This window comes from Streptosporangiales bacterium (genome assembly GCA_009379955.1).
Classification (GTDB): domain Bacteria; phylum Actinomycetota; class Actinomycetes; order Streptosporangiales; family WHST01; genus WHST01.
In genome coordinates this window covers 56,835-101,629 of record WHST01000005.1, presented here as the reverse complement: position 1 = coordinate 101,629, position 44,795 = coordinate 56,835, and the positions used below count along the sequence as shown (strand labels likewise).

The window sequence follows — 44,795 nt, the reverse complement described above, 5'->3', positions numbered from 1 at the left end:
GCTCCTGCGTCCCGGCGACACCGTGGTCATCGAGGAGCCGTCGTTCCGCGGCGCGATCGAGATCCTCCGCACCGCCGGCGCGCAGCTCGTCGGCGTGCCGAGCGGCGACCACGGCGTGGCGGTGGATGCACTCGAGGTCGCGGTCCGCCGGCACCGGCCGGCGTTCGTCCTGTTGCAGTCGACGGTCAACAACCCCACCGGCGCCGTGCTGCCGAACCAGGCGCGCACGGCCGTTGCGCGCATGTCGACCGATCTCGGTTTCACGGTCGTCGATGACGCCGCGACGGCGGACGTCCTCGTCGACGGGCCGATGCCCAGGCCGCTCGCCGCCCACGGCGGCCGCATCGTCACGATCGGCTCGGCGAGCAAGGGCTTCTGGGGCGGCCTGCGGGTCGGCTGGCTGCGTGCCGACCGGAGCACCGTCGACCGCCTGACCGTCGTGAAGGGCGCCGAGGATCTCGGCACGTCGATACCGGCACAGCTCGTCACCGCACGCCTGCTCGGTCGCGCGGACGAGGCTCGTGCCGCGCGACGTGCGGCACTCGGCGCCGCGCGCGCGACAGTGCTCGACACGCTTGCGGCTGAGCTGCCCGACTGGCGTCCGCGGGTGCCGGCAGGTGGCGGGTCGATGTGGGTGGAGCTGCCCGAAGGCTGGTCCGCCACCGCCTTCGCCGAACGCGCCGGACGCGCCGGCGTCGACGTCCTCGCCGGACCCACCTTCAGCTGTCACGACGCACTCGACGAGTGGCTGCGGATCGGCTACGCGGTCCCGTTCGAGGTGCTCCACGCGGGTCTCGTACGCCTCGTCTCGTGCTGGAACGCGTTGAGCGGGCAGGCGACCGGCGCATGAGCACGCCGCTCGGCCGGGCGGCCGACGCACTGTGGTGCGTCCTCGGTGCGGGCATCCTGTGGGTAGTCGCGTGCGTGCCCGTCGTGACCATAGGGCCGGCGACGGTGGCGTTGTTCACGGTGATGAGCGCATGGGACGAGGGACCGCCGCCGGTCTGGGCGACGTTCGTCGAGGGCTTCAGGCGGCGCTGGCGGGAGAGCCTTGTCGTCGGCGTGCTCGCCCTGGTCGCGGCCGCGGTGCTGGTGGTCGACGTCAGCTACGGCCTCCGAGCCGACGGCGCGCCGTTTCGCGCCCTCGTCCTCGGCGTCGCGGTCGCCGCGGCGCTGATCCTCACCGCCATGCTCGTCCAGGTGTTCGCGCTCCTCGCCAGGGACGGGTCGTCGCGCCGGACGTTGCTGCGCGACTCCGCGGCGCTCGCCGTCCGCCACCCCGTCACCACGGTGCTCGGCATGGCGGTCATCGCCATGGCGGCGATGGCGACGGCGGTCGCGCCGCCGCTGCTCCCGCTGTCCGTGAGCCTTACGGCCTACGCCCTGGTCCGCCTCTCCCGCCGCTGCGAGGCGCACTGAGTCGCTGCCGTCACGAGGGGCGCGGGGGAGCCGTCGAGTCGCGCACCAGCATCTCGACCGGCTCGGTGACGACCTCGCGGATCGGCTCGTCGGGACCGTGGGACGCCAGCACCTCCAGGGCGCGGCGGCCCAGTTGCTCCAGGGGCATCCGTACGGTTGTCAGCGCCGGGGTGAGGTGACTCGCGAACGCCATGTCGTGCACGGCGACCACGGAGACGTCGCGCGGCACGGTGAATCCTTGCAGGTGTGCGGCGTGCAGGCAGCCGACGGCGGACGCGGCGTTGGCGACGAACACGGCGGTGGGCGGCGGGTCGACGGCGAGCAGCGCCGTCATCGCCTCGGCGCCGCCGGTCGGCGTGTAGTCGGCGTGGACGACCAGGCGCGGGTCGGGGTCGAGGCCGGCGCGCGTCATGGCCGCGACGTAGCCCGCCTTGCGCCGGCGTGCGGTGTCGGCGATCTCGGGGCCGGCGACGTGGCCGATGCGCACGTGGCCGAGCGACACGAGGTGCTCGACGGCGCGCTTGCTGCCGTCCTCGTCGTCGAGGATGACGTAACGGTCCGAGCCCTCGACGCGGCGGTTGACGAGCAGCCACGGGATCCGCCTGTCCCGCAACCGTTCCAGCTCGCGCCCGGACTCCTCTCCTGCGAAGAGCATGCCGTCGACGCGGCCCTGGGCGAGCAGGTCGGCGTAGTGCTCGACGCCGAGTCCCACGCCCACCGAGCTCGCGGTCATCAGCCCGAACCCGAGCCGGCCGGCGGCCGCTTCGGCGCCCTTGATGATCTCGGCGTAGACGGGGTTCGCGAAGTCGGGGATGAACAGGCCGTACATGTACGCGCGCGCGGTACGCAGGCTGCGAGCCGCCGCGTTGGGCCGGTAACCGAGCTTCTCGACGGTGTCGAGCACGCGCTGCCTGGTCTCCGGGCGCACGTTGAGCCGCGGGTCGCCGTTGATCACCCGTGACACCACCGACCGGTCGACCCGGGCCAGCGTCGCCACGTCGGCGAGCGTGACCTTCGCCTGGGTGCCCCGCTGCGGCGGCGTGCTCTGCGTCATCCACCCACCCTAGGACTCCTCCGGCGGTCGGCCTCTCAGAACAGGCACAGCGGGTTGACCGCGGATCCGGTGCCGCCGGGGATGCGTAACGGGGCGACGGTGAGCAGGAACGCGCTCGTCTCCAGCTCTGTGCAGGTCGCGACGAGGTCGGCGAGGCGCGGGCAGTCGAGCAGCACCAGTCCCATCGCGACCAGCCCGATCTGGTGCAGTGGCAGCGGAACCGCCTCGCTGGGGTACGGGACCCGCTCGACGCAGTCGCCGCTGTACACCGCCACCTCGCGGTCGAAGAGCCACGGTAGGCACGCGGCGTCGAGCCCCGCGCGCAGGCTCGGATCCTCGATGCCGTGCTCGGCCTCGCGCCGCTCCACGCCCACGTGCACGAAGATCGCGTCGCCGGTCTCGACACGTACGCCCGCACGCTCCTCGGCGGCCGTCAGATCGTCGGGGGTGACGGTGTCGCCAGGCGGCAGGTACGGCACGCCGCGGACGCCGGCGACGTCGAGCAGCACGCCCCTGGTGATGATGCCGTCGCGCTGGGCGTGCACTGATCCGGTGGTCAGTCCGCCGGTCGAACGCCACACGTCGGCCGCACGCCTGCCGTTGTACGCGTTGCCGCGCCAGAAGATGTGCGCGACCGCATCGAGGTGGGTGATCGCGAAGCCGTGCGGCGCCACATCGACGCTGTCGAGCGCCGACACCGGCGTCTCCTGGTCGTACAGCAGGCGGTGCACCATCGGGACGGTGTTGAGCCGGTCCGCGACGGTCGAGAGGTCCTTGCCGATCGACACCGTGCGCCCGTGCCGGACGAGGCCGGCGGCCGCAAGGCGCTTGGCGTCGGTGATGTGGTTGAGCGTGCCGAGCTCGTCGTCATCGCCCCAGCGTCCGGTGTTGGAACAACGGTCGAACAGCGCGACGATCGCATCGTCGTTCATGACGTCGCCTCCGCGAGTCGGTGTGCGGGCGGTTGCACCATCTCCAGGACGATCTCGTCGGGGTCCTCGAAGTAGCAGGTCCAGCCGCCCTCGTTGACGCCCGCGGTGATCGCGTTGGGTGGCGAGTAGAAGCGCACGCCCGCGGCGACGAGCCGGTCGTACTGTGCGTGCGCGTCGTCGACGGTCAGCGCGAGGTGTGCCGCGCCGGGGTTGCAGATCTCTGCCTCGCCGCGCGAGCCCTTGGGGTGGACGTACTGCACGAGCTCGAGGTCGTGGCTCGACAGGCCGCGCGGCTGGCCGGGCACCGCGAGCTGCGCCACGCGCAGGTGAGCGTCGGGATAGCCGACCAGCCGGCTCGTGTACTCGTTGCTCTGCTCCTGGGTGTGGACGAGCACGAACCCGAGCTGGTCGACGTAGAACGCCACCGACCTGTCCAGGTCGGCGACGGTGAAGCTGAAGTGCCAGACACCGTGCAGCATGCGGTTCCTCTCGCTCAGTCCATCTCCAGGCCGCCGCAGACGTTCAACGCCTGGCCGGTGACGTACGACGCCGCGGGTGACAGCAGGAACGCCACGGACTCGGCGACCTCCTGCGGCGTCTCGATCCGGCCGAGCGGGATCGTCGCGGCCAGCCGTTCGAACGACTCCTGCGGGGTGATGCCGGCGATCGCCGCGCGCTCCACGTGGATCGCCCTCGTCATCGGGGTGTCGACGATGCCGGGGCACACGGCGTTGACGGTGACTCCCGCGTCGGCGAGTGCGAGCGCGGCGGAGCGGACGAGGCTCACGACACCCGCCTTGCTCGCCGCGTAGTCGGCGCTCGTCGCGCGACCGCCCCGCGCCGCGACCGACGCGATCGCCACCAGCGACCCACCGCCGTGCGCGACGGCACGTCGTGCCACCGCCTGCAGGAGCAGGAACGTGCCCTTCAGGTTCACCGCCATCGTGGTGTCCCAGGACGCCTCCGACAGCTCGAGGAACGGGGCGTTGCGGATGATCCCCGCGGCGCTCACCGCGAGCGTGACGGGGCCGAGGTCGCGCTCCGCGCGCTCCACCGCGTCGTCGACCGCACCCGCCGACGTGACGTCGACGGTGTACGCCGCGGCCATCCCGCCGGCTGCGGTGACGAGAGCCGCGGTCTCGCGCGCTTGCTCGTCGGCGAGGTCGAACGACGCCACGCGTGCGCCCTCGGCGGCGAGCAGCAGGGCGCACGCCCGGCCGATGCCGCCGCCCGCGCCGGACACCACTGTCGTGCGCCCGTCGAACCGTCCCATGCTCGCTCCGTTCAGCTGTCGATCTGCGGGTCGCGCCACCTTGCGAGCGCGGCGCGTACGGTCTCGTGCGGGCGCCCGACGTACGACTCGGGCGCGAGCTCCGTCGCGACGGCACGCGCGGCCTCGGCGGGCAGCACCTCGCCGAGGACCTCCGCGAGCGGCCTGCCGGTGGTGCGGCAGGTGCGCACCGCGTCGTAGACGACGTCGTGCGCGTTCTCCCGGCCGAGGACGGGTGCCAGCCGCATCATGTACGCCTCGGCCATCACCATGCCGCCGTCCGCGTCGAGGTTGCGGCGCATGGCGTCGGGGAAGACCTGTAGGCCCGACGCGATCGAGCCGGCCGAGCGCAGGCAGCCCGCGGCGAGCACGACGAGCTGCGGCAGCGCCTGCCACTCGATCTGCCACTCCCCGGCCGCGCGCTCGTGCCCTGCCTCCATCGCGCGGAAGAGCGCCGAGGTGAGCGCACCCGCCGTCGCCGCCATCCCGATCACGGCCTCGGACTCGATCGGGTTCACCTTCTGCGGCATGGTGGACGACGCGCCGCGCAGGTGGCCGGCGGCCTCCGCGACCTCCCCGATCTCGGTACGCGACAGGTCGACGACCTCGCGCGCGAGACGCGCACAGGTCGCGCAGAGCAGCGCGCAGACGGTGCCGAACTCGGTGATCCCGTCGCGCGCGACATGCCACGGGACGTCGGTCGTGCCGAGGCCGAGCAGCTCGGCGACCCGGTGGCGGATGGCAGTGGCGTGCTCGCCGTACGCCGCCGACGTGCCGCCCGCGCCGAACAGCGAGACCAGAGCGGTGCGTTCGCGCGCGGCGGCGAGCCGGTCGCGGTGGCGGGCGAGCTCGCCGACGTACGTCGCGACCTTCGCGCCGAACGTGGTGGGGACGGCCTGCAGCGCGTGCGTGCGAGCCGCGACGACCGTGTCGACGTGGCGTTCCGCCAGCAGCGCCAGGGCGTCGCCGAGGGACGCGAGCAGCTCGGACAGCCGCGCCGCCGCCTCGTCGAGCTGGAGGGCGAGTCCGGTGTCCATGACGTCCTGTGTCGTCGCGCCGTAGTGCACCCGGCCGCGGCGATCCTCGGGGAGCGCGGCGTCGATCTGGCGGACGAGCGACAGGATCGGGTAGCCGACGTTGCGCGACTCCTTCCAGAGCCGGTCGGCGTCGACGTTCTCCGGCACCGCGGCCGTCGCGATCGCGCCGGCGTCCTCCGCGGTGAGCACGCCGACGTCCGCCTGGGCCGCGGCGAGCGCGGACTCGAAGCGCAGCCAGGAGCGGATCGACGCGTCCGCGGAGAGGATCTGCGCGGTGCGGTCGTCGCCGTAGAGCCCGACGAGCAGCTCGAACCGCTGCATGCTCACGGCGTCGCCCCGTCCCGCATGGTGCTCCCCGCTTCGTCTCGACGATCAAACGTTTGTCTACCGTAGAGCGGTCGGGGTTCACTGGCAACCTTGCGCTCCGGGCGACCCGCGTCTACAGTGCGGTCAAACGTTTGTCTGCAGAGAGGTGCGCGAGGATGCGCGAACGGCTCGAGGCCGACCTGCACGCGATGTGGCGGATCAGGGCCTTCGAGGAGAGGGTGCAGGCGTGGTGCGGTTCCGGCGACGTCCGCGGGTCGGTCCACCTGTGCATCGGCCAGGAGGCGGGGCCCGTCGGCGTCTGCGGCGAGCTCGCCGAGGGTGACGCGCTCTTCGCCACCTACCGTGGGCACGGCTGGGCGATCGCGCGCGGCGCGCCGCTGCGGCCGCTGTTCGCCGAGCTGCTCGGGCGCGCCACCGGGGTCAACGGCGGTCGCGGCGGGTCGGCGTACCTCAGCGCTCCCGAGCACGGCTTCCACGGCGAGAACTCCATCGTCGGTGCCGGCGCGTCGCACGCCGTCGGCGCGGCGCTGGCCGGACGCCACGACGGCACCGACCGCCTCGCCGTCACGGTCTTCGGCGACGGCGCGATGAACCAGGGCGCGGTGCACGAGGCGATGAACTTCGCCGCGGTCCTCGACCTGCCGGTGCTCTTCTGCTGCGAGAACAACAGGTACTCAGAGCTCACGCCGATCCGCGACATGATGCGCGGCGACCGGCTCACCGACCGTGCCGTCGCACTCGGCATACCGGCCGTACGCGTCGACGGCAACGACCCGGCGGCGGTGCGCGAGGTGGTCGCCGACCTGGCCGAGGCGGCGAGGGAGGGTGGTGGCCCCGCGTTCGTCGAGCTCGTGACGCAGCGGCTCGTCGGGCACTACGTGGGTGACCCGCAGCAGTACCGCACCCGCGACGAGCTCGCCGCCGACGCCGAGGCCGAGCCGATCGCGCGGGCCCAAGCGGCACTGGCACGGGAGGGGCTCGACGGCGCCGCGATCGAGGCGCGCGCCCGCGACGAGGTTGACCGCGCTGCCGCGGCCGCGCTCGCGGATCCGCCCGCCGACGCCGCACGCGTGAGGGAGCACCTGTATGCCTGAGTCGACGCTGACGGTCAACTACGCCGGCGCCGTCAACGCCGCGCTGCGCCGCTGCCTCGCCGACGTCCCGGAGACGCTGCTCTACGGCGAGGACGTCGCGAAGCCCGGCGGGGTGCACGGCGTGACGCGCGGGCTGTGGAAGGACTTCGGCGACCGGGTCTTCGACACCCCGATCAGCGAGTCGGCCATCCTCGGCTCGGCCGTCGGGGCGGCGATGATGGGTCGCCGGCCGATCGTCGAGATCATGTGGGCCGACTTCCTGCTCGTCGCGCTCGACCAGCTCGTCAACCAGGCAGCCAACGTGCGTTACGTCTCCGAGGGCCGGCTGACCGCTCCGCTCGTGGTGCGCACTCAGCAGGGCAACTCGCCGGGCGCGTGCGCGCAGCACTCGCAGAACCTCGAGGCGTTCCTGTTGCACACGCCGGGCCTGCGCGTGGTGATGCCGTCGACACCGCAGGACGCGTACGACGCGATGGTCGCGGCCGTGCACGACGACGACCCGGTCGTCGTGGTCGACAACCGCACGCTCTACTTCGGCGAGAAGCAGGAGATCGTCACCGGCCGACCGGTGTCGCGGATCGGCGGCTCGCACGTCCGCCGCACGGGCGATGCCGCGACCGTGGTCACGTGGGGCGCGGTCACGCACCAGGTGCTCGCCGCCGCCGACCGGCTCGCCGAGCAGTCGGTGGCGGTCACGGTGGTCGAGACGCCGTGGCTCAACCCGTTCGACGACGACACCGTGCTGCGGGCGGTCGCGCGCACCGGCGGGCGTCTCGCCGTCGTCCACGAGGCCGGCGTGTGCGCGGGCTTCGGGGCCGAGGTCGTCACACGCGCGGCCGAGGCCGGCGTGCTGTCCGGGCGGCCGCTGCGCGTCGGCGCTCCTGCCACCCGGATCCCGGCCGCTCCCGAGCTCGCCGCCGCCCTGCTCCCCGACGCCGACACCGTCCACCACGCGCTGCGCGAGTTCACAGCCGCCTGACCACTGCTGGAGTCGACGATGACCAAGGTGCGCTACCAGGTGTTCGCCATGAACTTCATGGCCTGCCTGATCAACTACGGGGACCGGATCGCGCTGTCGGTGGCCGCGCCGTTCATCCTCGCGGAGTTCGACTTCGCGCCGGCGGTGTGGGGCGTCATCCTCAGCGCGTTTTTCTGGACGTACTCACCGTTCGCCCTCATCGGCGGCATCATGGCGGACCGGGTGGGGGTGCGCCGCGCCTACACGATCTGCATGCTCGTGTGGTCGCTGACGATCCCGCTGACGGCGAGCGCGTGGAACGCCGGGTCGTTCATCGTCGCGCGGCTGCTGTTCGGCGCGGGCGAAGGGCCACAGGCGCCGATCAGCACGAAGCTGACGGCGAGCTGGTTCCCGCGCCGGCTGACGTCCTCGATGCTCAACCTCGCCCGGTCGGGCACGACGGTCGGGCCGATCATCGCGACCCCGTTCGTCGTGTGGGCGTGCACGACGCTCGGCTGGCGCTGGGCGTTCGTGCTGCTCGGCTCCGTCGGCGTCGTGTGGACCGTCATGTGGTGGATCGTCGCCCGCGACGGGCCGAAGGTGCACCCGCGCGCGAACGAGGCGGAGACGGCGTACATCACGGCCGACCACGTCTCCGCCGAGGAGAGCGACGGCAAGCGCGACTCGGGTCGCTTCTGGGAGCTGCTCCGCAGCAGGTACGTCATCGCGCTGTCCATGGCGTTCTTCGCGTACTCGTGGGTGCTGTTCATGTTCCTCACCTGGTACCCGCAGTACCTCGTCGACGCGCGCGGCGTCGACAAGGCCGACCTCGCTGGTCTCGCGACGCTGCCGTGGATCTCCGCGACCATCGGCCTCGTCGGCGGTGGCCTCGTCGCCGACCGGTTGATCAAGCGGTTCGGCAGCCTGGTGACGCCGCGCAAGTGGATCATCGTCGGCTGCCTGCTCGCGACCGCCGCGTGCTTCGCGCCGTCGCCGTTCCTCGCGTCGCCGACGCTGGGACTCGTGCTCGTCTGCGTCGCGACGCTGTTCCTGCTCGCGAGCTACCAGTACCAGGCACTCGTCGTCGCCGTCGCGCCCGGCCGCCACACCGGACGTCTCGCCGGTGTCATCCAGATGTGCTCGACCCTCGCCGGCATCCTCGCGCCCATCGTGACCGGTGCGATCGTGCAGGTGACCGGCAGCTACGCGGCCGCGTTCGTCGTCGGTGGCGCACTCGCCGTCGCCGGCGCCGTCATGGTGCTGCTGTGGGTACGCGACGGTGCGGCGGGTGCCGTCACGAGCGGCGGCCAGGTCACGGCCGCGCTGGCGTCCGAGTGAGGTGCTTCACCTCACGGAGGTGGACTTCACCTCGTCCCGGCACGAGGTGAAGTCCCCGTTGATCACGTTCACGTGATCAACGGGGCAGGGGCAGAGGCCGGGATCAACGGTCGGACGTCACGGCTGCGGCGAGGCGGTCGAGGAGGGGGCGCTGGCCCTTCACCAGCTTGTCGCGGGCCTCGTCCAGCGTGAACCACGCGACGCGGTCGATCTCGGGGAACTCCTGGACGCGTCCCGAGCCCTTCGGCCACTCCATCTCGAACGTGCCGGGGACGACCGCGGAGGGGTCGAGGTCGCCGGCGAGCGCCCAGGCCGTGACGACCTTGCCGCTGGACTGGACGACCTCGCCGAGCGGGACGAGCTCGCCGTCGGGCACCGGCAGGCCGAGCTCCTCCTGGAACTCCCTGCGGGCCGCGGCCTCCGGCGTCTCGGCCGGCTCGTACTCGCCCTTGGGTACCGACCAGGCGGCCGCGTCGCGGCGCGCCCACAGGGGCCCGCCCATGTGGCCGAGCAGCACTTCGAGGGTGCCGCCGCCCTGCCGGTAGAGCAGGATCCCTGCGCTGCGCTTCCGCTTCTTCTCGCTCACGCCTTCATCCTGCCGCAGCGCGGTGCGTATCCTGCGTACCGACGAGTAGCGCGCCGTGCTCCCGGAGAGGACGCTGATGGGGTTCTTGGAGTGGCCGAGGCCGTTGCGCAAGCTGCCCAGGTTCGGCGACCTCTCGGAGAAGGAGATGCGCGAGGTCTGCGACGCGGGTCAGGAGGTCGCCGTCCCGCAGGGGTGGTCGCCGATCGCGCAGTCGACGGCGCCGGACAAGGCGTACCTGGTGATCGAGGGCAGCCTCGCGGTGGTGGCCGACGGCGACCAGATCGCCGAGCTCGGTCCCGGCGACCTCGTCGGCGAGATCGGCATCCGCGAGCGCCGGCTCCGCACGGCGACGGTCTCCGCGCTGACGCCGGCACGCATGCTGCACTTCACGCCGGCCGCGTTCCGCGCGCTGTACGACCGCATCCCGGCGTTCCGCGACGCCGTCGACGGCGCGGTCGCCGTACGGCAGGCCGACAACAGCGCCAGGTCGCGGAAGGAACCGTGACCTCCGGGTGACCGGTGGCGGAGCGGACGAGTCGACCACGTCGCTCGAGGCGTTCGAACGTGCGCTGCTCGGCGGCGAGCGCCGGTACACCCGGATGCAGGTGGCCGAGCGCGCGGGCGTCCCGCTCGAACGCGCGAACCGGCTGTGGAGCGCACTCGGCTTCGTCGGCCCGGGGGACGACGCGGTCGTGTTCACCGACGACGACGTCCGCGCGCTCGCGCAGGTGGCGGCGATGGTCGACCAGGGCGTCATCGACAGGGATGCCGAGGCGTCGCTCACCCGGTCGGTCGGGCAGACGATGTCGCGCCTCGCCGACTGGCAGATCCGGGTGCTCCGCGACGCCGTCGCCGATCCCGAGCGGGCGGGCACCGAGCAGGGCGGGATGGCCGAGGCCGTCGCGGCCCTCGTCCCCGTCATGGAGCAGATGCAGTCGTACGTCTGGCGACGCCACCTCGCGGCGGCGGCCGGCCGGCTCTTCCCGGTGTCCGCCGCCGACCCGACGTCCACGACGGTCGTGGTGGGCTTCGCCGACGTCGTCGGGTTCACCCGGTTCAGCCGCACCACGGGCGACGCCGAGCTCGGCGCGTTCGTCGAGCACTTCGAGGACGCGTCGTCGGAGATCGTCGCCGCGCACCACGGACGCGTGGTCAAGACGATCGGCGACGAGGTGATGTTCGTGGCCGACGACCCGCGGGGCGCGGCCGGCCTCGCGCTCGACCTCGTCGAGCGCACCGACGCCGACGACGGCTTCCCCGCGCTGCGGGTCGGCCTGGCCTACGGTCCGGTGCTCAGCAGGCTGGGCGACGTGTACGGCCCGGTCGTCAACGTCGCTGCACGGCTGACTTCGCTCGCTCGCCCGTCCTCGGTGCTCGTCGACCGCGCGCTGCACGAGGCGCTGGCCGAGGTGCCCGACTACGAGCTGCGCCGGTTGCGTCGCGTCGCGGTGCGCGGTTACGCCCGACTCGAGCCGTGGGCGCTGCACCGGCGGTGAACTCCGCCCGGCGCTACGCTTGACCGGTTCAGTCAGCTCGGGAGTCCGGGGGGAGGCGGGATATGGGCAGGCGTCCGACGATCGTCGACATCGCGAAGGCCGCCGGCGTGTCCAAGGGCGCGGTCTCGTACGCCCTCAACGGCCGGCCGGGCGTCTCGGCAGCCACCCGGGAGCGCATCCTCGCCATCGCCGACTCCATGGGCTGGGTGCCGAGCAGCGCGGCACGTGCGTTGTCGAACGACCGCGCGGGCGCCGTCGGCATGGTGGCGGTGCGCGAGCCCGAGCTCGTGGCGACGGAGCCGTTCTTCATGAGCATGGTCGCGGGCATCGAGGAGGTGCTCGCCCGGCAGGAGCTGAGCCTGCTGCTGACCATCGTGCACGACATCCCGGCCGAGCTCGACACGTACAAGCGCTGGTGGGCGGGCCGCCGGATCGACGGCGTGCTCCTCTCCGACCTGCGCACCGACGACCCGCGTCCCGACCTGTGCCGTGAGCTGCGCATCCCCGCGGTCGTCCACGGCGCGCAGCGCGCGTACCCGGGGGTACCGGGCACCCGGGTCGACGACCACGACGACATGATCCGCGCCGTGCACCACCTCGCCGAGCGCGGTCACCATCGCATCGCCCGGGTGTCCGGCCCGCGGCGCCTCGAGCACGCGGCGCGCCGGTGGCGCTACTTCACCGAGGCCTGCGTCACGATCCTCGGCGCGCAGCAGCCGCAGGAGGAGGCCGACTACACCGCGAGCGAGGGCGTCGTCGCCGCCCGCCGCCTGCTCGACGCTGCCGAGCCGCCGACCGCGATCATCTTCGACAACGACCTGATGGCCGCGGCGTCGGTGGCCGAGCTGACCACCGACGGCGTCCGCGTGCCCGACGACGTCGCCGTCCTCGCCTGGGACGACTCCCCGCTGTGCGAGCTCGTCCGCCCGGCGGTCACCGCGTTCTCCCACGACGTCACCGCCGAGGCCGTCGTCACCGCCGAGCTCCTGCTCGAGCACATCGAGACCGGCCGCGCCACCGATCGCTGGCTCGCCCCCCGCCGCCTCACCGTCCGCCCCAGCACGACCCCCGCGACGCCTGCCTGAGTCCGTCCGGGAATTACGGACAGTGAACCGGTTCAGAAATCCGGGCGGATGGTTTAGCATCCAGGTTCTTAACCGGTTCATCACCGGCCGACCGTGTGGCACCGAGACATGGGAGTCATCGTGCAACGGCGGAAACTGGCCGACGCCCTCACCGCGGCCCTCGTCACCACCGCGGGCGGCCTGACCGCCTGCTCAGGATCCGGCGGCGACGCCGACGCGCAGAAGATCACGTACTGGGCCAGCAACCAGGGCACGAGCATCCAGAACGACAAGGACGTCCTCACCCCGGAGCTGAAGAAGTTCACCGAGAAGACCGGGATCGAGGTCGACCTCCAGGTCATCGGCTGGAACGACCTGCTCAACCGGATCATGTCGGCGACCACCTCCGGTGACTCGCCGGACGTCGTCAACATCGGCAACACATGGTCGGCATCGCTGCAGGCGACCGGCGCGTTCGTGCCGTTCGACGGCGAGACCATGAAGTCCGTGGGCGGTAAGGACAAGTTCCTCGCCACCAGCATGAGCTCGACCGGTGTGCCCGGCGAGACGCCGACCTCGGTGCCGCTGTACGGGCTCTCGTACGGCGTCTTCTACAACAAGAAGCACTTCACCGACGCCGGCCTCACGACACCGCCGACCACGTGGGACCAGCTGGTCACCGACGCCAAGAAGCTCACCAAGCCCGGCGGCAAGCAGTACGGCCTCACGCTCGCCGGCGCCAGCTACACCGAGAACTCCCACTTCGCGTTCATGTTCGGCAAGCAGCAGGGCGGGGAGTACTTCGACGACAAGGGTGACCCGACGTTCGTCACCGACCAGAACGTCAAGGGCATCCAGCAGTACGTCGACCTGCTCGGCAAGCACAAGGTGGCGACGCCGAGCTCGGCCGAGCACACCACGACGACCGACGCGATCGCCGACTTCACCTCGGGCAAGGCGTCGATGCTGATGGGGCAGAACAACACCGCGGCGGGCATCGAGGCCGGCGGCATGAAGGCGGACGAGTTCGGCGTCGCGCCCATCCCGATCGTGTCGCCGCTGCCGCCCGGTGGCGAGAAGATCAACAGCCACGTGGCGGGCATCAACATCGCGGCGTTCTCGGGCAAGAACGAGGAGGGCGCGCTGAAGTTCGTCGACTTCATGACGAGCAAGGACACGCAGGTCTCGCTGAACAAGTCGTTCGGCGCGCTGCCGGTCACGCAGGAGGCGTCGCAGCACCCCGACTTCCAGACACCGGAGAACAAGGTGTTCGTCGACGTGCTCGCCAAGACGGCGGCGCCGATGCCGATGATCGCCAACGAGAGCCAGTTCGAGACCACCGTCGGCAACGGCATGAAGGATCTCATCGCCAGGGCCGCCACCGGCAAGTCGGTCACCGACGCCGACGTGCGCAAGACGCTGGAGAACGCACAGGAGAAGATGAAGAGCGGCGGGAGCTGAGCGTGAGCAGCAGTGCCGCGGGGACGACCGGCGTCACCCTTGGTGGTGACGACCGGCCGTCCCCGCCGGTACGCGGCCGCGCGAAGCGGTTGTACCCACGCTGGCTGCCGTACGCGTTCCTCGCGCCGGCGATCCTGTTCGAGTTGCTCGTCCACGTGATCCCGATGCTCGCCGGGATCGTGATGAGCGTCCTGCGGCTCAACGTGTTCTTCCTCAGGCGCTGGCTGGAGGCGCCGTTCGTCGGCGTCGAGAACTACCGCCTCGCGATCGACGTCAACGGTGGCATCGGCAGGGGCATGCTGGTGTCGTTCGGGGTGACGGTCGGGTACACGCTGCTGGTCGTCGGGTTGTCGTGGCTGCTCGGCATCTTCGGGGCGACGCTGCTGCAGCGGAGGTTTCCCGGACGCGGCGTGCTCCGCACGCTGTTCCTCGTGCCGTACGCGATCCCGGTCTACGCCGCGGTCATCACGTGGAAGTTCATGCTCGCGCGCGACGACGGCATGCTCAACCATCTGCTCGACCAGCTCGGCATCACCGACGGCACGACGTTCTGGCTGCTCGGCGACAACGCGTTCGCGAGCATCGTCGTCGTCTCGGTCTGGCGGCTGTGGCCGTTCGCGCTGCTCACCCTGATGGCGGGCCTGCAGTCGATCCCCGACGAGCTGTACGAGGCCGCCGAGGTCGACGGCGCCGGCATGTGGCAGCAGTTCAGGAGGCTGACGCTGCCGATGCTGCGGCCGGTCAACCTGGTGCTGGTGCTCGTGCTGTTCCTCTGGACCTTCAACGACTTCAACATCCCGTACACGCTGTTCGCCAACTCCGTGCCGCCCGCGGCGAACGTCATCACGATGTACGTCTACCAGGGGTCGTTCCAGACGTGGAACTTCGGCCTCGGCTCGGCGATGTCGGTGCTGCTGCTCGGCTTCCTGCTCGTGGTGACGCTGCTGTACCTCGTCCTCACCTCGAGGAGGTCCCGCCATGCATGAGTCCCGTACGTTCCAGGTCATCAGGGCCGTCGGCCTCACGCTGCTGACGGTCTTCGTGCTCGCGCCGCTGTTCGTCATGGTCAGCTCGGCGCTGAAGCCGCTCGGCGACGTGCAGGGCGAGTTCCGCTGGATCCCCAGCTCGGTGACGCTGCGGCCGTTCGTCGACATCTGGTCGACGATCCCACTCGCGAAGTACTTCGCGAACAGCCTCCTCGTCTCCCTCGCCGCCACGTTGTTCTCGGTCGTGATCGCGATCCTCGCGGCGTACGCGGTGAGCAGGTACAGCTTCCGCGGCCGCGGGTTCTTCCGCATGACCGTGCTGTCGACGCAGATGTTCCCCGGCATCCTCTTCCTGCTGCCGCTGTACCTCATCTACGTCAACATCAGCCAGGTCACCGGCATCGCGCTCAACGGCAGCAGGCTCGGCCTGGTGCTCACGTACCTGACGTTCTCGCTGCCGTTCTCGATCTGGATGCTGGCCGGCTACTTCGAGTCGATCCCGCGTGGCCTCGACGAGGCGGCGATGGTCGACGGCGCCGGGCCGATGCGCATCGTGTGGCGGATCGTCGTGCCCGCCGCGCGGCCGGGCATCGTCGCGGTGGCGATCTACGCGTTCATGACCGCGTGGGGCGAGACGCTGTTCGCCTCGGTCATGACCAACGACTCCTCGCAGACGCTCGCGATCGGGCTGCGTGAGTACTCGACCCAGGTCCGCGTCTACTGGAACCAGGTCATGGCCGCGTCACTGGTCGTGAGCGTGCCGGTGGTCGTCGGGTTCCTGTTGCTGCAACGTCATCTGGTCCGCGGGCTCGCGGGCGCGGTCAAGTAACGAAGGACGGGAGACTCGATGCGGCGCGACTCCGAGCACGTGGTGACGGGAGGCGATCCCGTCACCTGGCTGGGCGTGAACTTCTGGTCGCGTACGGGCGGTCCGCTGATGTGGCGCTCGTACGATCCACGCGTCGTGCGCGAGGAGCTCGCGGTGCTCGCCGCGCACGGGCTCACGACGACACGGTCGTTCTTCTACTGGCCGGACTTCCACCCCGAGCCCGACCGCGTCGACGAGGAGCTGGTCACGCACTTCCGCGACTTCCTCGACGCGCACACCGAGCACGGCATGACATCGATCCCCACGTTCGTCGTGGGACACATGTCGGGCGAGAACTGGGATCCCGCATGGCGCGACGGTCGCGACCTGTACGCCGACGTCTGGCTGGTCGCGCGGCAGGCCTGGTTCGTCGAGCAGATGACCCGGCGGCTGCACGACCACGCGGCGATCACCGGCTGGCTGATCAGCAACGAGATGCCCATCTACGGCCGGCTGCGTGACGAGCCGACCGCGCCGACGGCCGACGTCACGAGCTGGGCGACGCTGATGGTGCAGGCCGTACGGGCGGGTGGCGGCACCCAGCCGGTCTCGCTCGGCGACGGCGCCTGGGGGATCGAGGTGACCGGTCGCGACAACGGCTACTCCGTGCGCGAGACGGGCGCGCTCGTCGACTTCGTCGGACCGCACGTGTACCCCACCGGCTCCGACCAGGTGCGCCAGCACCTCACCGCCGCGTTCGTCTGCGAGCTGGCGTCGGTGGCCGGCAGGCCGGTCGTGCTGGAGGAGTACGGCCTGTCGTCCGACGCCGCGTCGGAGGCGTACCAGGGCCACTACCACCGCCAGGTGCTGCACACCTCGCTGCTCGCCGGCGCCACCGGCTGGCTCGCCTGGAACAACACCGACTACGACCACCTGTACGACCAGGACCCGTACCGGCATCACCCGTTCGAGATGCACTTCGGTGTCACCACGAACGAGGGTGAGCCGAAGGCTGCGTTGCGCGAGCTCGCGGCGTTCTCCCGGGTCCTCGAGCAGGTCGACGTCGCGCGTACGAGAAGGGACGACGCCGACGCCGCGCTCGTCGTCACGACGTACTTCGAGAGCGCCTATCCGTACTCCGTGTCCACCGACCGCACGTTGCTGTTCGACGCGATGCGTCAGGCGTACGTCGCCGCGCGTGAGGCCGACGTGCCGCTCGGCGTGACCCGTGAGGCTGACGGTCTCACCGCGGACGCGCGGCTCTACCTCCTGCCGTCGACGCGGCAGCTGCTCGCACCCACCTGGCACCGGCTCCGCGAGCTGGCCGAGGGCGGAGCGGTCGTGTACCTCTCGTACTGCGCGGGCGAGGACGACACCTTCCACCGCGGCGCGTGGTTCCCGAAGCTCGACGAGATGTTCGGGGTCGAGCATCAGCTCGCGTACGGGCTCGTCGAGCCGATCGAGGACGACGTCGTCGAACTGACGGTGACCGAGGACTTCGGCTCGCTCGGCGCGGGTGACGTGCTGCGGTTCCGTGCCGCGGGCAACGAGCACAGCCGCGCGTACCTGCCCGTGGTCGCGCGTGACGCCAAGGTCGTCGCTGTCGACGGGCGTGGACGGCCCGCCCTGCTGCTGCACCCGGTCGGCGACGGCGCGATGGTGCTCGGCACGTACCCGCTGGAGTACATGGCGGCGCGCACGGCGTGGGTCAACCCCGACGACGGGCACCGGCTGTACGACGCGCTCGCCGCGTACGCCCGCGTGCGCCGGCGCGTGGTCGTCCGCGACCCACGGGTGCTCGCGGACACGCGCGTGCACGAGGACGGGCGGTGGTTCGCGTGGTTTGTCAGCGAGAGCGCGGACGAGCTGACCGTCGTCCCGGAGGCGGGGGACGCAGAGCTGCGACCGCTGGGCGGTGGCGCTCCCGTCGCCGAGGTCACCCTCGCGCCGTACGGTGTCGAGGTGCTGGAGTTGGAGGGACGCTCATGAGTGCTGGGACGTACCGCAACGAGACGCTGCCAGCGTTCCCGCCGGGGTTCGTGTGGGGCGTGGCGACGGCCGCGTACCAGATCGAGGGCGCGGTGACGGAGGGCGGTCGCGGGCCGTCGATCTGGGACACCTACACCCACACGCCCGGTCGCATCGACAATGGCGACAACGGTGACGTCGCGTGCGACCACTACCACCGTTACGCCGAGGACGTGCGCCTGATGCGCGACCTCGGCGTCGGCGCGTACCGCTTCTCCGTGGCGTGGCCGCGCATCCAGCCGTACGGGAAAGGTCCGGTCAACCAGGCCGGCCTCGACTTCTACCAGCGGCTCGTCGACGAGCTCGTCGGCGCGGGCATCACCCCGTGCCTGACGCTGTACCACTGGGACCTGCCGCAGGCGTTGCAGGACGCCGGTGGCTGGCAGGTGCGTGACACGGCCGAGCGGTTCGCCGACTATGCGGTCGCGGTGCACGAGGCGCTCGCCGACCGCGTACCGATGTGGATCACGCTGAACGAGCCGTTCTGCAGCGCGTTCCTCGGGTACGCAGAGGGCAGGCACGCGCCGGGACTCCGGGAGGGCCACGGCGCACTCGCCGCCGCACACCACCTGCTGGTCGGGCACGGGCTCGCGACCCGCGCGATGCGGGAGCAACGACGCGGCGACGAGACGTTCGGCATCACGCTCAACCTCAACCACGTCACGCCCGCGACCGACGTCCCCGCCGATCGTGCCGCCGCGAAGCGCACCGAGCTGATGAGCAACCGCGTCTTCACCGAGCCGATCCTCGCGGGTCACTACGCCGACGGCGAGCGGGAGGTCTGGGGCGAGCTCACCGACTTCTCGTTCCGGCGCGACGGCGATCTCGATGTCATCGCCGAGCCGCTCGACTTCCTCGGCGTCAACAACTACTTCCCGAGCTACCCGAAGTTCGCGCCCACGTCCGACACCGACCCGGCGCGGCGCACCGCGGCCGACATCGACGCCGTCGAGAACCCGCCTGTCGACCTCTCCCGCACGGCGATGGGCTGGCCGGTGCTCGCCGGCGGGCTGCGCCGCCTCCTCGAGTGGCTGCACGGGACGTACCCGTCGCTGCCGCCCGTCTACCTCACCGAGAACGGTGCCGCGTACCCCGACGTCGTCGTCGACGGGCGCATCGACGACCACGACCGCATCGCGTACATCGACTCCCACCTCCGCGCCGTCCACGCCGCGATCGAGGGAGGAGTCGACGTCCGCGGCTACTTCTGCTGGTCGTTCCTCGACAACTTCGAGTGGTCGTACGGGTACGCGAAGCGCTTCGGCCTCGTGCACGTCGACTACGCCACACAGCGGCGCACGCCCAAGGCGAGCTACCACTGGTACCGCGAGGTCGTCACCCGCTGACTCCGTTGCGTCCTGGTGGTCTCGTGAGTGGCTGCCGCGCTCCCGGTGGCTGCGCTACTGCCTGGCCGTGGGTGGTCGCCGCCGGGCTTCCATGGTGTTCACACTGCGATTCGGGGGTTTCCATCACCTGCAGGTGATGGAAACGCCCGAATCGTGATGTGAAGTTGGGCCTCACCTCACGACTCGGGATGCTCGGCGACCTCACGCTACGCCGCCTTTACAACGATGCACCGCCCGCCGCGCCGGTGCGGGTACCTTGACGGCCTACGCGCACCTCCCTACGATTCAGAATAGAGAGTTCATCTTCGATATTCTGTAGAAAGACCCTGGGGCGTCGTCGGGCGGGGCGGTGGCGAACCAGCCGGTGCCGTTTGCGGCTGGAGGAACCGATGATGCCGTTCGGATCGTTCGCTCGTGCCCGTTCCCTGCTCGGTGTGCTCCTCGTCGTCGCGCTCGCGGCGGCCTGCAGCGGAGGCGGTGGGTCAGGGGGCGACGAGGAGTCGTCGCTCGGCCCCGCGTCGCGCCTGGCATCAGACGAGTCGGTGCTCGCCCATGCCAAGCAGTACAAGGGCGAGAAGCTCACCCTCATCGTTCCCGACCCCCTGGACAAGTGGCTCGGTCCGGGGACGAAGGAGTTCGAGAAGCAGACGGGGGTCGACGTCGAGTTCCAGATCGTCCCGTTCGACCAGCTGCTCAGCAAGTACTCCACGCTGGCGACCGGGCAGGACTCCAGCGTCGACATGTACTTCTCCTGGGCCGCGATCACCGCGCAGATGGGTCCGCTGCTCTTCCAGGACCTGTCCGCGCCACTGAAGGGCGTTTCGGCCGAGTACTCCCCGGCGGCGCTGTCGTCGATGCAGGCGGGGGGCAAGACGTACGGCCTGCCGTACCAGACGTCGATCCAGATCATGTACTACAACAAGGCGCTCTTCACGGCCGCCGGCCTCGACCCCGCCAAGCCGCCGGCCACGTGGACGGAGTTCGTCGACGCTGCCAAGGCGGTCAAGAGCAAGGGCGGCGCGAACGCGTCCGGCTTCGTCACCGGCGGGCAGACGGCGAACGACGTGTTCGCCGGGCTGTGGCTGCCGGCGCTCAACAGTGCCGACGGCCACATGTACTCGTCCGACCTCCGCAAGGCGACGGTCGACACCCCGCAGAGCCGGGCCGCGATGCAGGCGCTGGCCGACCTCGGGAAGTCGGGCGCCGTGTCGCCGCAGACGTGGAGCAACAACGGCTCGCAGGACGCCGCCCTCTCGTTCGCCAAGGGCAACGTCGGCATGACGTGGAACTTCCCGCTGGCCTACCCGATCGTCGCCGATCCCAAGCAGTCGGACATGAAGCTCGACGACCTCGGCACCGCGCTCATCCCCGGGGTTGAGCTGGAGTCGGGCAGCGTCAACGGCGCCGAGGGCATCGCGGTCAGCCGCTACTCGGAGAACCAGGCGGCGGCGCTGGACTACGTCGCGTACATCACCAGTCCGACGCAGCAGAAGGCCCTGTCCCTCGGCGAGGCGAAGCTGCTGCCAGCACGCACGAAGTCGTTGTCGGACAAGGATGTCGTCAAGGCCATCCCCGTGGCGCCGCTCGTCGCGAAACAGGGCGAGTTCCCCGCCGACCGCGCCGGGTCGCCCTTCTACAACGACGTCTCCGAGGTCGTCGCGAAGTGGGTGGGCGACGTCATGCGCAAGGATCTCGATCCAGGTGAGGCCACGAAGGGCATGCAGCGCGAGGTGACGAAGGTCGTCGACGACTACTGGGCCGACAACGGCTGAGCGACCGGCCTCGTCGCACGGGAAAGGCTGACATTGGCGCTCGGCAGGCGGACGGCAGGCCCCGGCACGGGTCGGGAGATGTCCGACTCGACCCTCGGCACGGTCCTGATGACCCCGGCCGGCGTCGTCTCGATGGTCTTCCTCGTCGGTCCGCTGTTGTACGGCCTCGCCATGGGTTTCCGCCGGATCAACAGCTCGACGCTCAACGCCGACTGGCCGTTCACCGGACTGGACAACTGGCAGCGCGTCCTCTCGAACCCGCAGTTCCACGCGGCCGTCCCGCGCACGCTCGTGCTGGCCGGGGGCACGGTCGCGCTCTCGCTGGTGGTGGCGCTGGTGATGGCGCTCGTCCTCAACGAGAGGTTCCGCGGCCGTACTCTCGTCCAGATCGCGGTGCTCCTGCCGTGGATCATCGCGCCGATCGCCTCGGGCCTGATGTGGCGGTGGCTCTTCGACGGCAACTTCGGGCTCGTCAACGTCATCGGCACGCGCACCGGCCTGCTCGACCAGAACGTCGGGTGGCTGAGCAGGCCGAACGTCGCCATGGCGGTGGCGGTGCTCGCGGAGTCCTGGCGGAGCATTCCCGTGCTGACTCTGCTGTTCCTCGCGCGGCTGCGCGGCCTCAACCCGAACCTCTACAAAGCCGCGAAGATCGACGGCGCCGAGATCGCCGCCCGCCTCCGACACGTGACGCTGCCGTCGATGCGCGGCGTGCTCGCGGTGGGAGCGGTGCTCCAGGTGATCTCGGCGCTGCAGGCGTTCGACGTCCTCTACACGCTCACCCAGGGCGGTCCGGCGGGCGCGACCACCGTCCTCAACCTGCTGCTGTACAAGCAGGCGTTCCAGTCGCTCAACTTCGGCGCGGCATCGGTCCTGGCCCTGATGATCGGGTTCCTGACGGCCTTCGTGCTGGTCGTCGTCGCCGCTGCGCGCGTCGCGTCGCGTGCCCTCGCCGACCGCAGGGGCGCCGGATGACCGGCCGCCGGTCCTGGCGCCGGCTGCTCGTCCTCTACCTCGCCGGCGCGTTGATGGTCGTCTGGTCGATCGGGCCGACGTTGTGGATGGCGCTGGCGAGCGTCGTGCCGCAGGGAGACTTCACCAGGGCGCGGGGTCTCGCGCGCGTCGACCGCTGGTCGCTCGACGCCTACCGCGATGTGCTCGGCGAGAGCGGCTTCCGTGACGCCATCAGGACGAGCGCCGTCGTGGCTCTGTCCACCACGGTGCTGTGCCTGGTGGTGTGCGCGCTGGCCGGGTACGCGCTCGCCCGCCTGCGTCCGCACGGAGGCAGGAGCCTCGGCCTCGTGCTGCTCGCCGCGCGTGCGGTTCCCGCCCTCGTCCTGCTGATCCCGCTGTACCTGTTCATGAGCCGCATCCTGAATCTCGCCGACACGATCGTCGGGCTCGTGCTGGTACAGACGGCGCTGCTGTCACCGTTCGCGGTGTGGATGCTGCGAACGTTCTTCGCCGAGGTGCCGCGCAGTGTCGAGCTCGCCGCACGCATCGACGGATGCAACCGGCTGCAGGTGTTCCGCCACGTCACGCTGCCGCTGAGCCTGCAGGGACTCGTCGCCACCGCCGTGTTCCTCTTCATCAACACCTGGAACGAGTTCATGATCCCGTTGATCCTCAGTGGGTCCAAGGCGAAGACCGTGACCGTCGAGCTGGCGCAGCTGAGCAGTGCGCCCGGCGGGTTCTTCCAGTTCGGGCCCGTCATGGCCGCGGGTATCGCCACCGTGCTGCCTTCGGTGGTGTTCTTCCTGTTCACGCAGCGGGCGCTGGTGCGCGGTGTCACGGCCGGTGGGGTGAAGGCGTGAGGAGGTCGACGCGATGAGTCGTGCAGCGGAGGCGACGGACGTGACCGAGGCCGGCCAGGCGGACGCGCCTGCCGGGTTGGAGATCGCCGACCTGAGCCGGACGTTCGGGTCGGTGGTGGCGGTCGACCGGCTCTCCCTCGCGGTCCCGCGCGGTTCGATGGTCGCACTGCTCGGGCCGTCCGGGTGTGGCAAGTCGACGACGCTGCAGATGATCGCCGGCCTGCTCGACCCCACCTCAGGCCGCATCGTCGTCGACGGCACCGACGTGACGCGCGCGCCATCACACCGGCGCGGTCTGGGCTTCGTGTTCCAGGACTACGCGTTGTACCCGCACAAGACCGTCAGGGAGAACGTCGGCTTCCCGCTGCGGATGGCGGGCGTCCCACGCGCCGAGATCGACCTGCGTGTCACCGAGGAGCTCGACCGGGTGCGGCTGACCGACAAGGGGCGGAGCCGGCCGCAGGAGCTGTCCGGCGGTCAGCAGCAGCGCGTCGCGCTGGCCCGCGCGCTGGTGAAGCGTCCGGCACTGCTCCTGTTCGACGAGCCGCTGTCGAACCTCGACGCGAGCCTGCGCGGCGACATGCGCGAGCTGATCCGCGACGTCCACCTGGAGATCGGTGCGACGAGCGTGTTCGTCACCCACGACCAGGACGAGGCGCTGAACATCGCCGACTACGTCGCGGTCATGTCGGCGGGCAGGCTGATGCAGCTGGCCAGGCCGCGGGAGATCTACGACGCCCCGGCCAACGTGTTCGTCGCGAGGTTCATCGGCAGGCCCGCGATGCGGCTCCATCCCGCGGTGGTCCGTGCGGGTGCCGTGCACCTCGCCGGCCGCGAGATCTGCCCGGCACCGGCCGGGCTCGCGGACGAGACCGAGCTGCTCGCCGGCACGCGTCCCGAGGACGTCGAGGTGGTGGACGGCGCCGAGGGTGGGGCCTTCGAGGGCACGGTGCGGCGGATCGAGCACGCCGGCGCGGACGACTTCGTCGAGGTGGTCGTCACCGACGACGTCACGCTCACCGTCCGCACCAGGCCGGGCGTCGTCGCGGGTGACGCGCGCGCCGTGCGGCTGCGCACCGCGTCGTCGGCCTGGCACCTCTTCGACGCCGAGTCGCAGGAACGCGTGTGAACGTTCGACGAGGGGTGTGACATGACGGCGGGACAGGGAACGCTGCGGGCGGGCATCATCGGGTGCGGCCGCATCGCCGGGAGCATCGAGGACGAGGTACTCGATGCTCCCGGAGTGGTCGCGCTGCCGTACAGCCACGCGACCGCGTACCGGGAGGCGTGCGGCATCGAGCTCGTGGCGGTGGCCGACGCCGACGGCGAGGTCGCGAAGCGCTTCGGCGACCGCTGGTCGGTCGACGCCGCATACTCCTCGGCGGAGAGCATGCTGGCGGAGGCCGCGCTCGACGTCGTGAGCGTCTGCGCGCCGACCCGGTTCCACGCCGACCTCTTCTGCCTGGCGGCGCAGACGTCCGGCGTCCGCGGGATCTTCCTGGAGAAGCCCGTCGGCGTCTCGCTCGCGGAGGCCCGGCGCATGACCGCGGCCGCGGAGGCGGGCGACGTGCGCGTCGCGATCAACCACACGCGGACGTACGACCCCGTATGGCGCCGGGTCAAGAAGCTCGTCGACGCAGGCGAGATCGGCGACATCGGTGCGATCACCGCGCGCTGGGTGGAGGGATGGTCGTTCGGCGGGAGCCACCTGTTCGACCTGATCAGGTACCTGGTCGACAGCCACCCGACGAGGGTCTTCTGCGAGCCGGCCGGCGACGAGCGCGACCCGGGCGGCACGGCGTCCCTCGTATACGCGAACGGCGTGCACGTGCAGGTGGTCATGCTCGACGACGTGTCGGGAGGCACCGAGGTCACGCTGCTCGGTACCCGTGGCCGGATCGTCGTGGACGCGTTCGGTCCCCGCCTGTACGTCCGCCAGGCCGACGGCGTCGAGGCCGAGCGGCCGTTCCCCGCCCAGCTGTACTGGACGTCGGGCATGGTGCGTGCCGTCGAGGAGCTCGTGTCGGCGGTGCGCGACGGCGGTGCGGTCAGCTCGACGCTGGACGACGGCGTCGCCGCTCTCGAGATCGCCGTGGCCCTGAACATCTCCGGCACGCGCGGCGTCCCGGTCGACCTCCCCGTCACCGACCACACCTGGACGGTCGACGCGGTCTGAGCGCGCGCTTCACCTCACGAACGTGGACTTCACCTCGTCCCGGCACGAGGTGAAGTCCACGTTGATCACGTCAACGTGATCAACGGGGACCCGGCGGTGCCTCAGGTGCGGGTGAGCTCGCTGGTGGCCAGGCGCGCGCCTTCCGTCATCGCCGCGAACTTTGCCCAGGTGATCTGCGGGTCGACGTACGACACGCGGGCGGCCGTGCCGAAGCCGCAGTCGGAGCCGGCGAGCACGTTCTCACGACCGACCAGCCGCCCGTAGTTGACGAGGCGCTGGGCGATCAGCTCCGGGTGCTCGATGTAGTTCATCGTCGAGTCGATGACACCGGGGATCAGCGCCTTGCCGTCGGGCAACTTGACGTCCTCGAAGACCTGCCACTCGTGCGCGTGGCGCGGGTTCGCGGCCTCGAGCGCGATGGCGTTCGGCCGGCCGTCGAGGACGATGTCGACGATGTCGCGCAACGGCACGTCGTGGTGGTGCGGGCCCTCGTAGTTGCCCCAGCACAGGTGCAGGCGCATCTGGTCGGGGTCGATGCCCGCCGTCGCCTCGTTCAGCACCTCGATGTGCATGCGCGCCTCGGCGCGGAACTCCTCGATGCTCAGATGCTGGAACTGCAGGTGCCGGCACATCGCCAGGTCGGGGCAGTCGAGCTGGAGGACGAATCCGGCCGCGACGATCGCCTCGTACTCCTCGCGCATCGCGGCACCGATCGCACGCAGGTAGTCCTCGTGGTTCGCGTAGTGGTGGTTGGCGAAGAACGCGCCGACGACGCCGGGGGACGCCGCTGACATGAACACGTCCTCGGGAGGCGTGTCTCCGACCGCCGCCTTCAGGTTGTCGATGTCGGCCTGCAGCAGCGAGCGGTCCTTGACCGCGATGTCGGCGACGCAGGCGGGCGGACTCAGGACCTCGCCGGACTGCGTGCCCCAGATGGACGCCCAGCGTGCCATGAAGGACGGGTAGGCGCTGAGGTCGGCCAGGTTCAGCACCGCCTCGCTCTCGCCCTCGAAGCCGGAGAGCCGTTCCCTGACGTACGTCGAGTAGCTCTCCTTGCTCATCTCGCCGTCGTTCACCACGTCGACACCGGCCTGGTCCTGGTCGCGGACGATCTGGTCGACGGCCTCGTGCGTCAGCCTGGCGAACTCGCCGGCGTCCACCTGCCGGTCTCCGGTGAAGACCTCGAGCAGTGCGGGCGGACGTGGAAGGCTTCCGGTGTGCGTGGTCAGGATGCGGTCGGTGCTTCGCTTCACTGCGAACCTCCTCCATGCGCCGGTGCCTCGAGCGACACCGGCCGCGAGTGACGATGTCATGAGTGCATCATCACGGTGGCCCGCGCGCAACAGGCGGTCGCACCCCGCCTCGCCGGGCCGACATGACAGAAGTCATCTCGCGGTACGGATGTTCTCATCCCCGGTCGGTGACCGCGGCGACTACCCGGCGGTGGTCGTTCCGCGAAGACTCGACGGTGTGCAGACAACGTCGAATGGGGTGGGACTCGTGAAGAAGGCCAACCTGCCGGTCTTCCTGTCGGTCGCGTTGGGCGGCGCGTGGCTCATCGCCCTGCCGCTGTGGCTGTCGGGGGACGGCATCTCCTCGCCGATGCTGGCACCCACCGCGGGCGCGATGATGTTCGCGCCGTCGGTCGCGGTGCTCGTGGTGTGGCTCCTGGCCCGGAGGCGCGGCACCACGATTCGCGACCTCGGTCGGGACACGGGGCTCGGACTCGGACCGCGGAAGAGGCGGACGCTGGGGTTCATCGCCCTGATGTGGTTCGGGCCGCCGCTGTTCAGCGCCGCTGTTCTGGACCCTGCTCGGCGCCTCGGGCACCGCGGCCGTCGTCGCTGGCGGCGTGATCGGCCGGCTCGGACTCCGGCGCGCCCACGTGCTCCTGTTCACCGCGATCGCCTTCGCCACGGCGCTGCTCGGCATCGCCCCACACGTCACCGCCGTCGCGGTCGCGTCCGCCGTCGTGTACGGCGCGCCGTACATGGCCCTCTCCGGCCTGCTCGCGATCTGGAGCCACCAGATCTTCCCCGACCGGCCGTCGAGCGGCTTCAGCCTGACGGTGCTGTTCCTCGGCGCAGGTTCGATCCTCGGCCCGGCCCTGTTCGGGCTGTTCGCGGACGTCTACGGCCTGCAGGCAGGCTTCCTCGTCGTCGCGGCCGTCACCGCCGCCACTCTGCTCGCCCGCCCACCCGCCGTGCGGACTGCGCGGGCTCAGGAAGCGCGAAGCGGCGTAAGGAACGGACTGGGTTCCCCATGCCACGAGACGTAGAGCCCCTCGCGCGCACGCGTACACGCGACGAACAGCAGGCAACGTTCGCGTTGCAGGTCGTGGCGGTGGGTGGCCTCATCCTCGGAGAGCGGCGTGACAGCATTCGGAGGCGGCATCTGATGTCGACCGACGCCGACGACCGCAAGGCACCGGAACTCCAGGCCCTTCATCCGGTGCATCGTGCCGACCGCCACGCCGTCGACGCCATGCCCCGGACGTGCGAGCGAATGGGCAGCGATGCGCTCCTGCGTCAGGTGTTCGACGACGACGTCCGCCAGCTTGTTGGACCTCGTGGCGACCGCGATCTCACTGGCATCGACACCGGCATCGAGCCACTCACGGAATCTCGTCGTCAATGCTCCAAGCTCATCGTCCCGCGTGCGCGCGCCATGCAGAGTGGGTGGATAGCCGTGGAGCTCCGATCGGCAGCCGGTGAGAGATTCGACACCGCCGTCCAGATCGTCGATGCGTTCACCGCGCAGCACACCCATGCTCCACACCAGGATCTCGGCCGTAGTTCGGTAGTTGACGGTCAGGCGACCTGAGCGCCCGGCGATCCGTACGCCGACCTCTCGCAGGCTCACCCGATCGTCGTATATCCGCTGGTGGCTGTCACCGGCGATGAACATATCGTTCCTACCGGGCTCGACGAGCGCGCGCAACAGGCGCCAGCGGGCCGGACTCAGGTCCTGGGCCTCGTCAACGACGACATGGCGGTATGGTCGCGCGACGCCGGATCCGAGCAGGCGGGTTGCTTCGACACAGATCGTCTCGTGTGTCCGAACCCCGCGTTCCAGGAGGATCTGGTGGAACGCTGCGAGAGCGGGCCAGAGCACCTCACGCTGACGAAGGCCGAGTGGTCGCCCCCGACCCTGCCTGCGCGCTGCCACATACTCACGTGCCGTGCCGATCTGCTGTGCCAGCACCACCTGTCGCCACTCTTGCATGAGGAACGTCTCGGTGAAAGGAAGGGCGAAGCGCTCGATCAGGCTCGTCCAAACCCGACGCTGCTCACGGTCGTCGATGATCTTCGGGTGCCCGTGTCGCTGGCGGTACACCTCCGTCGCGACCTGGTCGATGTGCCGCACCGTGATGCGTTCCCGTACCTCGGCCGAGTCGACGAGTAGCTCGAGAGCCACCTCCAACGACGCGGCGAGCGTCGAGGTGAACGTCGTCAGCAAGACCGGTCCTTCGCCGCTCTCCGCGAGATGCTTTGCCCGATGGAGAGCGACGACCGTCTTGCCCGTTCCTGGACCACCCGTCACGCGTGCGGGACCGCTGAAGTCGCCGTAGGCCACCTGCCGCTGAACGGGGTGCAGGTAGATTCGCCACAGGTCGAACGGTCGCCGGACGATCTCCATCAGCTCGTCAGGTCCTTCGACAAGGACGATACGGTCGCCGCTGCGTTCGATGGCGGCGGCGAGATCGTTCGGATCGTAGTGTGCGCCGTGGTCGGGAACCCCCAGTTCTGCCCAGACTTCGTCTGGGCTGAGACCGGCGGCAAGCCCGTATAGGACGTCCCACTGGTGCTGCGGCAGGAATGTCCGTGCAGCCTCGAGCTGGATGACATCGGTGAGGACACGAGCGAACGCACGCGTCTGCTCGTCAACGCCGAACCTGTCCAGGACGTCGTCGCCGAGGTGGTCGAAGAGGCGTGTCGGAGCATCCTCGACGGCCTTGCTGAGCTCCGGTAGCACTGACTCGATCATGTTGACGTCACGGACCTCGAACCGGCCGCTCGCGGTGTTCACCGTCGCCGCGTGGCTCCGCGCCCACGCGTAGGCGTCGTCGTGGGGCAGGACCTTGAGCAACGTGAAGGTGTCATCCCCGTCGGGAGCGACGACCACTCCACGAAGTGATCGATCGATCCGGATCGTGCGCAGCCGGGGGTCTCGGACGTTGGTGAGCTTCTCGAGGTGTGAACCTGCGTGTGTGGCGTGCGCGAACTTCCCGAAGGCCTCCGTTACCCGTTCGCGCACAGGACGTTCGAGCTTGGGGAGATCGCGCAGCAGGAAGTCCTTGTCGAGAGCGAGCCTGGGCATGTCATGCTCCGCTCGTGAGACGCGCACCGTCGAGCAGGTCACGTACCTTCACCACGTCGGGGTCTCCCGCGCCACGTAGCCGCAGCAGATCGTCGAGCAACGCCTGGAGTCGATCCGTCGCCTGCCGCCGGTTCTCCGTGCCGAGCTCCAGCAGGGCGATCTGGCGGCGCAGACCCAACGGTCGGGAGTCGTCCAGCCCGTAGGCCTGCTCTTCGTCCGCCAGGAGAGCGACGAGCTCACGCAGAGCCGGACGCGTCTCACCGATGAGCGCGCGACTGGTCGCTTCCCTGAACCGACAACGGAACGCTGTGTGCATCTCCTGGCCATCCGGATCCGGGATGGCGTCTGCCACGGCTCGATAGGCAGGCGCCGCGCGCCGGAAGTCGCCTGCGGCGAACAGCGCGTCGGCATGCTGCCGCCGGAGCTCCTCGACCTCCGGATCGGCTTCGCCGATCGACTGGGACTCGATGAGCGCCCGCTCGATGACCTCGACGGCCTGGTCGTATCTGGCCTTGTCGCTCAGAGCCTTCGCCTCTGCCCGCGCTGCCCCAAGGCGTGCCCGCTGGCTTGTCCCCGCGAAGGCGGTCGCCTCGGCGCGTGGCTGGGTCGATGCCGTCTCCATCGGCCGGCGAGCGACGTCGAGCGCGCGGGCGGTCGCGGCGGAATAGAGGGTGATGGTGGTCGCTCGTGCGTCCGTGAGGACACCCGCCAGCGGTTCATCCACGGCGATGAAGGGGAGCAGTAGGCGCGCCGTCTCTTCCGCACTCGGCGGTCGCTGACCGGGACTCTTGTGCAGAAGGCGCCCGACGAGTCGGTCAAGCGCGGTCGGTACGTCCGCACGGTGAGCTCGAACGGATGGCGGCGGCTCGTCGACCTGTTTGCGCATCACGAGGTACGCGGTGTCCCCGGAGAATACCTGCCTGCCGGTGAGCATCTCGTAGAGCGTGCAGCCGACTGAGTAGAGATCGCTACGCGGGTCACTGCCGCCGGCGAGTATCTGTTCCGGCGCCATGTAGGCGGGCGTTCCCAACGCCTGGCCCGCTCGGGTGAGCTGCGTTTGCTCGTCCCGGTCGAGTGCCACGGCGAGACCGAAGTCGAGCACCTTGACCGTGCCGTCCGCGCATACCATCACGTTGGCCGGCTTCAGATCGCGGTGCACCAGGGAGGCTCCGTGCGCGGCCGTGAGTACGGCGCACACCTGGGCACCTATGCTCGCCACCCATCCGACTGGCAACGCTCCTTGCGTGGCGATCAGTTCCGCGACGCTGGTGCCTCGTACCCGTTGCAGCACCACATACGGTCGACCCTCGTCGGTGCCGACATCGAATACGGCGGGTACTCCGGGGTGTTCGAGCCGCGCGGTGATGCGGGACTCACGGACGAATCTCGCCACGAGCTCCTGATCGTCGTCGCCCCCAGGCATCCGGAGGAACTTGACCGCGACCGCACGGTCGAGCTTGACATCGCGGCCGAACCAGACCTCGCCCATGGCGCCGCGCGCTGTCGGCGAAGGCTCCAGCGCGTAGCGGCCGTGCGCGAGTGTCCGCTCCGCCACCTGACCTCCCGCGAACCCCCTGGTGCCGTCACGAAGCTACACCGGCGCAGCACCCGACCGCAGGCGTTCACGGAACAACGCCTGCGTTGGTCTCCAAGCAGCCGACAAGCTCGGGGTCTAGGACGTAGATTCGGGCGTCGCCTCGATGGCCGATTCGACGGCGTCAAGGTAGTCCCACCACTCACGACCGTCGGGGCTGTAGGAGGCGAGGATGCTTCCCGTGGCCAGGAACGGGAGGCTTGCCGCGTCTTCGGACGAGAACACCTGGTCGAGACTCTCGCCGCCGAACACCGAGCGAGCCAGATAGCGGTGGATCTCAGTCGCGTCGAGCTTGAACTCGGTCTCGGCCTTGGCGACATTGTCCGCGAGCGTACGAAGATCCGCTTCTGATGGTCGCTCGCCACCACAGACGTCGACGGTGACGTGGGCGGCGATGGCAAGGCACAGTCCGAGGGCCTCACGAAGTGCGCCCTCATCCAGTGACGCTCCCTTCTTGCGGAGTTCCTCCAACTCCCCGCGCACCGCGTGATTGAGCATCGTCCGCGTGGCTTCCTCGATTGTCGGGTTGATTCGCACTCTGTGCTCTCCGTTTCCGAACCCACGACACGCCAGCCGCGAACGCGCCCAGTGCGCTGACGGCGATTCCTGCTCCTGCTTGCACAGCGGGTGGTAGCGGCGTCTGCGAGGCAGACGCTGTCATCAGTCCGCCCAACGCCACACCAAGGCCGATCGTCTCATTCTGGGGCAGCACCTTTCGTGGCTTGGCGTGCTTGCCGGCGGCACTCTTCCGCTTCTCCCTCGTGGGAGCAGGGCCGTCGAGGCGTCGGCGCCCCGACGACAGCCCTTTGGGCTCTGCTCTCGTCACCGGAGCTCTCGTTATGGAGTTACTGGTGGACCCGCCGGGCTGCCGCGGCAGTCAACCGGTGCCCTTGGCCTGTTCGCAGTCGGCCACGAAGTCGTCGAGCGCCTGCTGCGCGTTCGCGAGCATCTCGCGCACGCCGGCGAGTCGCTGGCTCGCGCCCTGGGCGAGGACCTGTGCGCTTCCCTCATTGCCGAGCGCGGCGAACTGCCCAGCCAGCTCCTCGGTCTGCTTGTCCAGGTCGGCGACGGCGGCGGCCGAACTGTCCAGCCCGTCCCTGGTGGCGTGTGCGGCTGACTGGAGGTCGTCGAGAGCACTCACGTGGCGTCCTTCCCCCGAAACTCGATGTACCCACCCGGGCATGCATCGTGCCGCACCCCTCAACCCCGCGCAACCGAAGCCTGGCGAGCACACCAGATAGGTGCCCACGCATCGCTACGCGACCAGCTCGACTCGGCAGTACGCGGTCGCGGCGCGAGCCAGTCGGCCGTCCGACGTCACCAAGGTCAGGTCACGAGCTTCGGCCAGCGCCACGTACGGCGCGTCATAGGCACTGATGCTGGCACGCATCTCCCACATCCGCGGAAGGAGGCCGTCGGGGGAGACGTGGTCGACACCGAGCTGGGGGAGTCGGCCGATCGCGTTCAGGGCCCGATGCTCGGCGACCTTGTTGCCGAGTACGAGACCCCGCATCACCGAGAACACCTCTGCCTTCCAGTGCTCCGGTGCCGCCCACTCGGTGTCGCGCGCCAGCACCGCGCGGGCCTTACGGCCACGCTCGTCGGAGTAGATCAGCATGTTCGCCAGCACCGATGCGTCGACCACGATCACCCTGTGCCACCGGCAGTCCGGGCCCGAGTCCCCTCGACATCGTCACGCTCATCTCGGGCGTGGTGCAGAAGGTCTGCCGTGTCGGGCGCATCATCGCCGGCACCGCCGCCGGCGGACAGATCGTGCTCGATCTCGGCGAGCAACTGCCGGTTCCGGCTGAAGGCCACCTGTCTGTCGAGAACACTCAGGAGGAACGCCTGCAGGGACTGGCCCCGCTCGCGCGCGTCTCTCGCAAGCGCATCACGCACGTCGTCCGGCACGTCCCGGATCGTCACCACCGCCATGTCTTCATATTGCAGTCACAACGCATGCATAGTCAAGGCCGTCCGTCACCCGTGCGCAGCGGCAAGCCGGGTGAGTACGCCTGTGGCCTGGAGCGCGGCGATATGTTCGGCGGCACGGGCCGGTGCGGTACCGCCGCGTACGAGAAGGCCGGCCTCGATGTTCTTGGCGACGCCCGACTGGGTGAGGTTCGCGCTCGAGACCAACAGGACACGCCGGTCGGCGATGGCGACCTTGGCGTGCATCTTCGCCCTGGCCTGCGTGCGCTGAGCCGACGGCCAGTGCCACAGTTCCACGCGGGGCACGCGGAGGAAGGCTGCGGCCGGTTCGGCGCCTGCCAATGCGCTGCCGGCGCCGGTCAGGGTCTCCACCACGACGCTCACTCTGACGTCCCGCTCGATCGCGGCGGCAAGGGCGTCGAGCAAGGGCTCGTACGGCTTGGCCGAGTACGTCAGCAGCACCAGGTCGCGCTCCGCCTCCTGCACCACGTCGACGAGCACCTGCGCGGTCGCGCGTACCGGCACCTGGTGGGTGCTCGGTCCGCTCCAGACGGCTTCGACGCGGGTGGCGCCGGTGTGGAGGTAACCCGCGGCCACCCCGCGCAGGTACGCCGCGGCCTCCTGAACGGGTAGTCCGTCGCCGCGCTGCGCGGCCCGGAGTTGGCGGACGTCATCCGCCTCGCCGGGACCGACCGCCGCCGAGTCGGTGTGCGTGAGGGCGTCGGCGGCGGCGACCAGCCGTTCGGGTCCCCATCGCCGCACGAACTCCGCTGCCCGCTCGGGGAACACAGTCATGGCACGTCGAACAGTGCGAGCTTCGGCTGGTCGCCGATCGGCACGACGAAGCGACGGTCCAGGAACCTGTTGCCGCGCTCGCAGGTCGTCTCGGAGACGAACAGGCAGACGTGGCAGGCGGCGCCGTGCAGGAAGTCGTCCGACTGGTGGGGGAGTCGCTCGGCGCACAGCGGGTCGGACGAGCAGGTACGCGCGTCGATCAGTGCCCGCATGGTCAGTCGCACCAACGGTTCCGGCTCGGCCAGTGCCACGAGGCCGCCGAGCGTGCCCTCGGCGTCGGGTACGGCAGTGTAGATCAGGATGCCGCCGCGGGGGTCGTCGTCATCACCCGCGTAGATCCGCTCCGAGAGGCTGGCGGAGTTGTAGCCGCACTCCAGGGCGATGGTACGGATCATCAGGTGCGACAACGTGTGCAGCGCGAGGTAGCGCATGCCGGGCCAGTTCTTCATCCAGTCCTGCGTACCGCGCAGGCGTTCGGAGTAGCGGTTACGCCGGAACTGCGCGTACGCCGCACGGTGCCGCTTCATCGCGTCGTCGTCGGTGACCCGGCGTTCCCAGTCCGCGAGCAGGTCGTCGCCGACACGGAGGAAGATCCCCTCCCCGTGCACCTCGCTCGCGGGCAGCCAAGTCGGCGGGTCTCGGGTCAACGAGACCCGCTTCACCAGCTCGGGATCGTCCGGGTCGGGAGCATCGAGCCGGGTGAAGCCCACCAGCGCCCGCACCTCGCGCAGCCGTTCCACCTGCACCACGTCGGTGAAGATGCCCTCGAGCGCACGTGGCACGCCGTCGGGGTCGCGGCGCAAGGTGAGGGCGTCGGTCGTCAGGTCCTCGCCCGCGCTGAGGATCTGCCACTCGGGAGTGCGCAGGTCAGGGTAGCCCTGCTCGGCCTCGGCGGCGCCGTCGAGCTCCGACCTGTGTCGTTCGACAGCGGCCCATACCTGATCGTGGTCCCAGCGGGCGAGGTCGTCGCGGGCCACGAGGGCGATCTCCAGCCCGAACTTCATCATGTCCTTGTTCACGGCTTTCGACAGCACCGATTCCCAATGCTTCGCGACGACGGAGTCGAGCTCGTCCTCGGTCGACTTCGGGACATCGAGCGTGGACAGCGTCTGCGCGAACCACTGGTTGGACGCGCCGACGACGAGCAGCAGCGGGTCCGCCGTGCAGCCGGCATCGAACGTACCCAGGTGCGGGTGTCGGCCGCGGCAGCGCGGCAAGTTCTCGCGCCCGCGCCTGCCCTGTGCGTCACGGATGTTGCGGCGCCTCGGGCACCGCTTGCACTGCACCGTGACGTTGGCGCCTACGTTGCCGCTGTGGTCGTCCATCTGCAGCGCGGGGTTCTCGCTGTCGTCGCACTCCGCACCCCGGTGCACGAACAGCGTGTAGGGGAAGTCGTCGAGGTGGCCGTTGGCGCAGCAGAGCATGAACCTGGCTGCGACGGCGAGCGGAGCGCGCCGAACCTTGGCACAGTTGTCGTGGTAGAAACGGGCGTCCTGCGGCCTGCGCGCCCTGTCGTTCTCGAACCTGAACACCATCGACTCGACGCTGGCGAGGAGGTTGCACGCGGTGCAGCGCAGCCAGCTCGGGAACGGCAGTACCGGCACCCCGATCCGCAGTGCCGGGTCGTGCGGATCCGTGTCGACGGCCGGGCGCCACGGTGCGGGCCGCAGCTCCTCGAGCCTGTTCATCTCCTCCATCGTGCGTGCGGCAGCGAGCAACCGCGGCTCGACGATCGGTGCGTACTCGTCGCCGACACCGCTGTGGTCCCAGTCGTCGAGGCCGCGCACCAGCACCGCGAAGTTCGGCAGGTCGACGAGTGCGCCGACACCGCTGGTGAACATCAAGTGGCTCGGCCGGACGGTGCCGACACGCACGCGGTAGCTCTCGCTCATCGATCCGGCCCTCCGTTCCCGTCATCCTCGTCGTCGTCATCGCCTGGTTCATTGCTCGGCGCGGCGAACGACCACGCCGGCACCTCGAACACCGGTGTGTAGATCCCGCCTGAGCCGGCGACCAGCAGGTTGACCTCGTGCTCGGTCTCGCGCATCGAGTACGCGACCGTACGGTCGGTCCAGCGTCCGTCGCCGGCCCGTACCAGCAGGCCGCGAGCCGCGCGTGCGCCGGTGTCGGTGGCGTAGCCGAGCTGTCCCTCGATGCCCTTCCACCGCTTCCACTCGTCGATCAGCCGGCCGATGCGATCGTCCAGGTACTCCTCGCCTCGCCGCCCGTCGACGGCCCTGGCCCTGGCGAGCATCCGGTCGATGACCCGCCGCACCACCGGGCCGTCCAGCTCCACGCCGGCGGCGTCGGGGTTGCGGGAGTGGGCCTCGTCGACCTGGCGTACTGCCGCCACGAAGGTGGCCGCGGTGCCGCGGTCGAGGGATCGCCGCGTGTACGGCGTGACCGACAGCGCCTCGACCTGGCGATAGAAGGTGGCGTGGTAGTGCGCGAAGTCCTCGTAGTGCGCGAGATCGCGGGGCCGGGTCCAGTTGTAGAGGGTGACGACAAGTCCCGGCTTGGCGGCGTCACGACCAACCCGCGACGAGGCCTGGATGTACTCCGCGGTGTTCTTGGGCTGGCCGGTGACGACCATCAGTCCGAAGCGCGAGACGTCGACACCGACCTGCAGCATCGACGTCGCCAGCACCATGTCGATGGGTGCGCCGCTGCCGCGGTCGTAGAACTCCTGGGTGCGCGGGTGGTAGTCGAGGCGGTCCTTGCTGCGTAACGACTTGCCGCGGTTGGCGGTCCTGACCTCACGCCCGTCGGCGACGATCGCCGACCTGCGCGCCGTGGTGTCGAGCTCCGGGTCGAACAGCACTTCGAGGCGCTTGAGCGCGGCGCTGATGTCACCGGAGGAGATGCGTGAGGTCAGCTCGGTGCTCTCGAGCAGCTGAGCCTGATTGAGCACCCGCCCGGTGCGGCCACGCCGACCACGCCTGCGCAGGCGGTTGACGACGTCGTCGTCGAGGTAACGCCGCATGCCGGCGAGCTCCCTGATGGCGTTGAAGTACGCCACCACGGTCTGGTACGGGTCGGCATCGCCGCCGTACTTGTCGTACAGCGTCTGGCCGGCCGAGAGTAGCGCCTCGGCGAGCTGGATCTCGGCCGACTTGAACCGCACCCCGTGGGCGCACACGCCGAGGTAGCGGCGACCGGGCGTCGCCGGTGTCGGTGCGACCTGGCGCGAGAAGAAGGTGTCGGCGATGTCGAGCACCTGGGGCGGGAAGATCGCGAGGCCGCGTGCGAAGACGCCGAGCACCTGCTCCGCCGCTCGCTTGGTGGTCGCGGTCGACGCGATGATCTTCGGTCCGGCCTCGCGTCCCTCCACCGGACGCCAGGTACACAGCTCGTCGACGGCCGCCTCGAACAGCCCGACCGTCGTGCCCAGCGCGCCGGAGATCAGGTGCAGCTCGTCCTGGATGACGAGGTCGGGCGGACGCAACCTGGTCACGGCCGTCGTCGTGGCGGCGGGCAGGTTGCCCTTGGCGCCGTGCCGGTCCCCGCACTTGGTCTTGCGGTCGAGGTCGTCGTGGCGGTACCCGTGCCGGCTGCACCGGCGCCGCACGCGGCCGAACAGCGTGCCGGCGAAGCCACGCCAGGGCAGCTGGGCGAGCTTGTCGACCGTGGCTATCACCAGGCTGGGGGCGTAGCGGTAGATCTCCTCGTCGACGGTGAGGATCGGCAGGCCCTCGTCGCTGCGGCGCTGCGAGAACGGACAGGCGTCGACGCCCTCGGCGTTCGGGCAGAAGAGCAGTACCCGGCGCGACGGCTCCCGGACGTGCAGGTCGTGGTGACCGCGCAACGCCGTGCCGCACCAGGGACAGCTGAGCGTCTGCAGGACGTTCGCCCGCTTGCCGTCGCCTGCCTCCTTCGCCTCGAACACCTGCTCCTTCGCCTGGTCGAACCAGTTCGGTGACACACCCGCGCCGACCCAGAGGCCGATCCGGAACGGAGTGGTACCCCACGTCGCCTCGTCGCGACGCCGCTGCACCTCGGCGGCGCAGACGAGCGCCGCGGCGCGCTGGAACTGCTGGGCCGTGAGCAGCCGCAGGGTGTAGCGCATCAGCACCGCGACGCCGGCCTCGCCGCTGCGCACGTCCGCGCCCTCGCCGACGGTGCCCTGCAGCCGGCGGATCGCGAAGGTGTACGCGGTGAGCCCGAGGTACGCCTCGGTCTTGCCGCCGCCGGTGGGGAAGAACAGCAGGTCGACGGTGGCGTTCGCGTCGGCAGCACGCTCGGAGTGCGTCGGGTCGGTCAGCGACGGCAGGTTGAGCAGCACGAAGGCGAGCTGGAACGGCCGCCAGGAGGCGAGGGCTGTGCCCTTGGCGTCGACCGCGCTCTTGGCGTCGGCGTAGCTCATCCCTTCGCGGTCGCGGCGCTGGGCGATCTCGGTGTGGCGCCGCTGCGCGGCCATCGCCTCGTTGGCGAACCGGAACGCGCGCAGCGCCTCGTCGTGCCGGTGGGCGGTCGGGTCGGTGAGCAGCTCGACCCCGGTCCGGATGCGGTCCGCCGCCCGGCGTGCCTTGGCGACCGCGTCGACGCCGGCGGGCCGCAACACCTCCGGCAGGGTGGGCAGCTCCTCCTCGCGCGCGTCGAGCCAGGTGGCGTACCCGTCGACCAGTGGCAGCAGTCCCGTCCGCAATGTGTCGGCGTCAGCGTCGGCGAGGGCGTCCATCGACAGCTCCACACCGGCGAGCGGCGTGCCGTCGCCCGACGGTGCGACCGTGGCAGGCACGTCGTAGGTCGGCAGCCAGGTGGTCTCGACCCGGTGCGCATTGCGTTCGCCGTGGCGCACGTGCGGGTGCACGGCGACGTTGCGGCCGTTGGCGTAGCGCAGCTCGTGCCGGTAGAGCAGCCGCAGGTGAGCGTCCTCGGCATTGTGCGTCACGGCCTGGCCGGCGTCAGCCTGATCATCGACGGGCGCGAACACGGCGGCCTCGCCGTCCGTCGCGGTGACGGCGAGCCGGGTCTGGAACAGCCAGGCCGTGTCGCGCTGGGACTCGGGTTCCTGCTGGGCGTTGACGAGCGCGAGCTCGACCACCCGGCGGGAACCGCGCAGGCGCACGTTCACGACCAGGCGCACGCCCGCCCCGGCGGCGCTGTCGTCCAGCGGCACGACCGTCGTCGGGTCGACGTCGAGCGCGATCTCGCGCACCTGCTCGACCTGCTCGCGGGCCCAGACCGTGCGCGCCACTCCCTGCTCGTCCTCGACCTGTTCGTGGGCGTACCGCCCCCATTCGGCGGTCACCCGCAGGCGCGTGATCTCGGTCGGCACGGTGCAGGACAGTCCCATCGACGACGCCCACAGCCGGCCGAGGCTCGCCGGGGTGACCTCGGGGAGCTCCGCGTCCGCGCCGTCGCCGAACACCCCGGACCCGTTGTCGACCGACGCCTGCGCCTCCTCCGGCGCGCCGGCCAGCGCGTCGCGCGGCCCGAGTGCACCCACGAGATAACGCTCGCGCGGCCCGTCGGCCTTGGGCGCGAACCGCTCGGCCGGACCGTCCCACGGACCGAGCAGGTCACGCGCGACCAGCTCCGCCAGCTCGTCCCGCACCTGGTAAGACCCGGGGCTGGCGAGCCGCTGCGGCCGGTCCAGCTCGTGTACCTGTTCCTGGTCAGGTGCGGACATCAGCGATCCTCCTCCCGTGACGCTGGGTGCTGTCGTGATCTTCGGCTACATTGATAGCCATGGCTGCTGACAGCTCGACCGAGTCGGAGGACCTGCGGGAGCGCTTCCCATGGGTTGGCCTTGCCGACGTCGACGAGCCGGAGCTGTCCAGCAGATACCGCGAGATCATGGCCGATTCCAGGCGCGACCATGACATCGTCGAGGCGATCGAATCGGTGCGGCACAGCGCGTGATCCAGCTGCTCTGTGATTCGGGGCTTCTCATCGCGAGCTACAACGTCCGGGATGCCCATCACGAGAGCTGCCTTCGCCTCCTGCGGTCCTGGACCGGCCGGCTCCTTGTGCCCGAACCGGTCCTGGGTGAGACCTGCAACTTCCTCCGCAACCATGTACGACATGGCCCAGTGCTGGAGGCGCGCTTCCTCGAATCGATGACGGCGACCGGCAGCGAGGTCGAGATCGTCAATCCGGTAGGGGAGGACCGCCAGCGTGCGACCGAGCTCGCCGTCCACTTGGCGGCCGCACCGCTCGGTTACGTCGACGCCACGATCATCGCGATGGCAGAACGTCTCGGGATCGCCGACATCGCCACTCTCGACTTCAAGTTCCTCGGTATGGCCAGTCAGGTGAGCCGGTTGCAGCCGCTCCGCTGGGTGGTGCAGGAAGCCTGAGGGCGACGTTTCGGCAGGGGCCATCAGAACAGGCCGTCCTGACCCTCGGACGCCTGCGGGGTCGCTCTCTTCTGCTTCGGCTTCTTCTTGTCGTGCAGGCCGGCGGCGACCTCAGCGGCGTAGCGTTCGTGGTTCAGTTCGAGCAGCCGGTCCAGGATCTCCTGCTTCGCGGCCGGCCCGACCGTGTAGCGCAGATCCCGCCCCGCCGGATGGAACCCGTGGTCGAGCTGCTCTACAAGATCGTCCCAGCCGTACGCTCGGACGGTCGCGACATCGATGGCCCGGTGGATCTGCCGCATTTCGACGATGTCGGGGTCCGTGCAACCGGGGTCGAACACCAGGTTGTACGTCTTTGTCAACCCGAGGTCCCGCCCCAGCATGACCTCCCGCCGGAATGTGTCCAACCGGTCGCCCAGCTCCCGCATCCCTTGCGTGAGCTCGGGCAGCGGGAACGTCTCGAACACGTCGGAGGGGGTGTAGCGAAGGTCCGCCTTCATCGACGAGGCCCGCGCAACTGCCCACCAGTAATGCGGTGCACTTGACAGCATCGCCAGCATCGCCGTGTCATCGGTCGCGAACACCCCGAGCATGTGGGAAAACACCTGCCCGGTTGGCACAATCACCGGTGTCACGGTCCTGCTTACGAGCGTGATCACGACGACCTTCTCCAGCGCGTCAATGGCACCGTAGAGTTCCGGGCGAGCGCGTTCATAGAGCCACCAACGCTGCCTGGCGGACTTGCTGTACCGATTCTCCGCGCGTTCAGGCTTCACCAAGCGGATGACTCTGTCGTAGCAATCGGGGTACCCCTTCGCTCTCTCCTCGGGCCAGTCGCGAAAGTTGATCACCAAGCGGCTGCCCGAGCAGTCGGGTCTGGAGTTGAGGTCTTGGCCGTTGAGGTAGGGGAAGAGAACCTCCTTGTTGCGGGGGTCCTTCTCAACCAACGCGGCTGCCTCGTCGGGAGTCATGGTGAAGCCGAGGCCGAGCACGTTGGAACCTTGAAATGACCGTTCTGCGTTGGAGACTAAGCGGTTCGGTGAACCGACGACCCTCGACCCTGCCTCGAGTGATGGCGTGATCTGCTTGACCACGGCGTCGTCAGCGATCCGTACTGCGGCCTTGTCAAGCTCCACTCCGCTGGTCCAGACAGCGCAGTACTCCAGGACCGCCGACCGGGACGGCCAGGGTCTACTTTTGATCGCCCGCCTGATCGCCGCCCCATTCGCGACGAGTTGGTCCAGCCCGGTCTCTCGGGTATCGCCCTGTGCCAGCGTGTTCGTCGCCAGCAGCCCGGTCTGCCCCGATGGGTTCAACAGCTCGTGTGCCCGCAACGCGAAATAGGCGACCAAGTCGGCGCTGCCTCGAGTCTCAGCTGCCAGCGCCAGCACCAGGTGCTCACGATAGGCCGTCCCCAGTGAGCGGGTGAGCTTCTGTCCGCCCAGGAAGGGTGGGTTGCCAATGACGGCGTCGAATCCATCCTGGGCGAAGACCTCGGGGAAGACCAGGGGCCAGTGGAGCGGCTCGCGGGCGAAGGAGCCGGGGACCTGGTCGGTGGCCAGCCAGGTGTCGGCGTGTTCCCGCGCCTCCCAGGCGCGGACGTCTCTGTTCACCAGGTCGGCAAGCTCGGCGGCCCGGTGGGAGAGGTCAGCCCGCTTCGTGCCGCGCTCGGCGTCGATGTCGGCGCGGGCGTTCGGCTCGCGGGAGCCCGTTCGCTTGGCATGCCCGGCGAGGGCGGCGCCGACGGTGAGGTCGGCGAACAGGCGTAGTGGTTCTGCCTTCTTGCGCGCCTCGGCCAGCAGCTCGCGCTTGCGGTCGAGTGCCGCCATCGGGTCGTCGCCTAGCTCGATCTCGCCGATCTGGCGGCGGTGCTCGGCGACGTCGGCCACGAGGCTGCGCACGCCTGAGGTCCAGCCGAGCAGGTCGGTCTCATGCAGCTCGCGGCCCTTGGCGGGGTCGAGGTGCATGTACTCCAGCTGCTCCAGGGACGTGATGCCGAGCAACGAGTCGCCGGCGACGAGGCGGTCGTCGAGGAAGGTGAAAGGGCGCCGGCCGTCCATCGAGACCAGCCAGAGGGAGAGCTTGGCCATCTCGACGGCCATCGGGTTGATGTCGACGCCGTACAGGCAGTGCTCGATCACCTTCCGCCTGGCCTCGACCACCACCGGGTCCTCCTCGGCGTCGCGACGCTTGTCGCCGGCGACGACCCGGCTCTGCGCGGGCGCAACACCCTGCCGTGACCACGCCATGACGAGCTTGTCGCCGAGGTAGCGCGCAGCCGCGACCAGGAATGCGGCCGAGCCCATCGCGATGTCGGCGACCTTGAGCGCGAGGATCTCGGTCGACGGCCTCAGCACCCACTGCGACTCGTCCGCCGTCTGCAGTGGACCCGGCGAGTAGACCAAGGGTTGCAGTGCGTGCTCCACGACCTCCTCGGCCAGTGGACGTGGCGTGTAGTGGGTGCCGGAGTTCTTGCGCAGCGGCGATTCAGTGACGTACAGCGCGCCGGACGGGATCACCAGCGGTTGCCCGCGCAGGTCGTGCCGGATCAGGCCGTGGAACGGGAGCATCCGCTCGGCGAGCGGGTAGTCTCCGCCGGTGACCGCGAGTAGCAGCCTGCGAGCCTCCTCCCGGTCCTGCTCCCCGAGCGGCGCCAACCGCTTCTCCAGCGCCTTGGCCGAACCGATCTTCGCGTCCTTGTACCGCTCGGCGAGAGCGGCCGCGAGCGCCGGCACACCGGGATGTGCGGCCGCCAGCCGTTCCAGCTCGGTCAACGCCACCTCTGCCTCATGACCCGGAGCGCCGACGAGCCCGACGATCAGCTCCTCGGCGCGGTAGCCCTCGAAGGAGAGCAGGCCCTCGTAGACGTAGCCGATCTCCTCGACGTCGAGCGCACCGAAGCCGACCGTGCGCAGCTCGCGCGAGCGACCGCGCCCGATCTCGACGTGCTGCACGGCGCGCATCATGTGCAGCACCGTGCGGTCGTCGATCGCGCGCGGCAGCCAGTCGTACGACTCGGGGTCGAAGATCGGCCCGTCGTGCGCGTGCATCCGCAGCCGCGGGTGGTCGACACCGTCGTGCACAGCCCGGAACAAGGCAAGCAGCCGGTGCCACGCGGCGGTCGAGTGCTCCAGGTCATCCTCGCTGCCTTCGACGGCTCGACTGTGGAGCCGGGCGTACAGGCCGCTCGCCGAGTACGCGCCGGCGTAGAGGTCGTTGTCGGACGGCAGCAGGCCGCGGTCTTCGGCGAACAGCAGGAAGACGACGCGCATCATGGTCGACACCGCGCCGCGGTACACGTCGTGGGCGTCGATGCCACGCAGGCCGGGTTCGCCGCGCTCCTGCGCGCGCAGGTCGGCGCGGCCGATCGCCGCCATCAGCAGCTCGACCGCCTGCCGCACCTGTACGCCGAGCGCCTCGGTGATCTCCTCCTGCGAGCCCAGGCTCGCTTCGAGCAGCGCGGGGAGCGTCTCGTCGTCGGGCACGGAGAAGAACCGCGTCCGGCACAGCATCGACACGAACGCGCGTACGACGTTGCGCTCGGCCGACTCGGGCCAGGAGACGGCGTCGAAGGTCGCCGTGGTCGTCACCGCGGGCCGCCGCTCGGTCGCCCGCGGCGCCCATACCAGGGTCCAGAACCGGCCGCCGGTCGCCAGCCCAAGCGGCACGCCGTGGTGCCGGCAGAGCTGCACCAGCCGGTCGGCCGGGCTCGCCGGCCAGTCGTCGGTGCGCCCCGCCCCGGTGTTGGCCGCCGTCGGATGCGAGGCCGGCGGGCAGATCAGGCCGACCAGCCGGGTGGTTGCCGGCTTGACGTCCTCGCCCGGCTCCACGACCGCGAAGTCGGGCAAGACCGTCACGGCGTGCTCGGCGCTCTCGTGACTCAGTGCGGCGAGTGTCTCGGTCTCGTCTCGGAAGAGCACGTCGGCGCCCCAGCCGAGCAGCTCGCACAGCAGGTACTCGATCCAGGCACGTTGCTTGGTCGCCTGATCGTTCAGCCAGTCCCCGTGCTCGAGCCGCAGCCGGTCGCGGACCGCCTTGTCGAGCGGGTCGAGGCCTGGCCACGCCGACCGCAGCACAGGTAGCGACAGGAACGGACCCGTCACCTCGACGAGATCGAGCCAGTCGCGGTGCTGCTGCGCGCCGTCCACGGGAGGTGGCCCCGGTGTGCGGTATGGCTGGAGTTGCGCCGTCATCGGGTCGCCTCCCGTCTCGGCACGACGAACACCACGGCGACCGGGAACTGGTGCGGCTCCTGCCGCGCGTACCGAGCCCGGATCAGGTTCAGCTCCCTGTCGCGTTCTCCCTCGAGCTGGTCGAGGCGTTCTCGCCAGGACTGCCGGTCGCGGCGGTACTGCGCGAGCTCCTCGGCACCCTTGATGTCGATCTCGCTGAGCAGCACCGGTTGCTGCTCGTCCTCGGGTTCGGCGAGCGCGGCGGTCAGGGTCCTCGTGAACTGGTCGAGGTTGCCGGTCAACCGGTCCCGCTCGTCCTGCTCGCGCTGGGCGAGCTTGCGGTCGAGCTGCTCGCGCAAGGTCCGCGCCCGCCACTCGACGGCGCCGAGCACGCCGTCCCTGACGCGCGGCCAGCGCTCCGCCAGTCGAGCGCGGACCGCGGGTGACGCCTCGGCGCCGGTGGCGAGCGCCTGGTCGAGGAACTCGCCGAGCCGGCCGAGGTTCTCCAGCCGGCGGAACCGTCCCGTCTCCGGCGCCCACCCGCCGGCGCGCAGCACCTGCTCGTGCAGCCGAACGCCGTCCGCGCCCACCAGCACGAACCGCGAGTACGCGCCGACCAGCACGTCGTCGAGGTCGGGATCGTCGCTGACGACCGCCGTCACCCGGTGCAGGTCGATGTCGACGTTCGAGACGGCATCGGCGAGGAGGTCGGTCGAC

General features: G+C 70.2%; 39 protein-coding genes (1 of these 39 only partly in view). 20 read left to right on the top strand and 19 right to left on the bottom strand.

Features of this window, described 5'->3' with window-relative positions; all coding sequences use genetic code 11:
- The coding region (locus tag GEV10_02910; protein ID MQA77425.1) for an aminotransferase class I/II-fold pyridoxal phosphate-dependent enzyme at positions 1-850 on the top strand (850 nt) is incomplete at its 5' end.
- Positions 847-1,419 (top strand): DUF624 domain-containing protein, encoded by a 573-nt coding sequence (locus GEV10_02905; GenBank protein ID MQA77424.1) that lies wholly within the window; start codon positions 847-849, stop codon positions 1,417-1,419. The genes GEV10_02910 and GEV10_02905, both read left to right, overlap by 4 nt.
- Positions 1,420-1,429: 10 nt before the next feature.
- Here the strand turns inward: GEV10_02905 and GEV10_02900 are convergent, their stop codons facing one another.
- The 5 genes from GEV10_02900 to GEV10_02880 are packed head-to-tail and all read right to left on the bottom strand — an operon-like array spanning position 1,430 to position 5,946.
- The gene (locus GEV10_02900; GenBank protein MQA77423.1) at positions 1,430-2,473 is read right to left on the bottom strand and encodes a LacI family DNA-binding transcriptional regulator; all 1,044 of its coding nucleotides are present in this window, start codon (positions 2,471-2,473) and stop codon (positions 1,430-1,432) included.
- Positions 2,474-2,508: 35 nt separating this feature from the next.
- Positions 2,509-3,405, bottom strand: coding sequence for a cyclase family protein (locus tag GEV10_02895; protein ID MQA77422.1), 897 nt, complete (start codon positions 3,403-3,405; stop codon positions 2,509-2,511).
- Complete coding sequence (locus GEV10_02890; GenBank protein ID MQA77421.1) at positions 3,402-3,884, bottom strand: hypothetical protein; 483 nt, start codon at positions 3,882-3,884, stop codon at positions 3,402-3,404. Before GEV10_02890 ends, GEV10_02895 begins: the two co-directional genes overlap by 4 nt.
- Positions 3,885-3,898: 14 nt before the next feature.
- Positions 3,899-4,678 (bottom strand): SDR family oxidoreductase, encoded by a 780-nt coding sequence (locus tag GEV10_02885; GenBank protein MQA77420.1) that lies wholly within the window; start codon positions 4,676-4,678, stop codon positions 3,899-3,901.
- 11 nt (positions 4,679-4,689) lie between these two features.
- On the bottom strand, positions 4,690-5,946 hold the full coding sequence (locus GEV10_02880; protein ID MQA77419.1) for a 3-carboxy-cis,cis-muconate cycloisomerase: 1,257 nt from the start codon (positions 5,944-5,946) through the stop codon (positions 4,690-4,692).
- A 248-nt stretch (positions 5,947-6,194) separates the two neighbouring features.
- Here GEV10_02880 and GEV10_02875 point away from each other — a divergent pair, with 248 nt between their 5' ends.
- From GEV10_02875 to GEV10_02865, 3 genes are read left to right on the top strand one after another with little or no spacing between them, the layout of a single operon-like run.
- Positions 6,195-7,133, top strand: a complete 939-nt coding sequence (locus tag GEV10_02875; GenBank protein MQA77418.1) for a thiamine pyrophosphate-dependent dehydrogenase E1 component subunit alpha — start codon at positions 6,195-6,197, stop codon at positions 7,131-7,133.
- On the top strand, positions 7,126-8,112 hold the full coding sequence (locus tag GEV10_02870) for an acetoin dehydrogenase (GenBank protein MQA77417.1): 987 nt from the start codon (positions 7,126-7,128) through the stop codon (positions 8,110-8,112). Before GEV10_02875 ends, GEV10_02870 begins: the two co-directional genes overlap by 8 nt.
- 18 nt (positions 8,113-8,130) lie before the next feature.
- A complete protein-coding gene (locus GEV10_02865) occupies positions 8,131-9,429 on the top strand; it encodes an MFS transporter (GenBank protein MQA77416.1) in 1,299 nt (432 codons plus the stop codon).
- A 103-nt stretch (positions 9,430-9,532) separates the two neighbouring features.
- Here the strand turns inward: GEV10_02865 and GEV10_02860 are convergent, their stop codons facing one another.
- The gene (locus GEV10_02860) at positions 9,533-10,015 is read right to left on the bottom strand and encodes an NUDIX domain-containing protein (GenBank protein ID MQA77415.1); all 483 of its coding nucleotides are present in this window, start codon (positions 10,013-10,015) and stop codon (positions 9,533-9,535) included.
- Positions 10,016-10,091: 76 nt separating this feature from the next.
- On the opposite strand from GEV10_02860, the gene GEV10_02855 reads away from it, so the two are divergent.
- The 13 genes from GEV10_02855 to GEV10_02795 all read left to right on the top strand — a co-directional run bounded on the left by GEV10_02855 (position 10,092) and on the right by GEV10_02795 (position 24,966).
- Complete coding sequence (locus GEV10_02855) at positions 10,092-10,520, top strand: cyclic nucleotide-binding domain-containing protein (protein MQA77414.1); 429 nt, start codon at positions 10,092-10,094, stop codon at positions 10,518-10,520.
- Between the two features lie 94 nt (positions 10,521-10,614).
- Complete coding sequence (locus tag GEV10_02850; protein ID MQA77413.1) at positions 10,615-11,511, top strand: adenylate/guanylate cyclase domain-containing protein; 897 nt, start codon at positions 10,615-10,617, stop codon at positions 11,509-11,511.
- A gap of 62 nt (positions 11,512-11,573) precedes the next feature.
- On the top strand, positions 11,574-12,596 hold the full coding sequence (locus GEV10_02845) for a LacI family DNA-binding transcriptional regulator (protein MQA77412.1): 1,023 nt from the start codon (positions 11,574-11,576) through the stop codon (positions 12,594-12,596).
- A gap of 108 nt (positions 12,597-12,704) precedes the next feature.
- On the top strand, positions 12,705-14,036 hold the full coding sequence (locus tag GEV10_02840; GenBank protein MQA77411.1) for an extracellular solute-binding protein: 1,332 nt from the start codon (positions 12,705-12,707) through the stop codon (positions 14,034-14,036).
- A 164-nt stretch (positions 14,037-14,200) separates the two neighbouring features.
- Positions 14,201-15,022 (top strand): ABC transporter permease subunit, encoded by an 822-nt coding sequence (locus GEV10_02835; protein MQA77410.1) that lies wholly within the window; start codon positions 14,201-14,203, stop codon positions 15,020-15,022.
- A complete protein-coding gene (locus GEV10_02830; GenBank protein ID MQA77409.1) occupies positions 15,015-15,851 on the top strand; it encodes an ABC transporter permease subunit in 837 nt (278 codons plus the stop codon). Before GEV10_02835 ends, GEV10_02830 begins: the two co-directional genes overlap by 8 nt.
- An 18-nt stretch (positions 15,852-15,869) precedes the next feature.
- Positions 15,870-17,819 (top strand): cellulase family glycosylhydrolase, encoded by a 1,950-nt coding sequence (locus GEV10_02825; protein ID MQA77408.1) that lies wholly within the window; start codon positions 15,870-15,872, stop codon positions 17,817-17,819.
- Positions 17,816-19,204: a beta-glucosidase gene (locus GEV10_02820; protein MQA77407.1), complete on the top strand. Its 1,389-nt coding sequence runs from the start codon at positions 17,816-17,818 to the stop codon at positions 19,202-19,204. Before GEV10_02825 ends, GEV10_02820 begins: the two co-directional genes overlap by 4 nt.
- Before the next feature lie 389 nt (positions 19,205-19,593).
- Positions 19,594-20,976 carry an extracellular solute-binding protein gene (locus tag GEV10_02815; GenBank protein ID MQA77406.1) on the top strand — a complete coding sequence of 461 codons (1,383 nt, stop codon included), beginning with the start codon at positions 19,594-19,596 and terminating at the stop codon, positions 20,974-20,976.
- A gap of 78 nt (positions 20,977-21,054) precedes the next feature.
- A complete protein-coding gene (locus GEV10_02810; GenBank protein ID MQA77405.1) occupies positions 21,055-21,951 on the top strand; it encodes an ABC transporter permease subunit in 897 nt (298 codons plus the stop codon).
- Complete coding sequence (locus tag GEV10_02805) at positions 21,948-22,790, top strand: ABC transporter permease subunit (protein MQA77404.1); 843 nt, start codon at positions 21,948-21,950, stop codon at positions 22,788-22,790. The genes GEV10_02810 and GEV10_02805 overlap by 4 nt, the downstream gene beginning before the upstream one ends.
- Positions 22,791-22,803: 13 nt before the next feature.
- The gene (locus GEV10_02800; protein ID MQA77403.1) at positions 22,804-23,919 is read left to right on the top strand and encodes an ATP-binding cassette domain-containing protein; all 1,116 of its coding nucleotides are present in this window, start codon (positions 22,804-22,806) and stop codon (positions 23,917-23,919) included.
- A 21-nt stretch (positions 23,920-23,940) separates the two neighbouring features.
- Positions 23,941-24,966, top strand: a complete 1,026-nt coding sequence (locus GEV10_02795; GenBank protein ID MQA77402.1) for a hypothetical protein — start codon at positions 23,941-23,943, stop codon at positions 24,964-24,966.
- Positions 24,967-25,067: 101 nt separating this feature from the next.
- Here the strand turns inward: GEV10_02795 and GEV10_02790 are convergent, their stop codons facing one another.
- Both GEV10_02790 and GEV10_02785 read right to left on the bottom strand, forming a co-directional pair.
- A complete protein-coding gene (locus tag GEV10_02790) occupies positions 25,068-26,279 on the bottom strand; it encodes an epoxyalkane--coenzyme M transferase (protein MQA77401.1) in 1,212 nt (403 codons plus the stop codon).
- A gap of 120 nt (positions 26,280-26,399) precedes the next feature.
- On the bottom strand, positions 26,400-26,657 hold the full coding sequence (locus GEV10_02785; GenBank protein MQA77400.1) for a hypothetical protein: 258 nt from the start codon (positions 26,655-26,657) through the stop codon (positions 26,400-26,402).
- Between the two features lie 107 nt (positions 26,658-26,764).
- Between GEV10_02785 and GEV10_02780 the strand changes: the two genes are divergently transcribed.
- Positions 26,765-27,244, top strand: a complete 480-nt coding sequence (locus GEV10_02780) for an MFS transporter (GenBank protein ID MQA77399.1) — start codon at positions 26,765-26,767, stop codon at positions 27,242-27,244.
- Here the strand turns inward: GEV10_02780 and GEV10_02775 are convergent.
- From GEV10_02775 to GEV10_02735, 9 genes are all read right to left on the bottom strand, one after another.
- A complete protein-coding gene (locus tag GEV10_02775; protein MQA77398.1) occupies positions 27,187-29,286 on the bottom strand; it encodes an AAA family ATPase in 2,100 nt (699 codons plus the stop codon). The two genes, GEV10_02780 and GEV10_02775, sit on opposite strands and share 58 nt — an antisense overlap.
- Before the next feature lies 1 nt (position 29,287).
- Positions 29,288-30,775 carry a protein kinase gene (locus GEV10_02770; GenBank protein MQA77397.1) on the bottom strand — a complete coding sequence of 496 codons (1,488 nt, stop codon included), beginning with the start codon at positions 30,773-30,775 and terminating at the stop codon, positions 29,288-29,290.
- 183 nt (positions 30,776-30,958) lie between these two features.
- Positions 30,959-31,417, bottom strand: a complete 459-nt coding sequence (locus GEV10_02765) for a hypothetical protein (protein ID MQA77396.1) — start codon at positions 31,415-31,417, stop codon at positions 30,959-30,961.
- Between the two features lie 340 nt (positions 31,418-31,757).
- Complete coding sequence (locus tag GEV10_02760; GenBank protein ID MQA77395.1) at positions 31,758-32,021, bottom strand: hypothetical protein; 264 nt, start codon at positions 32,019-32,021, stop codon at positions 31,758-31,760.
- A gap of 114 nt (positions 32,022-32,135) precedes the next feature.
- On the bottom strand, positions 32,136-32,498 hold the full coding sequence (locus GEV10_02755; GenBank protein ID MQA77394.1) for a PIN domain-containing protein: 363 nt from the start codon (positions 32,496-32,498) through the stop codon (positions 32,136-32,138).
- Between the two features lie 29 nt (positions 32,499-32,527).
- Positions 32,528-32,815 carry a hypothetical protein gene (locus tag GEV10_02750; GenBank protein MQA77393.1) on the bottom strand — a complete coding sequence of 96 codons (288 nt, stop codon included), beginning with the start codon at positions 32,813-32,815 and terminating at the stop codon, positions 32,528-32,530.
- A 45-nt stretch (positions 32,816-32,860) separates the two neighbouring features.
- Positions 32,861-33,607, bottom strand: coding sequence for an endonuclease (locus tag GEV10_02745; protein MQA77392.1), 747 nt, complete (start codon positions 33,605-33,607; stop codon positions 32,861-32,863).
- A complete protein-coding gene (locus tag GEV10_02740) occupies positions 33,604-35,499 on the bottom strand; it encodes a DUF1998 domain-containing protein (GenBank protein ID MQA77391.1) in 1,896 nt (631 codons plus the stop codon). Before GEV10_02740 ends, GEV10_02745 begins: the two co-directional genes overlap by 4 nt.
- Positions 35,496-39,239, bottom strand: coding sequence for a helicase (locus GEV10_02735; protein MQA77390.1), 3,744 nt, complete (start codon positions 39,237-39,239; stop codon positions 35,496-35,498). Before GEV10_02735 ends, GEV10_02740 begins: the two co-directional genes overlap by 4 nt.
- Positions 39,240-39,450: 211 nt before the next feature.
- Here GEV10_02735 and GEV10_02730 point away from each other — a divergent pair, with 211 nt between their 5' ends.
- Positions 39,451-39,909 (top strand): PIN domain-containing protein, encoded by a 459-nt coding sequence (locus tag GEV10_02730; GenBank protein ID MQA77389.1) that lies wholly within the window; start codon positions 39,451-39,453, stop codon positions 39,907-39,909.
- 23 nt (positions 39,910-39,932) lie between these two features.
- Here the strand turns inward: GEV10_02730 and GEV10_02725 are convergent, their stop codons facing one another.
- Both GEV10_02725 and GEV10_02720 read right to left on the bottom strand, forming a co-directional pair.
- Positions 39,933-44,099, bottom strand: a complete 4,167-nt coding sequence (locus tag GEV10_02725; GenBank protein ID MQA77388.1) for a hypothetical protein — start codon at positions 44,097-44,099, stop codon at positions 39,933-39,935.
- Positions 44,096-44,795, bottom strand: the end of a protein-coding gene (locus tag GEV10_02720) for a helicase (GenBank protein MQA77387.1). It continues 2,426 nt past the right edge of the window; only the last 700 of its 3,126 coding nucleotides appear in the window; the start codon falls outside the window, past its right edge; its stop codon occupies positions 44,096-44,098. Before GEV10_02720 ends, GEV10_02725 begins: the two co-directional genes overlap by 4 nt.

Bases quoted from the DNA above. Each gene is read 5' to 3' on its own strand.
- GEV10_02815 (MQA77406.1), top strand. From the start codon at position 19,594: ATGATGCCGTTCGGATCGTTCGCTCGTGCCCGTTCCCTGCTCGGTGTG.
- GEV10_02870 (MQA77417.1), top strand. From the start codon at position 7,126: ATGCCTGAGTCGACGCTGACGGTCAACTACGCCGGCGCCGTCAACGCC.
- GEV10_02855 (MQA77414.1), top strand. From the start codon at position 10,092: ATGGGGTTCTTGGAGTGGCCGAGGCCGTTGCGCAAGCTGCCCAGGTTC.
- GEV10_02740 (MQA77391.1), bottom strand. From the start codon at position 35,499: ATGAGCGAGAGCTACCGCGTGCGTGTCGGCACCGTCCGGCCGAGCCAC.
- GEV10_02770 (MQA77397.1), bottom strand. From the start codon at position 30,775: ATGGGCGAGGTCTGGTTCGGCCGCGATGTCAAGCTCGACCGTGCGGTC.
- GEV10_02745 (MQA77392.1), bottom strand. From the start codon at position 33,607: ATGACTGTGTTCCCCGAGCGGGCAGCGGAGTTCGTGCGGCGATGGGGA.
- GEV10_02840 (MQA77411.1), top strand. From the start codon at position 12,705: ATGGGAGTCATCGTGCAACGGCGGAAACTGGCCGACGCCCTCACCGCG.
- GEV10_02835 (MQA77410.1), top strand. From the start codon at position 14,201: ATGCTCGCCGGGATCGTGATGAGCGTCCTGCGGCTCAACGTGTTCTTC.
- GEV10_02795 (MQA77402.1), top strand. From the start codon at position 23,941: ATGACGGCGGGACAGGGAACGCTGCGGGCGGGCATCATCGGGTGCGGC.
- GEV10_02865 (MQA77416.1), top strand. From the start codon at position 8,131: ATGACCAAGGTGCGCTACCAGGTGTTCGCCATGAACTTCATGGCCTGC.
- GEV10_02885 (MQA77420.1), bottom strand. From the start codon at position 4,678: ATGGGACGGTTCGACGGGCGCACGACAGTGGTGTCCGGCGCGGGCGGC.
- GEV10_02825 (MQA77408.1), top strand. From the start codon at position 15,870: ATGCGGCGCGACTCCGAGCACGTGGTGACGGGAGGCGATCCCGTCACC.
- GEV10_02790 (MQA77401.1), bottom strand. From the start codon at position 26,279: ATGACATCGTCACTCGCGGCCGGTGTCGCTCGAGGCACCGGCGCATGG.
- GEV10_02890 (MQA77421.1), bottom strand. From the start codon at position 3,884: ATGCTGCACGGTGTCTGGCACTTCAGCTTCACCGTCGCCGACCTGGAC.
- GEV10_02905 (MQA77424.1), top strand. From the start codon at position 847: ATGAGCACGCCGCTCGGCCGGGCGGCCGACGCACTGTGGTGCGTCCTC.
- GEV10_02755 (MQA77394.1), bottom strand. From the start codon at position 32,498: ATGCTGATCTACTCCGACGAGCGTGGCCGTAAGGCCCGCGCGGTGCTG.
- GEV10_02900 (MQA77423.1), bottom strand. From the start codon at position 2,473: ATGACGCAGAGCACGCCGCCGCAGCGGGGCACCCAGGCGAAGGTCACG.
- GEV10_02895 (MQA77422.1), bottom strand. From the start codon at position 3,405: ATGAACGACGATGCGATCGTCGCGCTGTTCGACCGTTGTTCCAACACC.
- GEV10_02735 (MQA77390.1), bottom strand. From the start codon at position 39,239: ATGTCCGCACCTGACCAGGAACAGGTACACGAGCTGGACCGGCCGCAG.
- GEV10_02850 (MQA77413.1), top strand. From the start codon at position 10,615: ATGCAGGTGGCCGAGCGCGCGGGCGTCCCGCTCGAACGCGCGAACCGG.
- GEV10_02775 (MQA77398.1), bottom strand. From the start codon at position 29,286: ATGCCCAGGCTCGCTCTCGACAAGGACTTCCTGCTGCGCGATCTCCCC.
- GEV10_02800 (MQA77403.1), top strand. From the start codon at position 22,804: ATGAGTCGTGCAGCGGAGGCGACGGACGTGACCGAGGCCGGCCAGGCG.
- GEV10_02810 (MQA77405.1), top strand. From the start codon at position 21,055: ATGTCCGACTCGACCCTCGGCACGGTCCTGATGACCCCGGCCGGCGTC.
- GEV10_02875 (MQA77418.1), top strand. From the start codon at position 6,195: ATGCGCGAACGGCTCGAGGCCGACCTGCACGCGATGTGGCGGATCAGG.
- GEV10_02830 (MQA77409.1), top strand. From the start codon at position 15,015: ATGCATGAGTCCCGTACGTTCCAGGTCATCAGGGCCGTCGGCCTCACG.
- GEV10_02845 (MQA77412.1), top strand. From the start codon at position 11,574: ATGGGCAGGCGTCCGACGATCGTCGACATCGCGAAGGCCGCCGGCGTG.
- GEV10_02725 (MQA77388.1), bottom strand. From the start codon at position 44,099: ATGACGGCGCAACTCCAGCCATACCGCACACCGGGGCCACCTCCCGTG.
- GEV10_02750 (MQA77393.1), bottom strand. From the start codon at position 32,815: ATGGCGGTGGTGACGATCCGGGACGTGCCGGACGACGTGCGTGATGCG.
- GEV10_02820 (MQA77407.1), top strand. From the start codon at position 17,816: ATGAGTGCTGGGACGTACCGCAACGAGACGCTGCCAGCGTTCCCGCCG.
- GEV10_02805 (MQA77404.1), top strand. From the start codon at position 21,948: ATGACCGGCCGCCGGTCCTGGCGCCGGCTGCTCGTCCTCTACCTCGCC.